The 56,963-nt window shown below is 71.5% G+C and carries 50 protein-coding genes (2 of these 50 running past the window's edge); 22 read left to right on the forward strand and 28 right to left on the reverse strand.

Features of this window, described 5'->3' with window-relative positions:
* Nucleotides 1-875, reverse strand: the 5' portion of a protein-coding gene (locus ABFJ78_RS19220; protein ID WP_436387705.1) for an ABC transporter permease. Its footprint begins 49 nt before the window's first position; 875 of the gene's 924 nt are visible here — the first part of the coding sequence; the start codon lies at nt 873-875; its stop codon lies beyond the left edge, outside the window.
* The gene (locus tag ABFJ78_RS19225) at nt 872-3,739 is read right to left on the reverse strand and encodes an alpha/beta fold hydrolase (RefSeq protein ID WP_436387706.1); all 2,868 of its coding nucleotides are present in this window, start codon (nt 3,737-3,739) and stop codon (nt 872-874) included. The genes ABFJ78_RS19220 and ABFJ78_RS19225 overlap by 4 nt, the downstream gene beginning before the upstream one ends.
* 305 nt (nt 3,740-4,044) lie before the next feature.
* Here ABFJ78_RS19225 and ABFJ78_RS19230 point away from each other — a divergent pair, with 305 nt between their 5' ends.
* Genes ABFJ78_RS19230 through ABFJ78_RS19245 form a run of 4 tightly spaced genes read left to right on the forward strand, consistent with a single transcriptional unit; the run spans nt 4,045 to nt 8,001 of the window.
* Nucleotides 4,045-5,007, forward strand: coding sequence for a TerC family protein (locus ABFJ78_RS19230; RefSeq protein WP_436387707.1), 963 nt, complete (start codon nt 4,045-4,047; stop codon nt 5,005-5,007).
* A gap of 53 nt (nt 5,008-5,060) precedes the next feature.
* The gene (locus ABFJ78_RS19235) at nt 5,061-7,004 is read left to right on the forward strand and encodes a S9 family peptidase (protein ID WP_436387708.1); all 1,944 of its coding nucleotides are present in this window, start codon (nt 5,061-5,063) and stop codon (nt 7,002-7,004) included.
* Between the two features lie 36 nt (nt 7,005-7,040).
* The gene (locus ABFJ78_RS19240) at nt 7,041-7,373 is read left to right on the forward strand and encodes a YciI family protein (RefSeq protein WP_436387709.1); all 333 of its coding nucleotides are present in this window, start codon (nt 7,041-7,043) and stop codon (nt 7,371-7,373) included.
* A complete protein-coding gene (locus ABFJ78_RS19245; protein ID WP_436387710.1) occupies nt 7,366-8,001 on the forward strand; it encodes an HAD family hydrolase in 636 nt (211 codons plus the stop codon). The genes ABFJ78_RS19240 and ABFJ78_RS19245 overlap by 8 nt, the downstream gene beginning before the upstream one ends.
* Here ABFJ78_RS19245 and ABFJ78_RS19250 read toward each other — a convergent pair.
* From ABFJ78_RS19250 to ABFJ78_RS19265, 4 genes are all read right to left on the reverse strand, one after another.
* A complete protein-coding gene (locus ABFJ78_RS19250; protein WP_086680664.1) occupies nt 7,983-8,639 on the reverse strand; it encodes an RES family NAD+ phosphorylase in 657 nt (218 codons plus the stop codon). The two genes, ABFJ78_RS19245 and ABFJ78_RS19250, sit on opposite strands and share 19 nt — an antisense overlap.
* 52 nt (nt 8,640-8,691) lie before the next feature.
* The gene (locus ABFJ78_RS19255) at nt 8,692-9,273 is read right to left on the reverse strand and encodes a DNA-binding protein (protein WP_372667127.1); all 582 of its coding nucleotides are present in this window, start codon (nt 9,271-9,273) and stop codon (nt 8,692-8,694) included.
* A 352-nt stretch (nt 9,274-9,625) separates the two neighbouring features.
* Nucleotides 9,626-10,603, reverse strand: a complete 978-nt coding sequence (locus ABFJ78_RS19260) for a LacI family DNA-binding transcriptional regulator (protein WP_436387711.1) — start codon at nt 10,601-10,603, stop codon at nt 9,626-9,628.
* A gap of 106 nt (nt 10,604-10,709) precedes the next feature.
* Entirely contained in the window at nt 10,710-11,759 is a 1,050-nt protein-coding gene (locus ABFJ78_RS19265; protein WP_436387712.1) for a helix-turn-helix domain-containing protein, read from the reverse strand.
* A gap of 150 nt (nt 11,760-11,909) precedes the next feature.
* Here ABFJ78_RS19265 and ABFJ78_RS19270 point away from each other — a divergent pair, with 150 nt between their 5' ends.
* Together ABFJ78_RS19270 and ABFJ78_RS19275 are read left to right on the forward strand one after the other, a co-directional pair.
* On the forward strand, nt 11,910-12,371 hold the full coding sequence (locus tag ABFJ78_RS19270) for an MmpS family transport accessory protein (RefSeq protein ID WP_436387713.1): 462 nt from the start codon (nt 11,910-11,912) through the stop codon (nt 12,369-12,371).
* Between the two features lie 7 nt (nt 12,372-12,378).
* Nucleotides 12,379-13,134, forward strand: a complete 756-nt coding sequence (locus tag ABFJ78_RS19275) for an ABC transporter permease (protein WP_436387714.1) — start codon at nt 12,379-12,381, stop codon at nt 13,132-13,134.
* Here the strand turns inward: ABFJ78_RS19275 and ABFJ78_RS19280 are convergent.
* Genes ABFJ78_RS19280 through ABFJ78_RS19290 form a run of 3 tightly spaced genes read right to left on the reverse strand, consistent with a single transcriptional unit; the run spans nt 13,118 to nt 16,139 of the window.
* A complete protein-coding gene (locus tag ABFJ78_RS19280; protein WP_436387715.1) occupies nt 13,118-13,804 on the reverse strand; it encodes a histidine phosphatase family protein in 687 nt (228 codons plus the stop codon). The genes ABFJ78_RS19275 and ABFJ78_RS19280 overlap by 17 nt on opposite strands.
* Nucleotides 13,805-13,814: 10 nt before the next feature.
* Nucleotides 13,815-15,698, reverse strand: a complete 1,884-nt coding sequence (locus tag ABFJ78_RS19285; protein ID WP_436387716.1) for a Na+/H+ antiporter — start codon at nt 15,696-15,698, stop codon at nt 13,815-13,817.
* A 33-nt stretch (nt 15,699-15,731) separates the two neighbouring features.
* Entirely contained in the window at nt 15,732-16,139 is a 408-nt protein-coding gene (locus tag ABFJ78_RS19290) for a nuclear transport factor 2 family protein (protein ID WP_436387717.1), read from the reverse strand.
* Between the two features lie 55 nt (nt 16,140-16,194).
* Here ABFJ78_RS19290 and ABFJ78_RS19295 point away from each other — a divergent pair, with 55 nt between their 5' ends.
* A complete protein-coding gene (locus ABFJ78_RS19295) occupies nt 16,195-17,580 on the forward strand; it encodes a carboxylesterase/lipase family protein (protein ID WP_436387718.1) in 1,386 nt (461 codons plus the stop codon).
* A gap of 45 nt (nt 17,581-17,625) precedes the next feature.
* Here the strand turns inward: ABFJ78_RS19295 and ABFJ78_RS19300 are convergent, their stop codons facing one another.
* The 4 genes from ABFJ78_RS19300 to rnhA form a co-directional block, all read right to left on the reverse strand.
* Nucleotides 17,626-20,697 (reverse strand): glycosyl hydrolase 2 galactose-binding domain-containing protein, encoded by a 3,072-nt coding sequence (locus tag ABFJ78_RS19300; RefSeq protein WP_436387719.1) that lies wholly within the window; start codon nt 20,695-20,697, stop codon nt 17,626-17,628.
* 119 nt (nt 20,698-20,816) lie between these two features.
* On the reverse strand, nt 20,817-22,052 hold the full coding sequence (locus tag ABFJ78_RS19305; protein WP_436387720.1) for a hypothetical protein: 1,236 nt from the start codon (nt 22,050-22,052) through the stop codon (nt 20,817-20,819).
* 140 nt (nt 22,053-22,192) lie between these two features.
* Nucleotides 22,193-22,567 carry a YchJ family protein gene (locus ABFJ78_RS19310; RefSeq protein WP_436387721.1) on the reverse strand — a complete coding sequence of 125 codons (375 nt, stop codon included), beginning with the start codon at nt 22,565-22,567 and terminating at the stop codon, nt 22,193-22,195.
* 29 nt (nt 22,568-22,596) lie between these two features.
* The gene (gene rnhA, locus ABFJ78_RS19315; protein ID WP_364450996.1) at nt 22,597-23,058 is read right to left on the reverse strand and encodes a ribonuclease HI; all 462 of its coding nucleotides are present in this window, start codon (nt 23,056-23,058) and stop codon (nt 22,597-22,599) included.
* A 74-nt stretch (nt 23,059-23,132) separates the two neighbouring features.
* On the opposite strand from rnhA, the gene ABFJ78_RS19320 reads away from it, so the two are divergent.
* The 4 genes from ABFJ78_RS19320 to ABFJ78_RS19335 all read left to right on the forward strand — a co-directional run bounded on the left by ABFJ78_RS19320 (nt 23,133) and on the right by ABFJ78_RS19335 (nt 26,708).
* Entirely contained in the window at nt 23,133-23,840 is a 708-nt protein-coding gene (locus ABFJ78_RS19320; protein WP_436387722.1) for a Crp/Fnr family transcriptional regulator, read from the forward strand.
* A gap of 485 nt (nt 23,841-24,325) precedes the next feature.
* Complete coding sequence (locus ABFJ78_RS19325) at nt 24,326-25,291, forward strand: hypothetical protein (protein ID WP_436387723.1); 966 nt, start codon at nt 24,326-24,328, stop codon at nt 25,289-25,291.
* Nucleotides 25,292-25,298: 7 nt separating this feature from the next.
* Nucleotides 25,299-25,904, forward strand: a complete 606-nt coding sequence (locus ABFJ78_RS19330; protein WP_436387724.1) for a hypothetical protein — start codon at nt 25,299-25,301, stop codon at nt 25,902-25,904.
* Nucleotides 25,905-25,925: 21 nt separating this feature from the next.
* Complete coding sequence (locus ABFJ78_RS19335) at nt 25,926-26,708, forward strand: DUF1684 domain-containing protein (RefSeq protein ID WP_436387725.1); 783 nt, start codon at nt 25,926-25,928, stop codon at nt 26,706-26,708.
* A 15-nt stretch (nt 26,709-26,723) separates the two neighbouring features.
* Here ABFJ78_RS19335 and ABFJ78_RS19340 read toward each other — a convergent pair whose 3' ends face one another.
* The 3 genes from ABFJ78_RS19340 to ABFJ78_RS19350 form a co-directional block, all read right to left on the reverse strand.
* Complete coding sequence (locus tag ABFJ78_RS19340) at nt 26,724-27,209, reverse strand: AMIN-like domain-containing (lipo)protein (RefSeq protein WP_436387726.1); 486 nt, start codon at nt 27,207-27,209, stop codon at nt 26,724-26,726.
* A gap of 124 nt (nt 27,210-27,333) precedes the next feature.
* Nucleotides 27,334-30,603, reverse strand: a complete 3,270-nt coding sequence (locus ABFJ78_RS19345; protein WP_436387727.1) for an NACHT N-terminal Helical domain 1-containing protein — start codon at nt 30,601-30,603, stop codon at nt 27,334-27,336.
* A gap of 27 nt (nt 30,604-30,630) precedes the next feature.
* Complete coding sequence (locus tag ABFJ78_RS19350; protein ID WP_436387728.1) at nt 30,631-31,308, reverse strand: MBL fold metallo-hydrolase; 678 nt, start codon at nt 31,306-31,308, stop codon at nt 30,631-30,633.
* A gap of 109 nt (nt 31,309-31,417) precedes the next feature.
* On the opposite strand from ABFJ78_RS19350, the gene ABFJ78_RS19355 reads away from it, so the two are divergent.
* Together ABFJ78_RS19355 and uvrA are read left to right on the forward strand one after the other, a co-directional pair.
* Entirely contained in the window at nt 31,418-32,623 is a 1,206-nt protein-coding gene (locus ABFJ78_RS19355) for an acyltransferase family protein (protein WP_436387729.1), read from the forward strand.
* A 77-nt stretch (nt 32,624-32,700) separates the two neighbouring features.
* Nucleotides 32,701-35,562, forward strand: coding sequence for an excinuclease ABC subunit UvrA (gene uvrA / locus ABFJ78_RS19360; protein ID WP_436387730.1), 2,862 nt, complete (start codon nt 32,701-32,703; stop codon nt 35,560-35,562).
* Between the two features lie 3 nt (nt 35,563-35,565).
* On the opposite strand, the gene ABFJ78_RS19365 is transcribed toward uvrA, so the two are convergent.
* A complete protein-coding gene (locus tag ABFJ78_RS19365; RefSeq protein ID WP_436387731.1) occupies nt 35,566-36,108 on the reverse strand; it encodes a fibronectin type III domain-containing protein in 543 nt (180 codons plus the stop codon).
* A gap of 224 nt (nt 36,109-36,332) precedes the next feature.
* Here ABFJ78_RS19365 and ABFJ78_RS19370 point away from each other — a divergent pair, with 224 nt between their 5' ends.
* The 4 genes from ABFJ78_RS19370 to ABFJ78_RS19385 all read left to right on the forward strand — a co-directional run bounded on the left by ABFJ78_RS19370 (nt 36,333) and on the right by ABFJ78_RS19385 (nt 38,688).
* Nucleotides 36,333-36,827, forward strand: coding sequence for a COG4315 family predicted lipoprotein (locus ABFJ78_RS19370; RefSeq protein ID WP_436387732.1), 495 nt, complete (start codon nt 36,333-36,335; stop codon nt 36,825-36,827).
* 145 nt (nt 36,828-36,972) lie between these two features.
* Nucleotides 36,973-37,524 carry a sigma-70 family RNA polymerase sigma factor gene (locus tag ABFJ78_RS19375; protein WP_026469270.1) on the forward strand — a complete coding sequence of 184 codons (552 nt, stop codon included), beginning with the start codon at nt 36,973-36,975 and terminating at the stop codon, nt 37,522-37,524.
* Nucleotides 37,521-38,243, forward strand: a complete 723-nt coding sequence (locus tag ABFJ78_RS19380) for an anti-sigma factor family protein (protein ID WP_436387733.1) — start codon at nt 37,521-37,523, stop codon at nt 38,241-38,243. The genes ABFJ78_RS19375 and ABFJ78_RS19380 overlap by 4 nt, the downstream gene beginning before the upstream one ends.
* A 1-nt stretch (nt 38,244) precedes the next feature.
* Nucleotides 38,245-38,688 carry an SRPBCC family protein gene (locus ABFJ78_RS19385; RefSeq protein ID WP_436387734.1) on the forward strand — a complete coding sequence of 148 codons (444 nt, stop codon included), beginning with the start codon at nt 38,245-38,247 and terminating at the stop codon, nt 38,686-38,688.
* Here the strand turns inward: ABFJ78_RS19385 and ABFJ78_RS19390 are convergent.
* The gene (locus ABFJ78_RS19390) at nt 38,676-40,151 is read right to left on the reverse strand and encodes an MFS transporter (RefSeq protein ID WP_436387735.1); all 1,476 of its coding nucleotides are present in this window, start codon (nt 40,149-40,151) and stop codon (nt 38,676-38,678) included. The two genes, ABFJ78_RS19385 and ABFJ78_RS19390, sit on opposite strands and share 13 nt — an antisense overlap.
* Before the next feature lie 106 nt (nt 40,152-40,257).
* Here ABFJ78_RS19390 and ABFJ78_RS19395 point away from each other — a divergent pair, with 106 nt between their 5' ends.
* Nucleotides 40,258-40,653, forward strand: coding sequence for a winged helix-turn-helix transcriptional regulator (locus ABFJ78_RS19395; RefSeq protein ID WP_436387736.1), 396 nt, complete (start codon nt 40,258-40,260; stop codon nt 40,651-40,653).
* Between the two features lie 99 nt (nt 40,654-40,752).
* Here ABFJ78_RS19395 and ABFJ78_RS19400 read toward each other — a convergent pair whose 3' ends face one another.
* Nucleotides 40,753-42,099, reverse strand: a complete 1,347-nt coding sequence (locus ABFJ78_RS19400) for a cation:dicarboxylate symporter family transporter (protein WP_436387737.1) — start codon at nt 42,097-42,099, stop codon at nt 40,753-40,755.
* Between the two features lie 146 nt (nt 42,100-42,245).
* Here ABFJ78_RS19400 and ABFJ78_RS19405 point away from each other — a divergent pair, with 146 nt between their 5' ends.
* Complete coding sequence (locus ABFJ78_RS19405) at nt 42,246-43,820, forward strand: sensor histidine kinase (protein ID WP_436387738.1); 1,575 nt, start codon at nt 42,246-42,248, stop codon at nt 43,818-43,820.
* Nucleotides 43,817-44,485: a response regulator gene (locus ABFJ78_RS19410; protein WP_372667159.1), complete on the forward strand. Its 669-nt coding sequence runs from the start codon at nt 43,817-43,819 to the stop codon at nt 44,483-44,485. The genes ABFJ78_RS19405 and ABFJ78_RS19410 overlap by 4 nt, the downstream gene beginning before the upstream one ends.
* A gap of 4 nt (nt 44,486-44,489) precedes the next feature.
* On the opposite strand, the gene ABFJ78_RS19415 is transcribed toward ABFJ78_RS19410, so the two are convergent.
* Nucleotides 44,490-45,152: a hypothetical protein gene (locus tag ABFJ78_RS19415; RefSeq protein WP_436387739.1), complete on the reverse strand. Its 663-nt coding sequence runs from the start codon at nt 45,150-45,152 to the stop codon at nt 44,490-44,492.
* A 63-nt stretch (nt 45,153-45,215) separates the two neighbouring features.
* Between ABFJ78_RS19415 and ABFJ78_RS19420 the strand changes: the two genes are divergently transcribed.
* Both ABFJ78_RS19420 and ABFJ78_RS19425 read left to right on the forward strand, forming a co-directional pair.
* Complete coding sequence (locus ABFJ78_RS19420) at nt 45,216-46,964, forward strand: M64 family metallopeptidase (protein ID WP_436387740.1); 1,749 nt, start codon at nt 45,216-45,218, stop codon at nt 46,962-46,964.
* Nucleotides 46,965-46,980: 16 nt separating this feature from the next.
* Nucleotides 46,981-47,226: a hypothetical protein gene (locus tag ABFJ78_RS19425; RefSeq protein WP_436387741.1), complete on the forward strand. Its 246-nt coding sequence runs from the start codon at nt 46,981-46,983 to the stop codon at nt 47,224-47,226.
* 39 nt (nt 47,227-47,265) lie between these two features.
* Here the strand turns inward: ABFJ78_RS19425 and ABFJ78_RS19430 are convergent, their stop codons facing one another.
* The 8 genes in view from ABFJ78_RS19430 to ABFJ78_RS19465 are tightly spaced (at most 43 nt apart) and all read right to left on the reverse strand, a layout consistent with a single transcriptional unit that may run on beyond the window.
* Nucleotides 47,266-48,636, reverse strand: a complete 1,371-nt coding sequence (locus ABFJ78_RS19430) for a beta-N-acetylhexosaminidase (protein WP_436387742.1) — start codon at nt 48,634-48,636, stop codon at nt 47,266-47,268.
* A 1-nt stretch (nt 48,637) separates the two neighbouring features.
* Nucleotides 48,638-49,486 (reverse strand): carbohydrate ABC transporter permease, encoded by an 849-nt coding sequence (locus tag ABFJ78_RS19435; protein ID WP_436387743.1) that lies wholly within the window; start codon nt 49,484-49,486, stop codon nt 48,638-48,640.
* Complete coding sequence (locus ABFJ78_RS19440; RefSeq protein ID WP_436387744.1) at nt 49,477-50,424, reverse strand: carbohydrate ABC transporter permease; 948 nt, start codon at nt 50,422-50,424, stop codon at nt 49,477-49,479. The genes ABFJ78_RS19435 and ABFJ78_RS19440 overlap by 10 nt, the downstream gene beginning before the upstream one ends.
* On the reverse strand, nt 50,424-51,707 hold the full coding sequence (locus tag ABFJ78_RS19445; protein WP_436387745.1) for an extracellular solute-binding protein: 1,284 nt from the start codon (nt 51,705-51,707) through the stop codon (nt 50,424-50,426). The genes ABFJ78_RS19440 and ABFJ78_RS19445 overlap by 1 nt, the downstream gene beginning before the upstream one ends.
* Nucleotides 51,708-51,735: 28 nt before the next feature.
* On the reverse strand, nt 51,736-52,869 hold the full coding sequence (locus ABFJ78_RS19450; protein ID WP_436387746.1) for a lactonase family protein: 1,134 nt from the start codon (nt 52,867-52,869) through the stop codon (nt 51,736-51,738).
* Between the two features lie 43 nt (nt 52,870-52,912).
* On the reverse strand, nt 52,913-54,301 hold the full coding sequence (locus ABFJ78_RS19455) for a GntP family permease (RefSeq protein ID WP_436387747.1): 1,389 nt from the start codon (nt 54,299-54,301) through the stop codon (nt 52,913-52,915).
* Nucleotides 54,298-55,893, reverse strand: a complete 1,596-nt coding sequence (locus tag ABFJ78_RS19460) for an N-acyl-D-amino-acid deacylase family protein (protein WP_436387748.1) — start codon at nt 55,891-55,893, stop codon at nt 54,298-54,300. The genes ABFJ78_RS19455 and ABFJ78_RS19460 overlap by 4 nt, the downstream gene beginning before the upstream one ends.
* On the reverse strand, nt 55,893-56,963 hold the 3' portion of the coding sequence (locus ABFJ78_RS19465) for an amino acid deaminase (RefSeq protein WP_436387749.1). 228 nt of this gene lie beyond the right edge of the window; only the last 1,071 of its 1,299 coding nucleotides appear in the window; the start codon falls outside the window, past its right edge — the gene reads right to left on this strand; it ends in the stop codon at nt 55,893-55,895. The genes ABFJ78_RS19460 and ABFJ78_RS19465 overlap by 1 nt, the downstream gene beginning before the upstream one ends.

Here is a 56,963-nt window from a genome sequence, read left to right on the forward strand (position 1 = left end):
AACACGGTCCCGTAGATCACCGCCGAGAGCAGGCCGCTCGCGAGGTTGGTCCAGTCGACGTCCGTCGAGATCAGGTCCATCCACGAGAACGCGTAGTGCGTCGGCAGGTAGTTCCGAAGCCCTTCCAGCGCCGTGATCTGGTCCAGGATCTGCGACAGGATCGCCACCAGCACCGCGCCGCCGACCGCGCCGAGCGGGGCGTCGGTCGACACGCTCAGCGCCAGCGCCAGCCCGGCCACCCACGCCAGCTGCAGGATGATGTACCCGGTGGACAGTGCGATGGCCAGCAGGCTGTCGCCGAAGGACACCGCGTCCCCCGTCGGGCTGATCGCGTCGCCCGCGCCGTACCAGAGCACGCCCACACCGAGCGACACCAACGGCAGCAGCACCAGCGCGAACGCCGAGAGCAGCCCCGAGACGATCGCCTTCTGCCGCAGCACCCGCTGGCGCGGCACCGGCACGGCCAGCAGGTACTTCAGGCTCGACCACGAGGCCTCGCTCGCGATCGTGTCGCCGAAGAACAGCGCCACGATCATCGGCAGCAGGAACGTCCCGGACACGAACAGCGCCAGCACGACGAAGTTCGGCGCCGACGCCGTGGCCAGGTCGACGAACCCGCCGCTGCGCCGGTTCGGGTTCGACTGCCCCAGCTCGAACGCGATCACCAGGATGAACGGCAGGATCGCGACGAACCCGAGCAGGAACTGCGTGCGCCGCCGCTTGAGCTGGCGCCGCAGCTCGACGCCGAGCCGCAGCGTCCGCCGGGCGCTGTAGCCCTCGACGGCGCCGTCCGCTCCGACGCCGGCGTGTTCGGCCGAAGCGACGTCGCTCAGCTCGTCGAGCGCGTGCGGATCGGTGTGGACACCCTCACTCACGACTCTTCTCCGACCAGTTGCAGGAACGCGTCTTCGAGCCGGCGCCGGGGCCCGGCCTGCTCCACCGCGACGCCGGCGCGGACCAGCACCGCCACGGCCTTGGCGCGCGGCAGTCCGTCGAGATCGGCGTGCACGAGGTCGCCCTCGACGTCGACCGAGGTGACCCCGCCCTCGGCCTTGAGCGCCGCGGCGGCCGCCGCCGGGTCGTCGACCCGGAACGTCGCTTCGCCGCCCGCCGCGGCCAGCTCGCCGACCTCGCCCGAGGCGACCAGCGAACCGCGGTGCATCACCACGACGTGCGTGCAGGTCTGCTCGACCTCGGCCAGCAGGTGGCTGGACACCACCACCGTGCGGCCGGTCGCGGCGTACCGCTTCAGCACCTCGCGCATCTGGTGGATCTGGGGCGGGTCGAGCCCGTTGGTCGGTTCGTCGAGCACCATGAGCTCCGGCAGGCCGAGCATCGCCTGCGCGATCGCCAGCCGCTGCCGCATGCCCTGGCTGTAGGTCCGCACCCGGCGGTCGACGGCCGTGCCGAGCCCGGCGATCTCCAGCGCTTCGGCGAAGTGCGCCTTCTCGGCGGGCCGCCCGGTCGACGCCCAGTACAGCTCGAGGTTCGCCCGGCCGGACAGGTGCGGCAGGAACCCGGACCCCTCGACGAACGAACCGATCCGCGAGAGCACCGGCGCGCCGGGGGCGATCTTGTGGCCGAACACGCGGATGCTGCCCTCGGTCGGCGTGATCAGGCCCATCAGCATCCGCAGGGTGGTCGTCTTGCCCGCGCCGTTCGGCCCGAGCAGGCCCAGCACCTGGCCCGGCTCAACGCGGAAGGAGAGGTCCTTCACCGCGACGAAGCCGCCCGCGTACTGCTTGCGCAATCCTTCGATGACCAGCGGTGTGGTGGCGAGCGCCGGGTCGACGTCGGTGGCCCGGCGGCGGCGAAGCGCCGCGAAGAGCACCGCGGCCAGGCCGATCGCCAGCGTCACGGCGATGCCGACCAGCTGCCCGACCGGCGCCGGCGAGCCGACGGACGTCCCGGGGACGACCGGCACGGCCAGCGCGGTGCCACCGGCCAGCGCGACCCGGAACACCGCGGGCGCGGCCGGGGCGGCGAAGGCCTGGTCGGTCGTGCCGACGACCAGCCGCAGCGAGTGCCCGCCCTCGATCGGCCGGACGATGCCCGGCAGCGTCACGGTGACCTCGACCGGCGTGCCGTCGGCGGGCAGCCCGCTCACCCGGAACGGCGCGATCGCGTTCGCCGGCAGCACGCGGGAGCCGTCCTGGCCGACGTCGTAGAGCTTCGCGAACAGCACCGCGTCCGGCTGCGGGTGCGCCGGGTCCGCGGCGACCTGCAGCCGCACGGTCGACGAGCCGCTGACGACGACCTGCCCGTCGACCGGCGCGGTGGTGAACTGCGCGGCCTGGCCCGGCGGGTCGTTGCTGAACAGCGCGCCCAGCCTCGACGTGCTGCTCGCGACGCCGTTGAGGCCGGGGATCCCGCTCACCGCCGAGGGGTTCGCCCCGGCCGGGCGCACGATCGACTGCGCGGGCCCGGACATCGCGAGCATCCGCCGCTCGGTCGCCGGGCCGGTGAGCCCGGGGTAGGCGGCCGCGTTGACCGTGCGGACCGACGGCGTCCCGTTGGCGCGCAACGTGCCCTGGACGTCGTAGCTGAATCCGGTGCCGGGGTCGCCGCCGTTGACCGCGCTCCACAGGAAGTCGCCGATCTTGGCGCGCAGCTGCGGTCCGGGCTTGCCGCCGTCGTGGCCGCCGGTGTACCAGATCGTCTTGACCTTGCCGCCCGCCGCGGTGATCTGCCGCGCGGTGGCGTCGGACTGGTCGAGGCCGAACAGCGTGTCGCTTTCGCCCTGCACCAGCAGCGTCGGCACGGTGATCTTGCCCGTCACGGACGCGGGGGCGACGCGGCGCAGCAGGTCGACGCTCGCCTGGCTCGCCTGCCCGGTGGTGCCGAGCTCGGTGTAGGCGCGGCAGACGGCGGCGGTGAAGCGGCCGCACGGGTCGGCCGGTCCGCTCGGGCGCCCGCCGCCGGCACCCGGGGGCACGGCGGGGACGGCGGCCGCGGCGGCGGTCCCGGCGGCGCCGGCGGACCCGGTGTCGGTCTCCTGCCCGGCTTCGGGGGCTTCGGCCGACGGCGAACCGCTCGCCGCGGCACCCGAACCCGCCGAGAAGAAGATGCCGGCCCAGCTCTTCTTGAACACGCCGTCGGTGGCGAACGCGCCGGCCGCCGGCGTGCCCGACGCCGTCCGGGCGGGCGTGGCCGCGTTCGGGACCAGGCCCTGCGCGAGGTCGTTGTAGGTGATCACCGGGGCGATCGCGTCGACCCGCCGGTCCGTGCCGGCCAGCAGGAGCGACAGCGCGCCGCCGTAGGACGCGCCGGTGACGGCCACCTTCGGGTCGCCGTTCGCGTCGAGTGTCACCTGGTGCTGCGCGACGAGCCGGTCGATCAGGCGGCTCGCGTCGGCGACCTCGCCGTCCGGGTCGTTGAGCCCGATCTTGCCGGTGCTCTTGCCGAACCCGCGCGCGGACCACGTCATGACGACGAAGCCCTTCCGCGCGAGTTCGCGGGCGTCGTCGGCGACGCTGGTCTTGTCCCCGCCGAAGCCGTGCGCGAGCAGCACCGCGGGCGCGGGCACGGTGGCGGGCAGGTAGGTGGTCGTGTCGATCTTGACCTGCTCCGCCGAGCCGGGGGCGGCGGGCAGGTCGATCAGCGCGTCCTGCGTGGGCACCGCGGCCGGCGCGGCGGGCCGCGTGATCCAGAAGACCGCGCCGGCGGCCAGGACCACGACGACGGCGGCGAGCGCGGTGAGGCGGGCTCCGCGGGTGCGCGGGAGCGGGAGTCGGGGCACGGGAGAAACCTATTTGAGCTTTGCTGAGAGTGTCGCCCGGACCTCACGTCGATCACACGTCCGGGACCGCCCGGTGGACCCGGGTGACCGGAATTACGGGACCAACCTGGTGACGTGCGCGACCCCGGCTGGCGCTCGGGCGGGGGGAACCGGCAAACTGGACGCGCTGTGAGGGGAGTATTCCTTCGCGGCGGTGTCGTCAGCACGGTGGCCCTGCGCCCCCGGCACCGTCGGCCGGTGTTCGTCACCGGCGGGAGAGACCTCCGGTTAGTTGCTGCTGCGCACTATCCGGAGGTTCTGGTTCCATGACTGTCCCCCTGTGGCTGTGGATCGCCACGATCGGTGGCCTGCTCGCGCTGATCGCGCTGGACCTGGTCATCGTCGATCGCAAGCCGCACGAAGTGACCACGGGGGAAGCCGCTCGCTGGGTGATCTTCTACATCTCCTGCGCGATCCTCTTCGGCGCCGGCGTGTGGTTCTTCGCCGGGCACGACCCGGGCGTCGAGTTCTTCACCGGGTACATCACCGAGTACTCGCTGAGCGTCGACAACCTGTTCATCTTCATGATCATCATGGCGTCGTTCAAGGTGCCCGCCATCCACCAGCACCGCGTGCTGCTGGTCGGCATCCTGCTCGCGCTCGCCATGCGCAGCGTCTTCATCGCGATCGGCGCGGCGCTCATCGAGCAGTTCGTCTGGGTGTTCTTCCTCTTCGGCGCGGTGCTCGTCTGGACGGCGATCAGCATGCTGCGCGGCAAGGGCGAGGACGAGGAGTACCACGAGAACGCGCTCACCCGGCAGGTCCGCAAGATCGCGCCGGTGACCGACGACTACCACGGCCACCACTACACGGTGAAGCTCAACGGCAAGCGGATGATCACGCCGATGCTGCTGGTGATCGTGGCGATCGGCTCGGCCGACCTGCTCTTCGCGGTCGACTCGATCCCGGCGATCTTCGGCATCACGCAGGAGGCGTTCCTCGTCTTCACCGCCAACGCCTTCGCGCTGATGGGCCTGCGGCAGCTGTACTTCCTGCTCGGCGGCCTGGTGACGAAGCTGGTCTACCTCACCTACGGCCTCGCGGTGATCCTCGCGTTCATCGGCGCGAAGCTGTTCCTGCACGCCCTGCACGAGTACCACGTCGTGCCGGACTGGCTGGACATCAACAACTGGGTCTCCCTCGGGGTGATCATCGTCGTGCTGTCCGTGACCACGGTGGCCAGCCTGGCGAAGGCCCGGCGTGACGAACGCAAGCAGGTCGCCGCGTAAGACCCGACCTTAGGTCGTTCGCAGGGCTAAGGATTTCGGGTACGGTCGGGGACGTGCGTCCTGCCGACATCGAAGCCCTCGTCGCCCCCGGCCGTCCCGCGCTGCGCGGGAACCTGCTGCTCACCGCGTTGAAGAAGCCCGACCTCGAGACGAACGCCGCGCACAGTGCGCTGCGCCGCGTCTCGCTCGACGGCGGTGAGTCCGCGTGGACGCACGGTCCGCGCGACTCGGCGCCCGCGATCTCCCCGGACGGGCGCTGGGTGGCGTTCCTCCGCGCGGGGGAGGGCAAGGGAGCCGAGGGCAGCCCGCAGCTGCACGTCATGCCGGCCGACGGCGGTGACGCGCGGCGGGTGACGTCGCTGCACCTCGGCGCCGGCGAGCCGGTGTGGGCGCCGGACTCGCGGCGGATCGCCTTCACCGCGCGCGTGCCCGAGCCCGGCCGCTACGGAACCGAAGACGCCGACGGCGAGACGCCGGAGCCGGCCGCCGAGGCCCCGCGCCGGATCACGCGCATGGACTACCGCATCGACGACATCGGCTTCCTGCGCGACCGCATGCAGCGGCTGTTCGTCGTCGACGCGCTGGACGAAGCGGCGCCGGACCCGGAGCCGCTGACCGGTGACGGCTTCGACGTGACCGGCCCGGTCTGGACGCCGGACGGCACCCGCGTGGTCTTCACCGCGCCGCCGGACTGGGGTGCGGCCGAGAGCGACCACCGCGACGTCTGCGCGATCTCCGCGTCCGGCGGCGAGCCCGAAGTTCTCGTGCGGGGCGTGGGTTACTGCGAGCGTCCGGCGTTCGCCGCCGACGGCACGCTGTTCTACTTCGGACAGTCGTTCGACGAGCACCGCGAAGCCGCGATGACCGGGCTGTACGCGGCGACGCCCGAGTTCGGTGCCGGCCCGGTGAAGGCGCGCCGGCTCACCGACATCGAGACGGTCGACTGCGAGGCGTCGGCGGGACCGCCGGCCCCGCGCGAGGGCGACGTGCTGGTGGCCGTCCGCAACCGCGGCGCGGTGGAGCTGCGCGCGGTGCCCTTCGCCGCCGCGGACGCCCCGCTGGCCGACCTGCCGGTGGTCTACGCGGACCGCACGGCCCTGCGGTCGTTCACGCTCGACGGCGCGGTACTGGCGGCGGTGATCGCGACGCCGTCGACCTCGGGTGAGGTCGCGCTGCTCGGCGACGGCGAGCCAAGGGTGCTCACCGACTACTCGAAGCCGTTGCGCGACAAGGGCATCCGGCCGATGATCGAGCTGGAGACCACGGCGCCGGACGGCTACCCCGTGCACGGCTGGCTGGTGCTGCCCGAGGGCGAGGGCCCGCACCCGGTGCTGCGCGTGGTGCACGGCGGCCCGTTCACCCAGCAGGACTGGGCGGTGTTCGACGAGGCCCAGGTGTACGCGGCCGCGGGCTACGCGGTGGTGCTCGGCAACCCGCGCGGGTCGGCGGGCTACGGCCAGGCCCACGGCCACTCAATCACGGAGGCCTTCGGCACGGTCGACGTCGACGACGTCCTGGCGCTGCTGGACAAGGCCCTCGAGCGGCCGGACCTGGACGCTTCCCGCGTCGGCATCATGGGCGGTTCGTACGGCGGGTTCATGACGAGCTGGCTGGCGGCCCACCACGGCGAGCGCTTCAAGGCGGCGTGGAGCGAGCGCGCGGTCAACGCGTGGGACTCGATGGTCGGCAGCTCCGACATCGGCTACTTCTTCGTCGACGCGTACATCGGTACTTCGCCGGAAGTGCAGCGCGAGAAGTCGCCGCTTTCGTACGCGGCGCAGATCAAGATCCCGTTCGCGGTGGTGCATTCGGAGCAGGACTGGCGCTGCCCGCTGGAGCAGGCGCAGCGGATGTTCGTCGCGCTGCGGCGCGCGGGCGCGCCGGCGGAGCTGCTGCTGTTCCCGGGCGAGGGCCACGAGCTGTCCCGCTCCGGCCGGCCCCGGCACCGCGTCCAGCGTTTCGAGGCGATCCTCGAGTGGTGGGGCCGGCACCTGTAGCTTGTGTCGCCGCCGGGCGCCTGCGAACGTCTTCCCATGACGGTGCCCGAGGTGGACTTCGAGCTCGAGACGTGGCGGATGGTGCTGTTCCGGGCGGGCCCGCGCGCCGGCGAGATCTCCGAGGAGATGGCGCGGGAGCTGCGGGCCCGGCACCTGTCGTCCGCGCGGCAGCAACAGGCGGCGGGAACGCTGCTGTTCGCCGGCGCGGTGCCGGAGCCGTCGGCGGCGCTGCCGGTGACGGGGGTGGCCTTCTTCCGGACGTCGGAGGCGGAGACGCGGGCGATCCTGGACGCCGATCCGGCCGAGCAGGCGGGGTTGATCGCGTCGGAGATCGTCGGGTTCGTGTGCCCGCGAGGCACCCTTGGCTGACGGGCTGGTCTGCTTCGACGTCGACGGCACGCTGGTCCCCGGCACGAGTTCGTGCGCCTGGGTGGCCGCGGTGCTGGGCCACGAAGCCGAGCTCGTCGCGGCCGAGGCGGCGTACGGCGCGGGCCGGATGACGAACCAGGAAGCGTCGGTGATCGACGCCCGCGGCTGGGCCGGGCACACCGAGGCCGAGATCGAGGCCCGGCTGGAGACCTTGCCGCTGGTCGACGGGATCGCCGAGACGGTGACGTGGTGCCGGGAGCGCGACCTGCGCCCGATCCTGACGACGCTCGCGTGGACGCCGGTCGGGCGGATGCTCGCCGGGCGGTTCGGGTTCGCCGCGTACTGCGGGCCGGTCCCCGCGGTGGCCGGCGGCCGCTACACCGGCGACGTCGCGGAACACCTGGACGAGTACGGCAAGCGGGACTTCGCGCTGTCACAGGGCTTCGCGCCGGAGCGGTGCGTCGCGGTGGGGGACAGCCGGTCGGATCTGCCGCTCTTCGCCGCAGTCGGGATGAGCGTCGGCTTCAACGCGAGCCCGGACGCCCGTGCCGTCGCGACACACCTCGTCGACGGCGATGACCTGCGGGCGATCATCCCGCTGCTGGAGGCTCAGTTCAGCAGCGTGTAGTTCAGCTCTTCGCAGACCCGGCCGAGCGGGACGTCCAGCCCCGGGTGGTCCAGCGGCAGCAGGACGTCCGGCGCGATCGGCAGCGCCGCGCCGGCCGGCGGGTCCCACAGGCAGATCGCCGGGTCGCCCGAGTCCATCGACGACCGGTACCACAGGCCGTCCAGGTCGCTGAACGCGCCGCGGATCGCGCGGGCCCAGGCCTGGGTCAGCTTCTTCGGCCCGCTCGAGATCTCCTGCGACGCGCCCACGCGCGTCGGCCACAGGCCGGTCAGGTCGAGCAGGCGCAGCGTGCGCGTCGGGCGGACGACGACCAGGCGGGGCCCGCGCGTGCGGCGGTCGACCGTCGAGCTGGTCTGGAAGACCTCGGCGACCGACGTGCGGACCGTGAGGCCGAAGTAGAGGACCCCGTTCGCGGGGTCGGTGACCGGCGCGCCGCCGCGGCCGGGCGACTGCTGGTCGAACCGGCCGTGCGGGAGCGGGCCGGTGTAGCGGAACGAATTCCACTGCTGGGGGTGGTTGCCGTGCGCGGTGAAGATCCGCACCAGCCTGGTCGCGGGCTGGACCGTCACCACGTCACTGGCACGGTTCAGCTGCCGGACCAGGACGGATCGGGCGGGCGGCAGCGGTAGCCGGGCCATGGGTCGGGGGTGGTCCGTCCTTGTCGGTGATCTTGCTCGGGGACGCTCCAGCCTAGAACGGCGAGCCGAGCGTGGCGATGAGGCGGGCGATGTGGTCCGGGTCACCCCCGGAGAGGAGCCACTGCCGCGGGGTCGCGGGGTGCTCGTTGATGACGAGGTCCGGCTGCGGCGTGCTCATGAACGCGGCGACGACCAGCGCGGGCTGGTCGTCGGGGAGGGCCTTGAGCACGACTTCGAGGCCGGGTAGCACGCCCGAGCCGGCGAACTGCCACGCGGGGAGCCGCCAGCCGCCGTCCTTCCAGCCGGTCAGCCTGCCTTCCTTGAGGCGGTGCCGGATGCGGCTGTCGTCGACGCCGAGGACCTTGGCCGCCTCGTTGACGCTGAGCGCGCCTTCGGCGAGGACGGCGTGCGCGGCCACGGTGCGCGCGCGGAAGTCCGGTTCGCCTTCCCGGCGCGGCGAAAGGTCCAGGCCGACGTCGGTGAGCGCGGCGCGCTGGTCGGCGGAGAAGTAGTGCGACGGATCGGGGTTCGGTGGGGACAGTCTGCGCGCCGCGTCTTCGACGAGCGTGAGGAACTCGTTCGCGTCGACCTTCAGGCCCGCCTTGGCGAGGATGTTCTCCAGCGCTACAGACATGCGATCCAGCCTAACCCGAAACAGCGCGAGTGTGCGGGTTCGTGCGGTTTCTTGCCCTGTCTGTGGGTGAATTCACCAGAGATCGACACTTAACGCACATCACTCAACACGTTGAGTAGGCAACTTCCGGTCAGTCTGACGGCATCGCGTGACGATGTCCAGGCTTGACAGTGCGCTTGCGTGGCCTTACGTTCCGTGTGAGTAAACGATTTCCGCTCCGTGCTCACAGGATCCGGCGGGTTCGCGCCGGTCATGGGGGACACAGGGGGTGGGGCGTGTCTGGGGGGCCCGGCACGAGCCGGCCCCCCGGGCACGTCGCTCCACTCCCCGCGCACGGGAGCCGATCCTCGCCTCAGCGGCGCGAACTCTTCCGCTCGATCAGCGACGCTTCGAGCGTCGTGGTCGTGGCTTCGCGGCTGCTGTCCGAAATCCGCGCCAGCAGGAGCTGCGCCGCCACGCGGCCGACCTCGTACGCCGGCTGGGCGACCACCGTCAGCGGCGGGTCGATGAGCGTCGTCCAGGGGGCGTCGTCGAACGAGACGATCCCGACGTCGCGCCCCGAGTGCAGCCCGCGCGACGACAGCGCCTCCAGCACGCCGATCGCCATCGTGCTGTTCGCGACCAGCAGCGCGTCCGGCGGGGACGGCTCGTCGAGCAGCTCCAAGGCCGCCAGCCGGGCACCTTCGGCGCGGTATTCCGCCCGCCGGGCCACGACGTTCGCTTCGCCGACGACGTCGGCGTACCCGGCCAGGCGGTCGTCGGCCGTGCGGACGCCGGCCGGTCCGGTCAGGCAGCCGACGCGGCGGTAGCCGCCCGCCAGCAGGTGGCGCGTCGCTTCGGCGGCGGCGTGGCGCGTGTCGACCAGGACCTGGTCGCCCGTCTCGGCCGGCAGCGGGCGGTCGACCGCGACCAGCGGCGTGCCCTGGCGGCGCAGGCCCTCGACGTTCGTCGACCGGCCGGTCGGTGACAGCACCACGCCGGCGACCCGTTCCTGCAGCGCGACCTCGATGTAGCGGCGCTCCTTGTCCTCGTTCTCGTCGGAGTTGCAGAGCACGACCGAGTAGCCCGACCGCTGCGCGAGGTCCTCGACACCACGCGCGATGGCCGTGAAGAACGGGTTTTCGACGTCGGAGATGATCAGCGCGAGAACCGCGGTCTCCTGACGGCGCAGGTTCCGGGCCAGCCCGTTCGGGTGATACCCGAGCTCCGCGGCCGCCTCCTGCACGCGCGCGGCGAGCGTCGGGTCCACAGTGGACTTGCCGTTGAGCGCGCGCGACACGGTCGCCGTGGAGACGCCGGCCCTCGCCGCGACGTCGCTGATGGTGGCCACACGTCCTCCCTGATCACCGGTCGAGGGGGAGGATAGCGCTCTTGGTGGTCGTTTACCGTCCGCTTACCTTGCGGGGTGACGGCCCACTTCCGGTTGACCGCGGGGGTTACGCCGAACGGAGCCGGTCACGCTCCGCCGCGTCCACAGTGGAGGGTGCGGGGAAGTAGCGGCGCGGGGTCAGCCCGGTGAGGGCCCGGCAGTCCCGGCTGAGGTGCGCCTGGTCGGAGTACCCCGCGGCGACGGCCAGCGCGGCCAGCCCGGAGACGCGCGTAGCGAGCGCGACGGCCCGCTGGAACCGGGCGACGCGCAGGTAGGTGGCCGGCCCGTACCCGACGGCTTGGACGAACCGCCGCCGCAACCGCCGCTCGCTCACGGCGAAGGGTTCTTCGACCCGGATGGCCGCGAGGTCGGGCGAGCTCGCCTGGGCGATCCGGCCTGGTGCTGCTTCACCTCGGGCCAGCAGCGCCGTGGCCTCGGCGAGGCCACGACGGCCAAGCTTCGCGGCGATCTGGCCTGGGGCGACCTCACCGCGGGCCAGCAGGGCAGCGGCCTCGGCGATGTCGGGGTGGCCGGCCTTCGCTGCGATCTGGCGTGGGGCGGCCTCACCGCGCGCCAGCGGGGCAGCGGCCTCGGCGACACCGGAGTGACCGGGCTCAGCGGCGATCCGGGTGTGGCCGGTCCCGCGCCGGGCCAGCAGCGCCGCCGCCTCCGCGACCCGCGCCGCCCCCGCGTCCAGCCGCTCGATCAGCTCCGCCACGGCCCAATCAGCCGGCGACACCTCCACCGAGGCAAGCCGTGACTCCACCGCCTCCGCAGGCGACAGCTCACCCGCCAGCAACCGCTCCGCCAGCACCTCCCCGTCCCGTCCCCACAGCTCACCCAGCGACACCCGGCGGTCCCGCAGCTCGTCCGCCGCCACGCCGAGCACCGCCGGAGCGTGCCCCGGCCTGAACCGGACACCCCGCAGCACCGCGCCCGGCCGGGTCACCGACGACCACGCCGCCGTGTCCGGGCCCGCGACGAACACCCCGCCGTCGCCGACCACCAGGTCCAGGCAGCCGTCGGGGACGATCCGCTTCGGGCCCGCCGACGCCGATCGCCACACGCAGCGCGCCACGCCTGCCAGCCGCCGGGGTGGTGCCGCCTCCTCGTACACACCCCCGATGATGCACCCGGGCACCGACAAAAACCGGGCAGCACCCGTTCGGGTGAGGGTCGCGGGTAACGGCTAACGCGCGGTGAGGTCACGGCGAGATAGAGGTCGACGCACCCGGCGAGGGTGCGCGCGACGAGAGAAGACCTCTTCATGGGTGCTCACACCGCGAACCGCGACCAGAGCCGCGCCAGGTCGGCCGGCAGTGTCGTGGTCGTCCTGGGTGTGCTCGCCGCGGCCTTCGCGGTGACGTCGTTCGTCGTGCCGCGGTCGGCTCGCGGGCCGGCCAAGGTGGAGCCGGTCGCCGCGCCGGTCGTGCCGGCCGCCGTCGCCACCGTGAGCCACTCCGTCGTCTACGAGCTGCTCGGCGCGCACGGCGCCCGGGACGTCACCTACGCCGGCGCCGGCTCGGTGCTGACCCAGCACGCCGAGGTCGCCACGCCGTGGTCGGCCGCGTTCACCCGGATCGGGCCGGTCGGCCGCACCGAGTTCTACAGCGTCGCCGCCCGGAACCCCGGCCCCGGCGAACTGCGCTGCCGGATCGTCGTCGACGGGGTCGTCGTCGCCGAGAAGACCGTCGCCGAGGCGGGCCGCCAGTTCACCTGCGCCGTCTGACGGCACCATGGGCGGCGTGAACGACGCCGCGATCACCTTCGGGCCCGCCCTCGTGGCGGTGCTGGTCCTGCTCGCCCTCGCCGCCACCGCGGTCGTCCAGGCCGGCGGGCTCGGGCGGGGACGGGACGTGCTGGTCGCCGCCGTCCGCGCGGTCGCGCAGCTGGCCCTCGTCTCGTTCGTGATCACCGCCGTGCTGCGCTCGGCGCCGCTGACCGGCCTGTTCGTGCTGCTGATGTTCGGCATCGCCGCCGTGACGTCGGCGCGCCGCGCCGGCCGCTGGGCGAACCTGCCGTGGACGGCGCTGGCGATCGCGGCCGGCGTCGTGCCGGTGCTCGCGCTGGTCCTCGGCGCCGGGGTGGTCCCGCCGAAGCCGATCGCCGTCGTGCCGATCGCCGGCATCGTCATCGGCGGCGCGATGACCGCGACGTCGCAGGCCGCCCGGCGCGCGCTCGACGAGCTCAAGGCGCGCCACGGGGAGTACGAAGCCGCGCTCGCCCTCGGGTTCCTGCCCCGGCCCGCCGCGCTGGAGATCTGCCGCCCGTCGGCGGGCCACGCGCTGATCCCGGCGCTGGACCAGACCCGCACGGTCGGCCTGGTGACGCTCCCGGGCGCCTACGTCGGCGTGCTGCTCGGCGGCGCCGGGCCGGTCGAAGCGGGGCTGACGCAGGTGCTCGTGCTGATCGGGCTGCTGGCCGCGGAAGCCGTCTCGATCCTGGTGACCGTGCAGTTCGTCGCGGCGGGGAAGCTCAGCCGAGCGGCGTAGCCAGGTGGGCGGTGTCGTTGAAGCGCCGGATGATCCAGCGGTCGCCGTGGATCACCAGGTGCGAGATGGAGCCGTTGTCCGCGCCGAGGAACGCGAACCGCTCGACCGAGCGGCTGGCCTGCGCGAACACCTCGCCGATCACGCCACCGTGGGTGAACACCGCGACGCGCTGGCCGGGGTGGGCCGCGGCGATCCGCGTCAACGCGCCGCGCAGCCGGGCGCCGAAGGCCTCGTCGGACTCCGCGCCCGGGATGACGTCCCAGCGCTGCTCGGTCCACAGCCGCTCGATGACCGGGTGGCCGTCGGCGCTGTACTTGCGGAAGAGGCCGTTCTCCCAGTCGCCCAGGTGGATCTCGCGCAGGTCGCGTTCGACGGCCGGGGTCAGCCCGAGCTTCTCCGCCAGCGGCGCGGCGGTCTCGGCCGTGCGCCGCAGCGTCGTCACGTAGATCGCGTCGATCCGCTCGCCGGCCAGCCGGTCGCCGACTCGCCGGGCGTGGTCGCGGCCGTCGGGCGCGAGTTCCGGGTCGGCCTGGCCTTCGACCAGGGTGAAGGGGTTTTCGCCCCGCGCCGGAGCCGACTCGCCGTGCCGCACCAGGAAGATCTCCGTCGCGCCCGGTGGCGGGCTGAAGCGGTGCTGGCGGTACTCGATCTCCTGCTCGGGCGTGCTCATGGCCCCGACCTTAACCGAGTTGCTTGTCCACGAAACACCATCGCCACGTCTCGCCCGGCTCGAAGCTGCGCATCACCGGGTGCCGCGACTCGTGGAAGTGCTGCGTGGCGTGGCGCCGCGGCGAGGAGTCGCAGCAGGCGACGTTGCCGCACTTCAGGCACATGCGCAGGTGCACCCAGGTCGTGCCCTCTTCGATGCAGGCGGCGCACGTGTCCGGCGAGCTCGGGTCCTTGTCGACCCACTCGTGGGCCAGGTGCTTGCACGACCCGGCCGTCGCGGCCGGGGTGCGCAGCTCGCGGCCTTCGACCTCGGGTTCTTCCTCGTCGCGGTCCAGCATGGACTCTTCGATGTCGAGCCGCTCCAGGACCTTGCGCAGGACGTCGTCGTCGGCGCTGCCGCTGTCGCGGGCCTTGAGGAACTGGCGGCGCTCGACGTCGAGCAGCTCGAGCCGCAGGCGGCGGTAGGCGTCGCTCGGCGTCTCGGCCAGCGCGCTCTGGCGCCCGAGCTGCTCCCACGCCGAGTCGGCGCGGTGCTGCAGCCGGTCGCGCAGGCGCTGGATGATCTCCGGCGGGTCGTCGTCCGTCCGGATCTCTTCGAGCCTGGCCAGCGCCGCGCGGGTCATGTCGTGCAGGACGGCCGCCTCCTGCAGCGCGTCCTCCGCCGGGTCCGGCCGCGGCAGGCGCAGCTTCCGGATCAGCGGCGGCAGCGTCATGCCCTGCACGGCCAGGGTGCCGGCCACGACGACGAACGCCGCGAGCACCAGCACGGCCCGCTGCGGGGTGTCCGCGGGCAGCACGAACGCCGCGGCGAGCGTGACCACGCCGCGCATACCCGCCCAGGCGATCACGGCCGAGTAGCGCCACGGCCAGATCTTCGCCCGCGGCTTCGTCGGCAGCAGGCGCCGCTCCAGCCGCTTCACGGTGCCGATCCCGGCCATCCACAGCACGCGGGTGAGGATGGTCGCGCCGAGCACGGCGACGCAGATCCAGGTCAGCATCGTCAGCGACAGCCCGCTCTCGCCGACCTCGGCGAGGATCCGCCGCAGCTGCAGGCCGATGAGCAGGAAGACCATGTTCTCCAGCAGGAAGGCGATGGTCTGCCAGTTCAGCCGGGACGCCAGCCGGGTCGAGCCGGACAGGATCTGCGGTGCCTTGTGCCCGAGGATGAGCCCGGCGATGACGACCGCGAGCACGCCGGAGCCGTGGATCGCCTCGGCCGGGATGTAGGCGATGAAGGGGACGGCGAACGACAGCGCGGTGTCGAGCACCGGCTCGTTCAGCCGGGCGCGGACGAACGCGGCCGCGAACCCGACGACGAGCCCGACCACGGCCCCGCCGATGGCCGCGCGGAAGAAGTCGGCGCCGACCTGCCACAGGCTGACCGACCCGGCCAGCGCGGCGATGGCCGTGCGGAGGGCGACCAGCGCGGCGGCGTCGTTGAACAGGCTCTCGCCTTCGAGCAGCCGGATCAGCTTGCGCGGCATGCCGACCCGGCGGGCGACGACGCTGGCGGCGACCGCGTCCGGCGGCGCCACGACGGCGCCGAGCGCGATGCCGCCGGCCAGCGGCAGGCCGGGGATCACGGCCCAGGCGACCAGGCCCACGCCGAGGGTCGTGAACACGACGAGCCCGACCGACATCAGCCCGATCGCGCTCCGGTTCTTCCGGAAGTCGACCAGCGACGTCTGGATGGCCGCCGAATACAGCAGCGGGGGCAGCAGGCCGAGCAGCACGACCTCGGGGTCGAGGTGGACCTCGGGCACGCCGGGGACGTAGGAGGCGGCGACCCCGACGACGATCAGGCACAGCGGGGCGGACCAGTCCAGCCGCCGCGCTCCCGCGCTGACGACGAGGACGGTCACGACCAGCGCCACTATCTCTGCCGCGATGTGCACGGGGTAATCATCACCCGGGGGTCGCGGCGGGCGTCACCGGGCCAGCTCGGTGAGGACCTCGGCGACCAGCTGGGTGTCCATGTACTCGGTGATCTCGCGGATCCGGCCGTCTTCGAGGCGGAAGACGAAGCAGTACCGGTTGTCGTACCGCGCGCCGGTCTTGGTGGCGACGCTGCCCTGCGTCTCGACCACGACGACGTCGTCTTCGGCCACGAACCGGCTCGCGGTGCTCGTGTAGGTGCCCTCGAACTGCTCGCCGAGCGGACCCAGCAGGTCGCGGCGGACGGAGTCCTTGCCGGCGAAGCTGCCGGACCAGCTGTTGTGCCCGCTGACGGTCCAGGTGACGTCGTCGGCCATCGCGGCGAGCAGGGGCCGGATGTCGCCGGTCGCCCATGCGTCGAACGCCGTCTTCAGGAGCTGCTTGTTCTCCGCTGCGGTCATGTGCCCCAGTCAACACGCTGGAGCGCGCTCCAGGCCAAATCCCTAGGCTGGCGACGTGACGACGGTGGAGATCGCGGCCGGCGCGCTGCGCGGGACCGAACACGACGGCGTCCGGACGTTCCTCGGCGTCCCCTACGCCGAGCCGCCGGTGGGGGAGCTGCGGTTCCGCGCGCCCCGGCCGGTGCCGGCGTGGGCCGGGGTTCGCGACGCGACGGGGTGGGCACCCCGTGCGCCGCAGCCCGAACTGACCGGGCGTGGCTTCACCGGCGACGAAGACTGCCTCTACCTCAACGTCTACGCGCCGGCCTCGTCCGGCTCGTACCCGGTGCTGGTGTGGATTCACGGCGGCGGTGGCGTGATGGGCGCGCCGCACCAGTTCGACGCCTCCGCGTACGCCCGCGCCGGCGTGGTCGTGGTGACCGTCGCCTACCGGCTCGGCGTGCTCGGGATGCTGCACCTGCCCGGCGCCGCCGACTCGAACCTGTCGCTGCGCGACCAGGTCGCCGCCCTCGAGTGGGTGCGGGACAACATCGGCGCCTTCGGAGGCGATCCGGGGCGCGTCACGCTGGCCGGGCAGTCCAACGGCGGCCGCACGGTCGGGACGCTGCTCGCGGTGCCCGCGACCCGCGGGCTGGTCCACCAGGCGATCGTGCAGAGCGGCACCGGCGTCGGCTCGGTCGTGCACACCCCGGCCGAGGGCGCGGAGGTCGCTTCGGCGGTCCTCTCCGAGCTGGACGCGTCGCCGGAGGACCTGGCGACGCTGCCCGTGACGCGGATTCTCGAAGCGCAGCAACGGGTTTCGGCCGTGTCCGGGACCAAGGTGACCTACCGCGTGGTCGTCGGCGACGAGCTGCTGCCCCGGCGCCCGCTGGACGGCGTGCGCGACGTCCCGCTGCTCATCGGGACGACGGCCGACGAAGAAGACCTGTTCAGCTGGCTGCAATCGGGCGGCGCGAAGCTGCTGGGCGTCGGCTCGACGATGCTGACCCCCGAGGAGATCGAGAAGGCCGTCGCGGCGTACACCGAGCTGCTCGACTGGCCGGACGACCAGATCCGCAACCGCGCGCTGACGGCGGGGGACTGGTGGATTCCGGCGATCCGCTTCGCCGAAGCGCAGCCGGCCGCCTGGATGTACCGGCTGGACTGGCGGATCGCCCCGCGCGGCCGCGGTCTCGGCGCGGCGCACGGGCTCGACCTGCCGCTGGTGTTCGACGACATCCGCAACCGCAACTGGCGGTTCCTCTTCGCCGGCCGCACGTTCCCGGCCGAGCGGATGCAGGTGGTGGCGACGCAGATGTTCGAGGCGTGGGTCCGGTTCATCGCGACCGGCGACCCGGGCTGGCCCCGCTACCGCCCCCAGGACCGCGTCACGCGGATCTTCGACGACGTCTCCACGACGGTCTCCGACCCGGACCGCGAGCAGCGCCTCCTCTGGGACTGACCAAGGGCGGCACTTTCACGTGAAAGTGCCGCCCTCGGCCCGGGGCTAGACGGTGATCTTGTCGACGTTCGGGCCGCCGTTGGCGGTCGTCGCGGTCGCCTTGATCTTGTTCGTCCCGGCAGCCAGCGTCACCGGGACCGTGACGGTCTGCCACGTGTCCCAGTTCCCGGTGCCGCCGAAGGCCACCCCGGACGCCACCTTCGCGCCGTTCACCGAAATGTCCATCGGCCGGTTCGCCGTGGTGCCATTGGCGAACCGCAGGACGACGTTCGCGCTGCCCGCCGACGCTGCGGTCACGCTGAACTCCACCGCGCTGCCGGTCGCGTTGTCGTAGTTGACGAACCCGGTGCCGGTGAAGCCCGCGTGGTTGGACTCCGCGACGCCGTTGGTGATGGTCGCGTCCTCGGCCTGGTAGTCGGCCGGCGTACCGGGGCCCGCCGTGCCGTCCGCCGGGATCGTCTTCGTCCCGGTGTTCCAGCCCGCGACCCGCACGGACGGCTTGGCGCCCTTGAGGTCCGCGGTCCGGTACGTCGCCGTCAGCGTCGCCGACTCGCCCGGCCAGAGGCTGACCTGGTTGTCGGTCCAGCGCACCGGCAGCACCGGCGCGCCCGCCGCGCCGACCACGTGCGCGTCGACGAAGAACGCCGGCACCTTGCCGGACGCCGGGTTCGTCAGCGTCACCTTGGTCGTCGTGGTGCCGTCGGCGTTGGCCGTCGAGGTCGCGGTCGACCCCAGCGAGACCTGGGCCAGGCCGTTCAGCCCGGACAGGTCCGCGTAGGCCGACTGCGGCGTGTAGTACCAGTCGCTGTTGCCCCAGTCGAGCGTGTCGGCCTTGGTGGACAGCCAGTACACGTTCCGGCTGACCTCCTTGCCGGCCGAGTCGGTGAGGACCAGCTTCGCCAGGTACGTCGTCGACAGCCCGCTCACCGAACCGATGGTCAGCGCGGTCGTCTTCGCGCCGTCACCGCCGACCGAAACGGCCTTGGACTGGTTGAACTTCTCCGTTCCGTCGAGGTTGTACAGCTTCACGGACGCCGTGAGGCCCGACGCCGCGTCGTGGTTGTGGTTGACCACCACGACGGACTTGGTGTCGTACGAGTACTGGATGTGCAGCGGCTCGTTCGCCTTCTTGGCCCCGAAGTAGGAGCCGTTCTGGTCGAGGTACGCGTCGAACAGCTGCCAGTGCAGCGACGTCCAGCCGCTGTTGAGCATCCAGTAGATGATCCCGGTGGCCGGGTTCGAGCTGTCGCTGAAGTTGCGCGAGTGCGACTCGAACTCGGCGCGGACGTTCTCGTACTGCGCCAGCTGCGCCTTGCGGACGAAGTCGTCCAGGCTCGCCGGCTTGCCGTAGCGGCCGGTCAGCGCGTCGCCGAAGAGCTTCAGGTTGGCGAACGTCGAAGACGACGACCGGTGGTACTGCGCGGTCGACGGGCTCTTCCACATCGTGTCGAGCTCGCTCGCCGACATCATCCGCTTCAGCGTGTCCATCGTCGGGATGTCCGGCCCGGCGCTGGTCTCGGAGTTGAAGCTCCACGCGCCGCCGAGGTCGCTGTGCGCCTTGTCGTACCAGTAGTTCGGCGGCACGTAGTCGTACGGCCCGTTCATCTTCATGCCGGACGACCCGAGCTGCGGCGACGACTTCGCCGACGCGGCCGGGACCACCGGGGTGGGCCAGTCCGCGGCGGACAGCGCGTCGAGGTAGTTCTTCTCGATCGTCGCGTCGGGCGCGAAGTCGCTGCCGATCAGGAAGGAGATGACGCTCGGGTGGTCGCGCAGCCGTTCGGCCTCCGCGGTCATCGACGCCTTCGCGACCGGGTAGTCGGCGGCGGTCCACGGGTCACCCTTCTCCTCGCCGTTGACCTGGCCCTCCCACTTGTCGCAGCACTCCCAGCCGGGCAGCGTCAGCACGCCCATCCGGTCGGCGAGGTCGAAGAACTCGTCCGGCTCGATGTGCCCCTCCAGGCGCACGGTGTTGAGCCCGAGGTCCTTGACGTAGGCGAGCTTGTCGGCCGCGGACTGCTCGTTCCAGCGCAAGAACAGGTCCGGCGAATAGCCGCCGCCCTTGATCAGCAGCGGGCGCCCGTTGATCGTGTACGCGCGGCCGCCGCTCGAGTTCTTGTTCGCCGTCACCGTGCGCACGCCGAAGCTGGAGTGCGAGGTGTCCGACGCCGTGCCGCCGACGTTCGCCGCCAGGTCGAGGTCGTAGAGCGGCTGCCCGCCCATCCCGGCCGGCCACCAGACTTGCGGGTTGTCGATCCCGACCACTCCGAAGGTGACGGTCTTCTTCTCCTTCGCCGCCAAGCTGACCGTCTGGCTGATCGGCTTGCCGGCGACCGTGCCGGAGACCGTCGTGCTCACCGCGCTCGCCGAGTCGTTGCGGACGTCGGCCTTCACCGTCAGGTCGGCGTGGGTCAGGCCGGCCAGCTTCGTCACGACGTAGCCGCCGCGCAGCGCCACCGGGCCGCTGCGCCGGACCAGGACGTCCCGCACGATGCCCATGTTCTGGTCCGGCGGGGTCTGCGCCCAGTCGATCCAGCCCATCGACAGGTCCTTGTTCGGGTCGTTCGGGTAGACCTTGAACGCGACGCTGTTCGTGCCGGCCTTCACCAGCGAGGTGATGTCGAGGTCGTGGCGGGTGTAGGCGCCGGTGACCTGCGTCTTGTCGGCGACGCGCGTCCCGTTGACCCAGACGTCGGCCTTGGACAGCACGCCGCTGAAGTCGAGGTAGGTGCGCTGGGTGGTGTCGGGGACCGTGAGGTCGGTGCGGTACCACCACGGGACCTGGAAGTCCGCGGCCGGCACGTTCTTCATGTTCGTCGAGTAGAACGGGTCGGCGTACTTGCCGTTGGCCAGCAGGCCGGCGTAGACGGTCGAGCGCGGGCCGACCGGGTACCAGCCGGCGGTGTTGTACCCCGGCTTGGAGACGGCCGAGTCGTCGCCGACCTGCGCCGACGTCTGGATCAGGAAGCCGGGGACGGCGGTGGCCGGGCCCGCGGCCGCGACCGTCGCTCGCGCCTGCTCCTGCCCGGTGGCCGCCGGGACGGTCGCCCCGCTCACGGCGACGGCGAGCACCGCCGCCGCCACCAGGGTCCGGGTTCTTTTCTGCCGATAGCTCACTAGCGCGCCTCCTAGGCACCACGGCGGCGTGGGGACAGCGGGACCATCGTTAGGGAACTTTCCTAACAATTGCGGACGATCGTAGCGGTCCGGTCACGCCGGGAACAGGGGCGAATCGGTCAGACCCGCGCCGCCTGCCACGCCGCCGCGGCGCGCAACGCCAGCAGGAGGGGCAGTGAGCCGTCCTCCCAGATCCGGTGCGGCAGTGCCTCGCTGAGCGGGACACCGCCGGCCAGCGCGGTGCCGATCGCCGGGAGGTCGACGTCGAAGAGCGTCAGCCCGGCGCTGTAGAGGCGTTCGCCGCTGACCGGGCGGCGCGCGGCGACCTCGGCGCTGTCGACCGCCAGCTCGGTCACGCCGAAGAACTCCGGCTTGGCCCCGCGTTCCATCCAGCGCGCGAACCCGACGACCTTCGTCTCGCGGACGTCCCGGGGCGTGAGCCCGCTTTCCTCGCACAGTTCGCGTTCCATGCCGGCGCGGATGGCGGTGTGCAGCGACCGGCGCGCGTTCTCGTCGGCGGTACGCAGGTCCCGCGGCTCGAGCGAGCCGCTGCCCGACGGCGCGAGCAGCAGCCCGCTCACGGCGTTGAGCGACGACTGCCGCACGGTGACGAGCTTGCCGTCGGTGGTGAAGGCGACCGTCGAGACGCCGATGAGGTCGGCCAGCGTGCTGCTGCCGAGTTCGCGCAGGGCGCCGTCGGTGTCGGTCAGCTCGGCCTTGCGCAGGTCGTACTCCTCGCCGGTGTCGGCGCGGGTGATCCGGAGCGTGCCGAGCTCGTTCGAGCAGACGGCGTCGAAGAACCGGGCGCGGTGCAGCCGGATGGGCGCGGGCCGCGCGCCGGCGGCCGGCAGCGGGTCGCCGCGCATGCCGACGATCGGGCCGTTGAAGAGCAGCCGGCCGCGCGCCCGAAGCGGAAGAACGTGCGGCGCGGTGGCTTTGAGCGCGGGCGGCAGCCGGTAGGGCTCCTCGGCGACGTCGATGGTGTGCTGTTCGGTCCACAGCTCCCGATCGATGGCGGCACTGACCAGCGCGGTGGTCCCACGCGCGGGCACGGCGAGGTACGCAGACGGCGGGTAGGCCGACGGCGGCGGCAGTTCCGCGGTGGGGAAGGGCGCGGCGATGGTGGTGAAGGCGAACCCGGCCCAGCGCCGGCGCAGCAGCCGGACATCCCGGGTGAAGGTGGCGACACCGAGGGCGAGCGCGACGACGGAGAGGACAACGCCGACAGCGCTGGGAAGGATGGTGACGACACCGAGAACGACACCGAGACCGGAGGCGGCGAGCGGCCACTCCCGGGCGCCGAGGAAGCCGAGGTAGTCCGCCTTCGCCCGGGCGCGGCGCGTCAGTTTTCCCATCGCCGCTTTGTTTAGCACGGCGCGGGTGTGGCGTGGGCCGCTTTCCGGCTACGGTTCGATCTTGAGGTCGGCTTTGAAGATTTCGATCACCGCGAGCCGCTCCAGGAGGGCGCCGGCCACGCCGACGGCGGCCGTGCCCATCAGGCTTCCGCGTCGAGGTAGACCCACTGGCCGTCGGCACGGCGGAAGCGGCTGTTCTCCTCCATGAACCCGTCGCGGCCGTGGTGCCGGTAGTGCGCCCGGAACTCCACCGTGCCCTCGGTGTGCAGCAGGCCGCCGCCCGTGTGGCCGAGGATCTGCAGCCGCGTCCACTCCTGCGCCGGGTCCAGCTGCAGCCGCCGTGGGCGGGTGTCCGGGTGCCACGTGCGCAGCAGGTAAGCGGTGTCCCCGACGGCGAACGCGCTGAACCGCGACCGCATCAGCAGCTCGGCTGTCGGCGCCGCGAGGGCGCCGTCGTGGAACCGGCCGCAACACGCGGCGTAGGACTCGGCGAGGCCGCACGGGCACGAAGTCATTCCGGAATCATCCCACGGTCTACTGAGGACTATCCCGCGTTGACCGGCTTCCCGGTTTCGCGCGCCTCCTGGGCCCCGCGCACCGCGAGCCGGTCGGCGCGCTCGTTCTCCGGATGGCCCGCGTGGCCCTTCACCCACAGCCACTCGACCTCGTGCACGCCCGCCGCCGCGTCCAGGCGCTGCCACAGGTCCGCGTTCTTCACCGGCTCGCGCGCCGCCGTCTGCCAGCCGTTCTTCTTCCACCGCGGGAGCCACTGCATGATGCCGTTGCGCACGTACGTGCTGTCGGTGTACACGCGGACCTGCGACGGCCGGGTCAGGCTCTCCAGCGCGCGGATCGGCGCCGTCAGCTCCATCCGGTTGTTCGTCGTCGGGGTGGCCTCGCCGCCGTACAGTTCGCGCTCGTGCCGCCCGTAGCGGAGGACCGCGCCCCAGCCACCCGGTCCCGGGTTCCCGCTGCACGCGCCGTCGGTGAAGATCTCCACATCCACGCGGTGACCCTACCGGTCGCGACCCTCGCAAAGAGCCGCCACGCCGGGTTACGGTGGACCTCCGGAGGGGAACCATGGGCGGGAACGACGACGCGGGCGAGGGCGCGCTCCTCGCCTACCTCGCCGATGCCGATCGCGAGTACCTGCTGGCCCGGGGCACCCGCCGCCGGTTCCGGGCGAACGACGTCGTGCTCATGGAGGGCGACCCGTCGAACCACGTCCACGTGCTGGTCGCCGGCTGGGTGCGCGTTTCCACGATCGTCGAGGACGGCCGCGAGGTGCTCTTCGGCCTGCGCGGTCCCGGCGAAGTGCTCGGCGACCTCGCCGCCGTGACCGGGCGCCCGCGGTCGGCGTCGGTGCGCGCGATCGAACCCTGCACGGTCTTCCAGCTGACCGGCGCGGAGTTCGTCGACGTCCTGCACAACCGCCCGGAAATCGCCATCGCCACGATCAAGACCGTCGCGGCCCGGTTGCGCGGCGCCGAGTCGGCCTGGGTCGACGCCGCAGCCTTCGACGTGAGCCGCCGCGTCGCAGTCCTCCTGGTCAGGCTGGCCGAGGAACACGGAAAGCGCGTCCCCGACGGCGTGTTGATCGAGGCCGCGTTCTCCCAAGAGGACATCGCCTCGCAGATCGGCGCCGCGCGGCGTACCGTCGCACGAGCGTTGCGCGTGCTGCGGGAGCGGGGGATCGTGGAGACCGGCCGCCGCCGGATCCTGATTCGCAAGCCGCGCGTCCTGCGGGCCTTCGCCCGTTCTGAGCCAAACGGCACACAACACCCGTGACAACGGTCCTCTGAGCGCGCCCCGTCCCGGCGGGATCCTGGGTTCCGGCCGGAAAAGAAACGGATGCCACCGGCCGGATTCCCTTTTCGAGCGAGGTCGGGGAGTGCTTTGCCGTGAACGTCTACTGCAGGATCTTGACCCTGGTGAAATCGGTCTTCGCCGCGTTCGTGGACCGCGGGCGTCTTGGGATTCCTCACGGCTACCGGAAACGCGGCGGAACCGGACGCGCCGACGTCGCACGGCTCCGCTCCGCTCCCCGTCTCGGCCTGGGTGCAGCGATGAGGAGGTGTGTGTGATGGAGAGCCACTCGATCTGGGCGCTGATCTTCGGCGCGAACTGACCCGCGGCGGCCCGGCCGGCCGGCTCGTGGGGGGTCGGCCGGCCGGGTATTCCGCGAATGCGGTGTCCAGGATTTGTCATATCCGTGCGGAATCGTGCTTGGTAATCTGGTCCATCAATTCCACCGGGGCACGGGAGGGGGTGGGATGCGGCCGGAGAACTCCTTCCCGTTCGTGCGCGAGCTGAACGAACTGCGCCGCGGCCGCGGGCTCGACGCGGCGGACCTGCACCAGCGGATCGGCCCATTCCTGTGCGAAGCGTGCGGGATCACCGGTGACGACCAGCCGTCCGCCGCCCGGGAGAAGCTCGTCCTGCGGCTCACCGAGCTGTGCGGCCGGCTGCCCGCGGACCTGCGGGTGGCCGCGCTCGCGGCGTTCGGCCTGCACGAAGAGGCCGCGGGGGAGTTCCTCGACCGGCGGATCTCGTGGCTGGCCGGCGTCCTGGACCGCGACCCGCGCACCGCGCGCCGCCGGATCGACCTCGCGTTCCGCCGGCTCGACGAGCTGCTCGGCGCGCCCCCGTCCGGGCGCGACCTGCACCCGCTGGCCGGCTGGTACGTCGAGTCGATGAAGGCGATGCTGCGGCTCGACCGCGACCCGCCGGACCTGCAGGAGGAACGCCGGATCGTCGCGGAGGTCGACGAGCTCGACGAGCTCGTGCTCTCGTTCAGCGTCCCGGCCGAGCCGGGCAGCGACCCGGTCCCCGACATCACCGCCGACGTCCTGTTCGGCGGCGAGATCGTCGAAGCGCGCCAGGTCTCGGCGAGCCACGCGCAGTTCGTCATGCGGCTGCCCAGCCCGTTGCGGCTGGGCCAGCGCCACGAGTACGGGATCCGGTTCGCGCCGCGGCGCACGTCGCTGCGGCCCTACTACGTCATGACACCCCTGCGCCGGTGCGAGGAGTTCTCGGTGCGGGTGCGGTTCGACCGCGCGGCCCCGCCGTCGCGCGTGTGGCGGCTCAACGGCGTGCCGGGCCGGGTCGTCGACGACGGCGTCGACTCCGGCGACGCGCTGACGGTCAACCGGGTCGGCGAGGTGGGGCTCGAGTTCCACGAGCTGCACCAGGGGCTGAGCTACGGCCTGCAGTGGTCCTTCGACCCGCGGGAGGACTGAGGAGGTCATGCGGACGGTCCCGGTGGCCGCGACCGTCGTCCGGATCGGGATCGTCGCCCCGAGCCGCGGCGGCACCGCCCGCGCGGTGCACCTCGGCACGACCCTCGACGGGGTGCTGGACGAGGTGTTCGACGGCGTCCCGGTGCCGTACCGCACGCCGACGTGGTACCGCCGGCCCGAGGGGGACAACACGACGCTGGTCCTCCCGCCGACCGTGCCGCTGCCGTGGGTGGCCGCGGAGTTCGCCGGCGCGCTGGCCGGCGCGCTGCGGCGCCGCAACCGCCACCTCAACGAGTTCGGCAAGCTCCGGCTGCGGCTCGCGGCCGACCACGGCGACGTCGTGCTGCGCCCGCCGAACTTCGGCGGCGCCGCGGTCGCGCTGGCGGTCTGGCTGTGCGAGGCGGAGGTGCTGAAAGCGGCGCTGGCGGCGGCGCCGGAGCTGGACCAGCTGCTGATCGTCTCCGACCGGTTCCACGCGGCGCTCCCGGCCGGGGCGGGGTTCCGGCGCGTCGTCGTCCCCGCCGGCGGCGAGCGCGAAATCGCGTGGCTGCGGACCGGTCCGGATACTGGGACGCGGAATACCGGCCCGGGCGGTGGGTTGGCACCGTCGTAGCCGACGGAAAAGGGGCCCGCGATGAGCACGTTCACGAGCGAGTGGCAGGACTGGAAGACCCGGCGCGAAGAGGACCTCGCGGCGCCGCACGGCTGGCTGGCGCTGGTGTCGCTCGACTGGCTGACCGACGCGCCGCGCGAGTACCCCGGCATCCCCGGCCGCTGGTGGCAGGACGCCGACGCGGCGTACGTCGACCCGGCCGGCGCTTCGCTCGTCTTCGACGGCGCCCCGGTCACCGGCGTTCAGCGGTTCGAGCTGGTCAACAGCGGCGCGGGCACGCGGGTGCTGGCCGGCGACGTCGAGATCGAGGTCGCCCGCCGCTCGGGGTACCTGATCCGGGTGCACGACCCGAAGGCCGAGGTCCTGCGCGCGTTCCACGGCGTCCCGGCGTACGAGCCGTCTCCGTCCTGGGTGCTCGAGGGGCGCTTCGAGCCGTTCGACTCGCCGCGGCCGACCACGGTCGGGGCCGTGGTGGAGGGCCTGAGCCACGTCTACACGGCGCCGGGCGTGGTCCGGTTTTCGTTCGGGGGACAGACGCACACGCTGACGGCGTTCAACGGCAAGGAAGGCGGCTTGAGCATCCTGTTCACCGACGGGACGAGCGGCGTCACGACGTACGCGGCGAACCGGTCGCTGCCGGTGGCCGCGCCGTCGCCGGACGGCTCGGTGACGCTGGACTTCAACCGGGCGGTGAACCTGCCGTGCGCGTTCACGGACTTCGCGACGTGCCCGCTCCCGCCGGCGGGCAACCACCTGCCGTTCGCGGTGGAGGCGGGGGAGAAGATCCCGTACGAGCGCGGGTGACTCCCCCGCTTCCGATCAGTGGGCGACGTCGATGACGACGCGGTTGGGCGCGGTGAGCGTGAAGACGTTCACCGCGGTCCGCGTCCGCACCCCGAGCCCGATCGTGAGGTGCGCTTCGAAGTCCCCGGTGACGGCGACGGCCATGACGTTCGAGAGGTTCCGCGTCCGGAACTTCTGCGGCCCGGTGTAGGTGGGATTCCCGTTCTGGTCGTGCGCGGCGGCGGCGAAGGCGGAGACGTTGACGAAGTATTCGCCGGTGAGCCACACGATCTCCCCGCTCGGGTCGGCGGTGAGCTCATCGGTGAGCTGGTAGCTGAGGGTCCCGGGAACGTGCCCGGCGGAGAGGTCGAGCACGACCCGGTCGAAGGTGGGGTTGTTCCCGGTCCGGATGTTGGTGAGGGTCGGAACCCCGGACTGGGCCCGAGCCGGCCCGGCGGCGGCGAGCGTGCCGGCGATCAGCAGGGTGACGGCGACGAGGGCACGTCTGACGGGTCTGGACATGGTGGGCCTCCTGGCGGAGCGAACCGATGGAAGTCCCAGCGCTGGGTTCTCGGGGGACGTCCGGTTCGTCCGGGAAGTTGCGCCGGAGTCCCGTATCGTTATGCGGCTGCTCCGAACGCGTCCGTCAGTCGGGAACGCGCAGGTTGGTGCCGATCGTCACCCTGCTCGAAGCGGCCAGCGCCTTCGCGTTGTAGGCATTGCCGCTGTGGACGACTCTGAGCCGCTCCATCGCGCCCAGCGCCCCGAGGTCCAGGCGGGTCCCGGTCCGCTGCAGGCTCAGCCGCCGGAGCGCGGGCAACCCGGCGAGCGGACTGAGATCCGTGATCTGTTCACAGTCCAGCACTTCCAGCGTCTGGAGCTCGACGAGGCCCGCCAGCGGTTCCAGGTCGGTGATCCTCAGCGCCTGCAGCCGGAGTGACCGCAGAGCGGGGAGGTGGCGCACCGCTTCGAGGTTCCGGATTCCGCCGCACCAGCTCAGGTCGAGGCGGCGTAGCTTGGCCGCCGCCAGGTCCTCGCCGGACAGGGTGAGCTCGGGGCAGTCCACGAGGACGAGAGCACGGAGCGAGGGAAAGTTCTCGAGCACCGACAAACTGCGGAGCCGCCCGCACGCGTCGAATTCGAGATGGCGCAGAGCGGCGTGCCCACCGAGCTGGGCGACGTCCGCCAGCCCGTGGCAGCGCCGGATCTGGATGTTCCTGAGGGTGCCGAACTTTTCCAGCAGGGCCCGGACGTCGTGGGTGGTGAAGTCCTCGCCCGCGATGTTCCTGAGCTGGTCGCAAGCGAGCAGCGACTCGGTGGCGCACACGCGCGGGCACTGTGCCAGGGAGACCACCCGGAGGTCGGGCAGGCTCGGCAACGCCGTGATGTCGTCCAGGTTGGACACGTTGCGGAGACTGACCGTGCGGACCCGGGGGTGGCCGTGCAGGAAGGACAGCGACTTCAGTTCGTGGTCGTTCGCGACGCGCAGATTCCGCAGGGCCGGGGTGGCGCGCAGGATCTCCTGGTGGGCCGGGCGCAGTGGTTCGGAGAACTCGCAGACGAGGTCTTGGAGCCGGGGCAGGTGCCGGACGCCGGGCAACACGGCGGGGTCGGCGATACGCAGCGTGCCGTTCGGCAGCGGGGCGTGGGCCATGACTTCCTCGGCGAAGGCCTCGGGATCGAAGTAGGTCCAGCTCCGGACCAGCTCGCGCACCACCGTCGGGCCGGCCTGCCGCGCAAGGGCTGCCAGCACGGGGAGAGCGCGGCGGCCGGCGACGAGTGCGGCGGCCCGCACTGTCGCCCGTGCCGCGGCCACCGTCAGTCGCGAGGTCCGCAGCAGCGGGAGCAGCTGCTCACCGACCATGGCGAGCACCCGGGCCTCGGTGTACGACTGCGGCGGGATGACCTCGCGAAGGCAGGCGAGGAGGCGGTCGTGCACATCGCGGCTCAGCTGGGTGGCCGTCTCCATGCAGGCGATGGCCAGGAACCGCAGCTCCGGGCGTTCGCCGGCGGCGTCGAGGATCCGGCCGATCAGGTAGTCCTGCTCCCGCGGGCGGGCGTGGCCGACGGCCATGACGATGACCTCGCGGTAGGAGTCGTCGGCCGCGTGCCGCGCGAGCATTTCGATCGAGTCGGTCTCCACGATCCGTTTCGCGGCCAGGTACTCCTGGAAGGTCTTGTGCGCGAAGTCCACCTGGCCCGCGCTGAACTCGCGCAGGAGGCCGCTGCGCAGCAGCAGCCGGGAGTACACCTTTTCGGGGTCGCGGTTCCCGGCGGGCAGCTGCGCCAAGCGGGCGCCGAGGCGGTTGACGACCCGGCCGACGTCGGCGTTCGTCAGCTGGTTGAGGGTGTACCAGTGCGCCAGGTCTTCCAGCAGCAGCTGTTTCTCGGCCTGGCTCAGGTCGGCTTCGTCCAGGATCCGGCGTTCGGTGTCACGCCGGTTGAGCAGCATGTCGAGCGCGGTCCGGTAGAGCTCCATCCGGCCGCGGGGCAGCTGGGCGTGCCGGTCGTGGTTGAGCGCGCAGATCAGCGCGCACAGCAACGGGTTCGTGGCCAAGGTGCGCAGCGCCGGATTGGCGTCGATCGACGCGAGCAGCGCGCCCTCGTAGGTGCCGAGCTCGCTGTGGTCGGCCGTCGGGGAGTTCAACCGGATGGCGTCGTGCCAGTGTTTCGCGAATTCCCGGATGTGCGCCGAGGACATCGGCAGCAGCTCGGTCGCCGTGAACCCTTCGTCGTCCAGCCAGCCGTCGGGTACGGCGGGCGGCCGCGAAGTGATCACGTACCGCGAGTTCGGGAAGGCGCCGACGAGGTCGGAGAGCCACTCGCGGACGGCTTCGCGCTCGTGCTCCGGCACCTCGTCGACGCCGTCCACGAGCACCAGGCCGCGCCCGGACATCAGGATGTCCCAGGCGAACCGCGGCGGCATGTGGTCCCTCAGCTGCCAGCCGACCGCGGTCAGCAGCTCACCGGGGGTCGGCAGCTGCCGGCCCGCGAACCGCCGCAGCTGGACGAAGAACGGCACCAGCCCGTTCCACGGCGCGAGCGACGACTCCAACGAGCTCTGCGCGCACTTGACCGCCAGCCAGCGCAGCAGCGTCGTCTTGCCCGAACCGGCCTCACCCCGGATCAGCGTCCGCGGGCTGCCGGACAGCGTCGCGTCGACGGACTCGTCGTCCTGGTTCGTGGACGCCATCAGCCCGATGTAGGCAACGCTGAGCGGGTACCGCCGGGTGGGCCGGGAAGCCGTCACCCCGAACAACTCCACCTGGTCGAGCTTGCGCGCGATCTCGCGCCGGTACTCGAGCTCGAATTCGGCGGCGCTGTCGGTGGACGACGCCGGCCCGCGCTCGGGCATGCGGTCGAGGATCTCCCGCAGGTGGTCGATGATCTCGTTGTCGCGTTCGAGCAGTTCGCGCAGTGCCCGGTGCTGGAAGCTGGGCAACGTCGAGATGACCTCGGTCAGGTAGGCGACCGACTCGCGCAGGACCAGCGCGAAGAACCGCTCGGCGGACTCGCTCAGCCCGAGACCCGCCAGCACGGCCGTGGCGGCCGGGTCGACGAGGCGCTCGACCGAGGAGGACGACACCGCCGCGCCGAGCACCCGCGCGTCCGAAAGGTCGGCGGCCTCCAGCGCGCGGGCGACGCCGGTGAGCGCGGCCAGCCGCTCGTTGTCCGGCAGGCCGCGGAACTCGGCCTCGACCAGCGGCTGCAGCCGCTCCGCCACGGTCTCGGCCAGCTGGTCGAACTGCCGGCCGAGCCGTCGCTGCGGGATCACGCCGAGCCCGCGCGCGCCGACGAGTTCGGTGAGTGTCAGCTTGCGTTCGGCGTCCGTCTTCTTGGTGCGCAGCCAAGCCGTTCCCGCGGCCTTCGCGACAGCGCCGCCGATCTTGAGCAGTGCGGTGGTTTCGATGCTCATCGGGCTCCCCCCACGACGGACTGCCGGTCACCAGCCGCGCTCGCGCCACTCCTTCAGCTTCGGCCGCTCCGCGCCCAGCGTCGAGTCGTCCCCATGCCCCGGATAGAACCAAGTCTCATCCGGCAGCTCGTCGAAAATCCGCGAAGACACATCGTCCAACAACGACGAGAAGTCCTCAGGCGAAGTAGTCCGCCCCACGCCACCCGGGAACAGCGAGTCCCCCGTGAACAGATGCGGATGCCCGGCCGGGTCCCGGTACAGGAGCGCGATCGACCCCGGCGTGTGCCCCCGCAGGTGGATCACCGAAAGCGTGACCTCCCCCACCGAAAGCGTGTCCCCGTGTTCCACCAGGAAGTCCGGCGGCACCGGCAACGGCGAAGCGTCCAGCGGGTGCGCCGCCGTGTTGGCTCCGTTGGCCCCGGCCACCGCGCCCAGTGCCTGCCAGTGGTCCTGGTGCTGGTGGGTGGTGACGACCGTCTTCAGCGACGGCCGGTCCGGGCCGTGGCCGATCAGGTCCGAAATGCGCTCCGGGTCGTTCGCCGCGTCGATCAGCAGCGCCTCGTTCGACGAACGGCACACCAGCAGGTACGTGTTGTTGTCCATCGGGCCGACGGACAGCTTGGTGATGGTCAGCGCGTCCAGGGTGCGCCGGGTGGCGTCGCCGCCCGGGTCGACGTGCCCCGTGTAGGTCTCCACGATGTTCACCTGGCACACGGTAGTCGTTTCGCTCCAACCGGTTCCACCCGCACAAGCGCCACGGCGACAAGGCACGTAGGCTCACGGCGACCCCAGCCCAGCCGACCTCAGGACGACCGTGCCCACCTCCCCGACGCCGCGCCGGATCAGCTGGGACCTCCTCCGCGTCGTCGCCGTTCTCGCCGTCATCCTCGGGCACGTCACCCACCAGGGCGCCCTGCTGCACCCGGAATTGACGGGGTACCCCGTGCGGGTGACCGCGCAGTTCGGCGCCGCGATCCTGCTGGTGATCTCCGCCTTCTTCGTTTGCGCCAGCCTCCGCAAGGGCAACCCGCGCCGGTGGCTGTGGAACCGCGTCGCGCGCCTCGTGCCGGCCTACCTGGCCGCCGTCTTGCTGACCTACGTCGTGACGCGGTGGGCCGCGATCTCCTTCAGTGGCCTGCCGTACCCGCCCGGCGTCACGGGGTTCCTCTTCGGCGTGCCGCAGGGACTGCCGTCGAACCCGTCGCCGTGGTACATCCCGACCTGGCTGGACCTCGTCGCCAACCTCGGCATGGTGCAGGAGTGGGGCATCCGGTCGGAGACGTTCTACTACCTCGACGGCTCCTACTGGACGCTGCCGGTGCAGCTGCTGGCCTTCACCGGCGCCGCCCTGCTGTGGCCGCGGTCGTGGCGCACCCACCGGCTGACCGTCGCCCTGCTCTGGGCGCTGATCCTCGTTCCGCTAGCGCTGCGCTTCCTCGTCTTCCCGCCCGGGACGGCGAGCCCGGTCGTCGAAACGTTCTTCTACGGGCTGGGCCTGCACCGGCTGCACGTCTTCGCCATCGGCGTCGCGATCTGGCTGTGGGCGCAGCGCCGGTTGAAGACGTGGCACATCGCACTCTTCGCCGCCGCCGCCGTGGCCGCGCAGGACCTGCAGGTCTTCCCGTTCCACGTCGCGCTGCCGCAGGACGCGCAGCGCTGGCCCTCCACGATCGGGTTCGCCGTGCTGCTCCTGCTGGTCTGCCTGGCCGCCCGCGGCCCGGACTGGCGGTTCCCCGGACTGGCGCGGATCGCCCCGGCCGTCACCTGGCTCGCGGGCATCTCGTATGGTCTCTACCTGGTGCACCAGGAATTGGGTTACGTCCTGGCCCGCGCCCTGCTCGACCTCGGCCTCCCCGGCTGGCTGCGGCTCCCCGTCGTCGTCGGCGCCGCCGTGCTGGCCGGCTGGGCGGTCACCGCGGGGGTCGAACGCCCGGCCCACCGGTGGCTCACCAGACGTCGAAAGCCCGAAGAACCGCAGGTCAAGGACGCGGAACCCGTTTTTGTCGGTGGTGGCTCGTAGCATGGATCGCGGCCACCCGTGTAGCTGAAAACCGGGTCGGCGCCCGCAGCTGAAGAAGACATTGAGAGGACCCTGGCGTGGCTGATCGCCTCGTTGTTCGCGGTGCCCGCGAGCACAACCTCCGCGGCGTGGATCTCGACCTGCCCCGCGACAGCCTGATCGTGTTCACCGGCCTGTCCGGGTCCGGGAAGTCGAGCCTCGCCTTCGACACCATCTTCGCCGAGGGGCAGCGGCGCTACGTCGAGTCGCTCTCGGCGTACGCCCGGCAGTTCCTCGGGCAGATGGACAAGCCGGACGTCGACTTCATCGAGGGCCTCTCGCCCGCGGTGTCGATCGACCAGAAGTCGACCTCGCGCAACCCGCGCTCCACCGTGGGCACGATCACCGAGGTCTACGACTACCTGCGCCTGCTCTACGCCCGCGCCGGCAAAGCGCACTGCCCCAAGTGCGGCGAGGCGATCAGCAAGCAGACCCCGCAGCAGATCGTCGACCAGGTGCTCGCCATGGAGGAGGGCACCCGGTTCCAGGTGCTCGCGCCGGTGGTGCGCGGGCGCAAGGGCGAGTACGTCGACCTGTTCGAGAACCTGCAGCAGCAGGGCTACGCGCGCGTGGTCGTCGACGGCACGGTCCACGCGCTCACCGACCCGCCGAAGCTGAAGAAGCAGGAAAAGCACCAGATCGGCGTGGTCATCGACCGGCTGACCGTGAAGGCCGCGTCGCGCCAGCGGCTCACCGACTCGGTCGAGACGGCGCTGCGCCTGGCCGACGGGCTGATCGAGCTGGAGTTCGTCGACCTCCCCGAGGGCGACCCGCACCGCATCCGCGGCTTCTCCGAGAACCTGGCCTGCCCGAACGGCCACCCGCTGGCGATCGAGGACCTCGAGCCGCGCTCGTTCTCCTTCAACTCGCCCTACGGCGCCTGCCCGGAGTGCACCGGCATCGGCATCCGCAAGGAGGTCGACCCGGAGCTGGTGGTGCCGGACGACGAGCTGTCCCTGGCCGAGGGCGCCATCGCGCCCTGGTCGGGCGGCCAGAGCGCGGACTACTTCATCCGCCTGCTCGAGTCGCTGTCGGAGACCATCGGCTTCCGGATGGACACGCCGTGGCGGCGGCTGCCGGCACGCGCCCAGAAGGCCGTCCTGCACGGCGTCGACGAGCAGGTCCACGTCCGCTACAAGAACCGCTACGGCCGCCAGCGCTCGTACTACGCGGCCTTCGAGGGCGTCATCCCGTTCCTCGAGCGGCGCCAGGAGCAGACCGAGTCCGAGTACATGCGCGAGCGGTACGAGGGCTACATGCGCGAGGTCCCCTGCCCGGCCTGCCAGGGCACCCGGCTCAAGCCGGAGATCCTCGCGGTGACGTTGCAGCACAAGACCCGCGGCGACATGTCCATCGCCGAGGTCTGCGCGCTGTCCATCGCGGAGGCGTCGCAGTTCCTCGACGAGCTGGAGCTGGGGCAGCGCGAGGCGATGATCGCCGGCGCGGTCCTCAAGGAGATCCAGGCCCGCCTGCGCTTCCTGCTCGACGTCGGCCTGACGTACCTCTCGCTCGACCGCGCGTCCGCCACTCTTTCGGGTGGTGAAGCGCAGCGGATCCGGCTCGCGACGCAGATCGGCTCGGGCCTGGTCGGCGTGCTGTACGTCCTCGACGAGCCGTCGATCGGCCTGCACCAGCGCGACAACCACCGCCTGATCGAGACGCTGACCCGGCTGCGGAACCTCGGCAACACGCTGATCGTCGTCGAGCACGACGAGGACACCATCCGCTCCAGCGACTGGGTGGTCGACATCGGCCCGGGCGCGGGCGAGCACGGCGGTCACATCGTCCACAGTGGACCGTACAAGAAGCTGCTGAAGAGCAAGGATTCCCTGACCGGGCAGTACCTGTCCGGCCGGCGGAAGATCGACGTCCCGGCGATCCGGCGGCCGATCGACAAGAAGCGGCAGCTGACCGTCGTCGGCGCGCGCGAGCACAACCTGCGCGGGCTGGACGTCTCGTTCCCGCTCGGCTGCCTGGTGTCAGTGACCGGCGTCTCGGGCTCGGGCAAGTCGACGCTGGTCAACGACATCCTCGCGACGGTGCTGGCCAACAAGCTCAACGGCGCCCGCCAGGTGCCGGGCCGCCACACCCGGGTGAACGGCCTCGGCAACGTCGACAAGCTGGTGCGCGTCGACCAGTCGCCGATCGGGCGGACCCCGCGGTCCAACCCGGCCACCTACACCGGCGTCTGGGACCACGTCCGCAAGCTGTTCGCCGCGACCACAGAGGCGAAGGTCCGCGGCTACCAGCAGGGCCGGTTCTCGTTCAACGTCAAGGGCGGCCGCTGCGAGGCGTGCGCCGGCGACGGCACGATCAAGATCGAGATGAACTTCCTGCCGGACGTCTACGTCCCCTGCGAGGTCTGCAAGGGCGCGCGGTACAACCGGGAAACCCTCGAGGTGCACTACAAGGGCAAGACCGTCTCGGACGTGCTCGACATGCCCATCGAGGAGGCCGCGGAGTTCTTCGAGCCGATCAAGGCCATCCACCGCCACCTGCAGACGCTGGTGGACGTCGGCCTCGGCTACGTCCGGCTCGGCCAGCCCGCGCCGACGTTGTCCGGCGGTGAGGCCCAGCGCGTCAAGCTGGCCAGCGAGCTGCAGAAGCGCTCGACCGGCAAGACGGTGTACATCCTCGACGAGCCGACGACCGGTCTGCACTTCGAAGACATCAGCAAGCTGATCGGCGTGATCAACGGCCTGGTCGACAAGGGCAACACGGTGATCGTGATCGAGCACAACCTCGACGTGATCAAGACGTCCGACTGGATCATCGACATGGGCCCCGAAGGCGGCTCGGGTGGCGGCACGGTGATCGCCGAGGGCACGCCGGAGTACGTCGCCGAGGTCGAGGGCAGCTACACCGGCGAGTTCCTGCGGACGGTGCTCACGGGGGAGTGACGGCTACCGCTCCTTCCCGGTGGTCTGGTGGACCACCGGGGAGAGCGGGCCGTAGTGCAGCGCCCGGAGGCGGAACTCGGAGTGCTCCTCGCCGGGCAGGAGCGACAGCGCGCACGTCGTCGCGTCGGGGTCGGTCACCTCGACCGGGTCGAAGTCCGGCGCGCCCGGGCGCCGGATCTCCAGCAGGAACCCGGCTTCGTCGCTCGTGCGGTCGGTCCACGTGAAGGTCACCGTGTCGCCGGCCGTCGCCGCGTGCAGCTCCGTCGAGACCGGGCCGGTGAACGGCTGCTCCCGGTAGTAGAACGGCGTCTCCGGGATCAGGTCCGGGTGGTGGTAGCTCGTCGTGTGGGCGGGCAGGAACCGCAGCGTCGTCCACGGCCCCGCCGGGTCGTTCGCGTACTCGACCCGGTGGCCTTCGCCGTCGTCCGGCCACGTCAACACCACATCGGTCGGTGACGTCAGCGAAGCGGTGAACGAAGGCGGCGGCGTGGCCGCCGAACAGCCCGCGGCCAGCAGGGCCACCAGGACGAGGGGTTTCGCGGACACGGCGGCTCCCGGGACGAGCGGGGCGGCGGGGCGAACGCGATCAGCTTAGGAACCCGCCCGCCCGGCGACAAGATCGTGCCGATCACCGGCACCCACCAATCCGGCGGCGAACCGGCACCGAAGGCGTGCGAAACCCCGCTGAACCGTTTTCCGCGACCGTCCGTGTTCCCAGGTGTCGAGGTCCGCCGGACGGCGGTGCCGCCCTCACCGAGGAGAGAAACGTCATGAACCGTATCCGGCCGGTCGTCGTCAGCGCCCTCGCGCTCGCCGCCGTCGCCACGTTGTCGGCCTGCAGCGAGATGGCCTCCGGGGCGCAGGGGCCGGAACACGGGCAGCCGGGCCACAAGATGCTGTCCGCCGGCTCGGTCACCGGGCTCGGCGCGGTGGTCACCGACGCCGACGGCAAGACGCTCTACCGGTTCGACAAGGACCTTTCGCAACCGCCGACGTCCAACTGCGACGGCGAATGCGCGACGGCCTGGCCGCCGGCGCTCGCCGGCGTGGCGACCCCGATGCTCAAGGGCATCCAGGAGACCCAGGTCGGCACGGTGACCCGCAAGGACGGCAGCCGGCAGCTCACGCTCAACGGCTGGCCGCTGTACCAGTTCTCGGGCGACAAGGCACTGGGCGACGCGAACGGCCAGGGGGTCAACGGCACCTGGTTCGCGATCGCCCCCGACGGCAGCAAGATCACCACGGCCAGGGCCTCCGGGTCCTGACCCACGACGGATTCCGGGCAGAACGAGGAAGGACGGGCAGCCGATGAACACCATGGTCGCGCTGCGCTCGACGCACGCACCGCCGGTGGCGCTGCGGGTTGCAGTACTGTCCTCGCCGACTCAGAACACCGTCGGGAGGACGAGGGTGGCCATAGGAGGCAGGCGGCCTAAGAAGGCCAAGGGCGAGGACTTGATTCGGCAGCTGTACGCCGAACACGGGCGGAGCCTGCTGGCCTACGCGACGAGGCTGACCGGTGATCGGGCGGCGGCCGAGGACGTGGTCCAGGAGACGCTGGTCCGAGCGTGGAAGCACGCGGACGACTTGCAGAACGACGGGAAGGGCTCGGTGCGCGGCTGGTTGCTGACCGTCGCGCGCAACCTGGTCACCGACCGGGCCCGCGCCCGGGCGGCGCGGCCACAGGAGGTGGCCGAACCGGCCGAAGGCGTGCCGACGCCGGCCGTCGAGCGCGATCACGCCCAGGGCGTGGTCGACTCGATGACGGTGCTCGGCGCGATGGACGGCCTTTCGAACGAGCACCGAGAGGTCCTGGTGGAGATCTACTACCGGGGACGGACGGTGGCCGAAGCGGCGAGAACACTGGGCGTCGCACCCGGTACCGTGAAATCAAGGTCTTACTACGCACTGAGAGCACTGAGGGCAGCGATGATTTCGAGCGGAACGGAGGTGGCGCGATGAACTCGGTCGACGAGAGTCACACGCAGCTCGGCGCGTACGCCCTCGGCGCGCTCGACGCGAACGAGGCGGCCGACTTCGAGCGGCGGCACCTGCAGACCTGCGCGCAGTGCCGGTTCGACCTGAACGAGCTCGTGGCGTTGCGCGAGTCGCTCGACGAGGTACCGCCCGAGGCGTTCCTCGACGGGCCGCCCGAAGGCGGGGATCTGCTGCTGCAGAAGACCCTTCGCCGGGTGCGCGAGGAAGAACAGGCGGCGCCGGCCCGCTCGGGCCGCTCGACGTCACGCCGGGGCCTGGCCCTGGTCGCGGCGGCGGTGCTCGTGGTGGCCGCGCTCGGCGGCGGGATCCTCGTGGGGCGGCAGACGGGTGGGGGAAGCGAGCCACTCGCGATCCCCGCGCCACCGACCGACGTCCCCGGCACGAAGAGCGTCGAAGGCCGGGATCCGACGACCGGGGTGCAACTGGCCGCCTCGGTGAGCCCCTTCCAAGGCTGGGTCCGGGTCAACGTCGCCGTGAAGGGCGTCAAGGCCGGGGAACAGTGCCTCCTTCAGGTCGTCACGAAGGAAGGCCAGGCGGTCACCGCCGGCAGCTGGAAGGTGTCCGAGAAGTGGGAGAGCTCGGGCTTCTCGCTCGACGGCTCCGCTTTGGTGGCGCCTGACGACGTGAAGTCGGTCGACATCGTCACGGTGGACGGCCGGAAGCTGGTCTCGGCCCAGGTGTGACGTGACGGGCGCGCGCTACCGGTTCAGCAGCACGTGGCTGCTGCCCGGTACCGCGCCCGAGCGGGTCTTCGGCGCGGTCACCGACCTCGCCGGTTACCCGCGGTGGTGGTCGGACGTACGCGCGGTGCGCCGCGTGGACGACGACACCGCCGAGCTGATCTGCCGGTCACGGCTCCCGTTCCGCCTGGTCGTCCGGATGCACCGGGACCACCAGGACGAGCGAGCGGGGGTGCTGCGGGTCCGGTTGAGCGGCGACCTGGACGGGGTGCTGGCGGGAGTGGTCCGCGCGGCGGGCGCGGGCACGCTCCTGCAGATCACCCAGGACGTCCAGGCTCGCAAGGAGCTGCTGCGGCGGCTCGACGCGGTGGCCCGGCCGCTCTTCCGCGCGAACCACGCGCTGATGATGCGGCGGGGCCACCGCGGCCTTGCGGCTTACCTGGCCTGACACTCCGGCTCCAAGCGCCCCAATGCGGCCTTGGTTGCGTCTGACGCACCGAAGGCCGCCTTGGGTGCGTCGGACGCACCGAAGGCCGCATTGGGGCGCTTGCGCCGGGCCAGCACCAGCCCGCCCAGGGCCACCGCCACGATCAGGAAGCCCGCGCTCACCCCGTAGGCCAGCCGGAACCCGGCCGCCAGGGCTTCGCGGTGGTCCACCCCGGACAGGCTCGCCGTGCGGGACGCGGCCACCGAAGCCAGCACCGCCGTGCCGATCGCCGCCCCCACCTGCTGGGTCGTGTTGATCAGCCCCGACGCCACCCCGGCGTCCTCGGCGGGGACGTCCGACATCGCCAGTCCCATCAGCGCCGGGATCGCCGCGCCCGCGCCGAGGCCCATCACCAGCAACGGCGGCAGCACGCCGGTGAAGTAGTCATCGCCGACCTGCGTCAGCAGCAGCAGGCCCACGATCACCAGGCCGAGGCCGGACAGCAGCACCGTCCGTGGCCCGAACCGCGCCGACAGCTTGTCCGCGAAGCCCAGCGACGCCACCGCGATCACCACCGGCACCGGCAGGAACGCGACGCCGGTGCGCAGCGCGTCGAGGCCCAGCACCTGCTGCAGGTACAACGCCGTCACGAACTGGAAGCCCAGCATCCCGGCGACCATCAGCACCATCACCAGGTTCGCGCCGGTGACCGCGCGGATCCGGAACAGCCGCAGCGGCAGCAGCGGCGTGCGCGCCTTCGCCTGCCGGACCACGAACGCCGCCAGCAACCCGACGGCCGCGGCCAGCGCCGCCCACACCGCCGACGAAACCGCGTACACGCCCAGCATCACGGCCGCGGTGACCAGCACCGCGCCGAGGACGTCCAGGCCCGCCCGGAGACCGGTGCCGCGGTCCGGCGAGACGACCCGGACCGCCAGCACCAGCGCCACCACGCCGATCGGCAGGTTGACGTAGAACGTCCAGTGCCAGTTCAGCGCCTGCGTCAGCGCGCCGCCCGCGATGAGGCCGATCGACGCGCCCGCGGCCTGCGTGAAGCTGTAGACGCCGATCGCGCGGGCCCGGCCCCGCGGCTCGGGGTACATCGTGACGATCATGCCGAGCACGACGGCCGACGCGAGCGCGCCGCCGACGCCCTGGACGAACCGGGACACGACGAGCACCCCGGCGTCCGCCGAGAGCCCGGCGACCAGGGAGGCGAAGGTGAACAGGCCGAGCCCGCCGAGGAAGACGCGGCGGCGGCCGAGCAGGTCGCCCAGCCTGCCCGAGATCAGCAGCAGGCCGCCGAAGGCGACCAGGTACGCCGTGACGACCCAGGCGAGGCCGGCGGGCGTGAACCCGAGGTCGGCCTGGATCGCGGGCAGTGCCACCGCGACGATGCTGCTGTCGAGCACGACCATCAGCGACGCGGCGCACAGCACCGCCAGCGCGAGGCCGCGGGAGCGGGTGGGGTGGTTCTCGGCCATGTGAAGGCCCCTCCAGTCGAGCGTTCCCCCTGGTCGTTGCCAGGGCACTTCTTGTAACAGTGCCCATCATGTGTGACCATGGGTGCGCGCGTAAGGAGGCACTTCCATGTCCCAGGGGAACATCGGTGTACCCGTCCAGGTCACGGAGATCGACCCGGAAAAACTCGACGTCTGCACGGTGCTCGAGGTCATCAACCGGATCAGCGGCAAGTGGGCGATCGGCATCCTGCTGGAGGCCATCCGCGGCCCGGTGCGGTTCACCGAGCTGGAACGCGCGGTCAACGGGATCAGCCGCCGGATGCTGACCCTGACGCTGCGCAACCTCGAACGGGACGGGCTGTTGAAGCGCACGATCTACCCGACGGTCCCGCCGCGGGTGGAGTACGAGGCCACGGCGATGGCCAAGGAGCTGTACCAGTCGCTGAACGGCCTGCTCGGGTGGGCCGAGCAGCACCGCGACGACATCGCCGCGGCGCGCGTCGCCTACGACGCCGCCGGCTGAAACCATGGAAACGGGCCGCTGCGCGAAGTCGGGGAACTCGCACAGCGGCCCGTCGTGGCTCGTGCTCAGCGGGGGCAGTGAGCACGAACGTCTGGGGCGCTACTTCGCCGCGTCGTCGCCGGGGTCCGGTTGCCGGCCCTCGTCGACCATCGTGGCTTCGTCGAAGGGCGCCTGGCCGGCGAACACGCGTTGCGCCTGTTCGCGGTCGAACTCCTTCGTCCAGTTTCCGATGAGGACGGTCGCGACGGCGTTGCCGGCGAAGTTCGTCAGCGCGCGGGCTTCCGACATGAACCGGTCGATGCCGAGGATGAAGCCGACGCCGTTGACCAGTTCGGGGCGGTGCGACTGCAGCCCGCTGGCCAGGGTCGCGATGCCCGAGCCGCTGACGCCCGCCGCGCCCTTCGACGCGATGATCATGAAGACCAGCAGGCCGATCTGCGCGCCGATCGACAGCGGCTCGTCCTGCGCGGCGGCGATGAACAGCGTCGCCATCGTCAGGTAGATCGCGGTGCCGTCCAGGTTGAACGAGTAGCCGGTGGGCACCGTGATGCCGACGACCGACTTGTCGACGCCCAGGTGCTCCATCTTCGCGATCAGCCGCGGCAGCGCCGACTCCGACGACGACGTCGAGAGGATCAGCAGGAACTCGCGGCCGAGGTAGCGCAGCAGGTGCCAGATGTTCACGCGGGCGCCGAGCCACAGCACCAGCCCGAGGATGACGAACACGAACACCAGGCAGGTCACGTAGAACCCGATCATGATGACCGCGAGGCTCTTCAGCGCCGCCCAGCCGGTCGCGCCGACCACCGCGGCGATGGCGCCGAACGCGCCGATCGGGGCGGCCCACATGATCATCGCCAGGACGCGGAAGACCAGCCGCTGGATGTGCTCGACGCCGCGCAGGATCGGCGCGCCCTTCGGGCCCAGCTTCTGCAGCGCGAACCCGACGAGCAGGGCGACCAGCAGCGTCTGCAGGACCTGGCCTTCGGTGAAGGCGGACACGAACGTCTTCGGGATGATGTGGAGCAGGAAGTCGACCGGTCCCTCGGAGCCGGTGGCGGACTTCTGGACGCTCTTCACGTCGGCCGGGTTCAGGTGCAGCCCGGTGCCCGGGTGCAGGATGTTGCCGACGACGAGACCGATCGCGAGCGCGAACGTCGACATGACGATGAAGTACACCAGCGCCATCACCCCGACCTTGCCGACCTTGGCCGCTTTCGCGACCGAGCCGACGCCGATGACGATGGTGCAGAAGATGATCGGGGAGATCATCATCTTGATCAGGTTGACGAAGCCGTCGCCCAGGGGCTTGAGGCCCTTGGCGAAGCCGGGGAAGAGGAAGCCCACCAGGATCCCGAGCAAGACCGCGACGATCACGGCCAGGTACAGGTAGTGGGTCTTGTCGCGCTTCCGCGGGGTCTCGTCGGTGGTCGGTGGGGTCGGCACCGTTGCCTCCAGCTCAGGGGTGTTCCAGGTTGCGGCACACTGTAGGCGCCCACGGGTGATCCGGCTCACTTGTGTTCATTGAGTTCGCGCATCGTCCCCTTCGGACACCGGAGCGCGTGTGCTGGTATGAGGAGGTGCCCCCGACGATGCGGTCCCGCTGGAGCCTCGCCCGTCAGCTGCTCGTGCTGCAGCTGGCGGTGCTCTGCGTGCTCGCCGGCGCCGGGATCACGTTCGCCTACCTCGACGCGTCCCGTGCGGTGAACGAGAACGCGCGCGACCAGGTCCGCGCGGTGGCTTCGGCGGTGGCGGACGCCCCGACCGTCGTGAGCGCGGTGGCGACGCCGAACCCGAGCGCCACGCTGCAGCCGTACGCGGTGCGCGTGCAGGCCGACACCGGCGTCGACTTCATCACGATCATGAGCCCGGCCGGGATCCGCTACACGCACCCGAACCCGGCGTTGATCGGGCAGCACTACATCGGGACGATCACGCAGGCGCAGCAGGGGCAGCCCTACACCGAGACCTACACCGGCTCGCTCGGCCCGTCGGTGCGCACGGTCGTTCCCGTGTTGGGCACGGACCGCCGCGTCGTCGCGCTGGTCGCCGTCGGGATCACCGTCGCGGCGATCTCGGCCGAACTGCGGATGAGGCTGTGGCCGCTGTTCGGCGTCGCCGGGGCGGTGCTCGTGGTCGGCGCGCTGGGCGGCTGGCTGATCAGCGCCCGGCTGCGCCGCCAGACCCGCGGGTTCGCGCCGGACGAGCTGAGCAACCTCTTCGAGTACCACGAAGCCGTGCTGCACTCGGTCCGCGAGGGGGTGCTGCTGGTCGGCCGGGACGGGCGGATCGGCTTGTGCAACGACGGCGCGCGCGCCCTCCTCGGCCTCGACACCGACCCGGTCGGGCGCGAACTGGCGTCGCTGGGCCTGCCGGACGAGCTGGCGCGCGCGTTCACGTCGTCGGAGAACCGGGCCGAGGAACTGCACCTGACCGACGCCCGCGTGCTGCTGGTCAGCACGACCGCGGTTCGTTCGGGCGGCCGGTCGCAGGGCACCGTCGTCGTCCTGCGCGACCACACGGAACTGCAGACGCTGACCGGGGAGCTGACCACCGCCCGCGGTCTCGCGGAGGCGCTGCGGTCGCAGGCGCACGAGGCCGCGAACCGGTTGCACACGGTCGTTTCCCTCGTGGAGATCGGCAAACCCGAGCAGGCCGTCGAGTTCGCGACCGCCGAGCTCGCGCTCGCCCAGGAGCTGACCGACCGCGTCGTCGGCGCCGTCGCCGAGCCGGTGCTCGCGGCTCTGCTGCTGGGAAAGGCGGCGGAGGCGAGCGAACGCGGGGTCGAGCTGACGGTCACGCCGGACACGGTGATCGACGACGTCTCGCTCGGCATCGAGGCCCGGGACCTGGTGACGATCCTCGGCAACCTGATCGACAACGGCCTGGACGCGGCCGTGCGCGGCAGCGGGCACCCCAAGGTCGTCGTCACGGCTCGCTCCGACGAGGACGGACTGCTGCTGCGCGTGGCCGACAGCGGGCCGGGCGTCCCGGAGGACGCCGACGTCTTCCGCCGCGGCTGGTCGACGAAGGCCGAGGACGGCCACGGGCTCGGCCTGGCGCTGGTCGGGCAGGCGGTGCGCCGCTACGGCGGCACGATCGACGTCGGCCACGACGGCGGCGCGGTGTTCACCGTGCGGCTGCCCAGACAGGAGGCGGACCGGTGATCCGGGTGCTGGTGGTGGAGGACGAGCCGGTGGCCGCCGAGGCGCACCGCGTCTACGTCGAACGGCTCCCGGGCTTTTCGGTGGCGGGCGTCGTCCATTCCGGCGGTGAGGCACTGCGGTTCTGCGAGCGCGAGCCGGTCGACTTGGTGCTGCTGGACTTCTACCTGCCGGACACGCACGGCCTGGCGGTGTGCCGATCGCTGCGCGCGGCCGGGCTGCCGATCGACGTCATCGCGGTGACGTCCGCGCGCGACCTGGGGCTGGTGAAGGCCGCGGTGTCGGTGGGGGTGGTGCAGTACCTGCTGAAGCCGTTCACGTTCGCGAGCCTGCGCGAAAAGCTGGAGCGCTACGCGGAATTCCGCGACGCGTCGGGCGAGGTGACGGGCCAGGCGGAGATCGACCGGGCACTGGGCGCGTTGCGCACGACGGAGCAGCCACCGCTGCCGAAGGGGATGAGCGTCCAGACCCTGGAGGCGATCACGGACGCGCTGTCGGGAGCGGCGGAAGGGCTTTCCGCGGGCGCGGCGGCGTCGGCGATCGGCGCGTCGCGCGTGACGGCTCGGCGGTACCTGGAGTACTTGGCGGACAACGGGATGGCGCAGCGGGAACCGCACTACGGCCAGGTCGGGCGGCCCGAAGTCTGGTACCGGCTCACTCGCGTATAACGACTTATAGCCGGTCGCTCAGGAGCCGGGCGATCTTCGCGTAGACCTCGGGTGCGAAGGGGCGCAGGTCGAGTTCGGCCAGCCGCGTCTGGCCGTGCGACTTCTTCACGACCAGCAGCATGACGTCACCGTACCCGCGGCCGTTGCCGGCCACGTTGTCGTTCAGCTTGCAGGTGCGCGTGGTGCCGTCCACGCCCGGGATCGGCGTCGCCGGCTCCACGCACGGCTTGGTCCACTCCTTGACCAGCGCCGCGACCTGCCCGGTGCCCTTGACGACCGTGATGTACAGGTCGAACAGCTGCCGGCCGCCGGTCCGGCTGGCGTAGTCGCAGTGGTAGGTCGTGGCGCCCTGCTGCGAGCTCGGTGCCTCTTCGACCGCGTAGGTGTCCAGTACGACGCCCATCGCCGCACTCGTCTCGGTCACGCCCAGGAACGGGCACGCCGACGTGACCTTGTCCGGCGAGTGCGGCGGCGGTGGCTGCGGTGTCGTCGGCGGCTGCGAGCCCGGCCCCGGCCCCAGCGCCGGCGCCTCCGAAGACGGCCGGTCCGTCGCCGGACGCGTCGACGTCGCCGTCGTCTGCGCGACCGGCGCGGGCGCCGGCGTCGAACACGCGGTCAGCAGGGCCAGCGCACCGGCCGCGACCAGGATGCCCCCTCGATTCCCCATTTCGCGAGGATAGCCCGACTTCCGGCGGTTCCGGCGGCTTTTCCGGTGCGGTAGACCGGGACCATGTCGAAGTGGGCCGGATTCTTCGCCGCCGTCGTCCTGTCTCTCGGACTCGCCACCCCCGCGCAAGCCGCCGAACCGGCCGCCTCCGTCACCGACGTCCAGGTGACCGGGCCGGCCGCGCAGCGGTTCAACCTCGTCGTCCTCGGGGACGGCTACACCGCGGCCGAACAGCCCAAGTTCTTCGCCGACGTCCAACGGCACGTCAGCACCTTGTGGTCGCTCGAGCCGTTCAAGTCCTACCGCAGCTACTTCAACGTCTACGCCGTGTCGATCGCCTCGCCCGAGTCCGGTGTGGACTGTGACCCCGCGCTCGACGCACCGCGGCGCGACACCCCGCTGGACATGGGTTTCTGGGGCGGCTGCAACCCGCAGAGCGTCCAGCGCCTGCTGACCGTCGACGACGCGGCCGCGCGGCGGTACGCCGACCTCGTCCCGGGCACGACCAGCGCGAACCGCCAGATCCTGGCGCTGGGGAACAGTTCCACCTACGGCGGCGCGGGCGGGTCGTACGCGACGGCGTCCGGCGGGAACGCGCTGTCCGCGCTGATCTCCCCGCACGAGCTGGGCCACTCGCTCGGCGGCCTCGACGACGAGTACGACTACTACGCCCGCAACGTCCCGGGCGGCGCGTACGAGGGCGGCGAGCCGGACTCGATCCACCACACCGTGCTGACCGAACGGCAGCTGCGGGACCAGCACGCGAAGTGGTGGCGCTGGCTGGGTGAGCCGAGTGAGTCCGGCGGCACGATCGGCCGGTTCGAAGGCGGGCTCTACAGCCAGACCGGCGTCTGGCGGCCCAGTGCGCACTCGATGATGAAGACGCTCGGCTACGCGTTCGACCAGGTCGGCCGCGAACGGATGACGCAGCGGATTTCGGCGAAGGTACCGCTGATCAGCGGCGGTACCCCGGCGGGGACGATCGGCGCCGACCGCGTCGTGTGGGTGCGTCCGATGCACCCGGTGAGCCACCGGCTCGACGTTCGATGGACCCTCGACGGCCGTCCGTTGCGCGGGTCGGAGGCTGTCGATCTGCGGCAGGCCCACGTGAAGCCGGGGAAGCACACGTTGACGGCGACGGTGACCGACCCGACGCCGTTCGTCCGCGACCCGGCCGTCCGGCCGACGGCGACCCGCACGTGGACCGTGGACACGTCGGTGGTCACGCCGCCCGCCGGCGGTCCGGCGGTCGTCGCGTCGACCCCGACCGCCGCGCCGGTCGGCGGCCACGACGTCGTCTACGTCGAGACGGGGGAGCCGACGGGGTCGATCCCGCCGGTCCGCTGGACCCTCGACGGCAGGCCGGCCGGAGGCGGCGCCGAATTCGCCTTGCAGGAGTCCCGCGGACAGCACACGCTCACGGCGACGACCGGCGGGACCACGTTGACCTGGAGGGTGGACGCGGACGGCCCCACGACGACGGTCGCGCTACCGCCGGGCACGGTGTTCCACGGGTCGTTCACGATGAAGCTGACGGCGTCGGACGGAATGCCGGAGTTCCGCGTGGACGGCGACGGCTGGCACAAGTACTACGGCTGGCCGACGGACCCGGACGCGCCGTACCTGTTCACGCCCCGTGGGACGGAGATCGACGGGTTGGCGTACGGAAACCTCGGGTCCGGCGGGTTGACGGTGTCGCCGTTCGCGGAGCGGAAGCCGGGGTACGGACGCCACCGGATCGAGTACCGCTCGATCGACGCGGCGGGCAACGTGGGCCCGACGCGGGCGGTTACGGTGACGTTGTTGCCGTAGGAGGGGGTCGAGCCGAGTGACGGACGACAGCGGGTTCCGCGCCCGGCTGCTGGCTTCGGTGGAAGCCGGGCAGAGCATCATCGAGATCAGGCCGCTCCTCGTGGAGCAGCTCGAGCGCGGGGTGAAACGCGAGGACCTGTATAAAGAGCTCATCGACACGATGCGGTTCCTGCGCGCCGAAGGACGGGACGACGACGAGGACAGGGTGGCCGACGTAGCCGATCTGCTCACGGATTGGGTGCTGCCGGAACATCGGCTCTGAGCCGATCGGAAGCTTCTCGCTCGGCGGCTCGAGGTGGGATCAGCGCGGCCGGCCCGGCACACCCGGCCGGGTCTGCCACGGACGCGGCCCCTCGAGCGGCCGGTACTCCACACCGAGCGCATCCAGCCGCGGCAAGTGGTGGTCCCGCAACCGCGGCAGAAACTCCGCGTAGTCCCGCGAACCACTGCTCCAAGCCACCTCCGCGAAGGCCGACAACCGCGGGAAAGCCATGTAATCCACCCGCCGCACGTCGTCCAAGTGCTCGCTCCACACCTGCGCCTGCACCCCGCGCAACCGCGGCCCCGTCAGCGCAGGCTCGTACCCGTACACGTCCTCCAGCGTGTGGACCCAGCCGACCGGGATCGGCTCGTCCGGGTCCGGAGACTGGCGGTGGTCCAGGTACACGTGCTGTTCCGGGCACATCACGACGTCATGTCCGGCCGATGCCGCCCGCACGCCCGCCTCCTCGTTCTGCCACGAGCCGATCACCATCGGGGGCAGGTCGGGGATGTCGAGGACCTCGTCCCAGCCCATCGGCGTCCGGCCGCGTGCCACCAGGTGCTCGGCCAGCCGCCGGACGAACGCGCGGTGCTCGTCGGTCGCGCCCGGGGTCTCGTCGCCGCCCAGCGCGATCACCGGGGACGGGAAGATCTCCAACAGGTGGTCGAACACCGTCCGGAAGAAGTCCAAAGTAGAATCGCCAGGAGAAAGCAGTGAAGTGCTGATACCCCAGGAAGTCCAGATCTCGTACGAAGGCGAAGTCCCCAAAGCGGGATAGGCGGCCAAAGCGGCGCGAGCGTGTCCGGGGATGTCGATCTCCGGAACCACCGTGACGGCTCGGGACGTCGCATAGGCGACGATCTCTCGCAAATCGTCTCCGGTGTAGAAGCCACCGTGCGGACGACCGTCCTGCGCGCCCCCGCTGCCCACCATCGACGACGGCCGCCACCCGCCGACGGACGTCAGCCGGGGATACGCCGGAACCTCGAACCGCCAACCCTGGTCATCGGTCAGGTGCAGGTTGAGCACGTTCAGCTTGTGCGCCGCCAGCAAATCGATGAACCGCAACACCTCGGCTTTGGTCCGATAATGCCGGGCGACGTCGAGCAGGCACCCGCGCCAGCCGAACCGCGGGTGGTCCGCGACCACGCCGCACGGCACGGACAACGGACCACCGATGGAAGCCGCGCGGAACGCCGACGGTCCCGCCAGCTGACGCAGGGTCTGCCGCCCGTAGAACTCCCCGGCCGGGTCGGCGCAGGACAAGACCACGCCCGAAGGAGTGATCTCCAACCGGTACCCCTCGGCCGGAAGCGAAGCGGCCCGAACGTCCACAGGGGACGGCCACGGGCAGGAACCCGCGGCGGGTGTGACGGAAACCGGGCGGGGGAGCAGGGTGTCGAAAGCCATGTCAGCCCTTCACGGCGCCGGCCATCCCGGACACCAGCCGTCGTTGCACGAGGACGAAGAACACGAGCACCGGGATCGTCATCAGCGTCGAGGACGCCATCACCGCGCCCCAGTCGGTGTCCTCCGGCTTGAAGAACACCAGGATCGCCTGCGGCAGCGTCTGGTTCTCGGTCTTGGAGATGATGAACGTCTTGGCGAAGAGGAAGTCGTTCCAGGCGTGGATGAACGCGAGCACGCTCACGGCCACGAGCCCGGGGGCCACCAGCGGGAACAGGATCTGCCAGGTGAACCGCATCCGTGACGCGCCGTCGAGCTTCGCCGCTTCTTCGAGTTCCACCGGCACCGCGGCGACGAACCCGCGCAGCATCCAGATCGCGAACGGCAGGCTGAACGCGAGGTGCACCAGCACCAGCGAGCCAAGCTCGTTGAGGCCCAGCGCCGGCACCGCGCCGCCGAGGGAGCGCATCAGGAAGAACAACGGGATCGTCAGCGCCTCCACCGGAACCATCTGCGCCACCAGGATCATCACCAGCAGCACGGTCCGGCCCTTGAACGAGAACCGCGTGAGCGCGACCGCCGACAAGAACGACAGCAACAGCGAAAGCACGACCACGACCAGCGCCACCACCAGGCTGTTCACGAAGAACCGCCCGAAGCCGGACACCGTGAGCACGCGCTCGAAGCTGTCGAGCGATGGCGAGAACGTCCACGGCTTCGGGTTCGCCGACTGGATTTCGCCCGCCGGCTTGAACGCCGAGAGCAGCATCCAGTACAGCGGGAAGGCGACGATCCCGGCGATCACGACGGTGACGACCTCGGCGATCAACCGCCCGGGGCGTTTCACAGCCATGCCGCGCTCCGGCGTTGCGACCGGACGTACAGCCCGGTGATCGAGAGCAGCAACAGCGTCATGACGACTCCGATCGCCGAGCCGAGGCCGTACTCCTGCCCGGCGAAAGCCTGTTGGTACGCATAGACGTTCAGGACCAGGTTGCGGCCGGCGACGCCGCCGCCGTTGGTCATCACGTAGATCTGGGTGAACACCTTGAAGTCCCAGATGATCGACTGGACGGTCGCGATCACCAGCAGCGGCCGCACCATCGGCAGCACGATCGACCAGGTCGTGCGCCACACCGACGCGCCATCGAGCGACGCGGCCTCCAGGACCTCGTCCGGGACGCCCTTGATCCCGGCGTACATCGTGACCAGCACGAACGGGAACGAGCACCAGATCACCTCGGCGGCGACGAGCCCGAACGCGCCGAGCGTGCCGAAGGTCCACGAGTGGTGCTCGAACGGCAGCCCGAGCCCCGACAGCACCTCGTTGACCAGGCCGAAGTCGGTGTCGAAGAGGAACAGCCAGACGTAGGAGCCCGCGATCGCCGGCGTCGACCACGCGCCCAGCGCGGCCAGGAACAGCAGCGTCCGGGGCAGCGAGCGCACCCGCGAAGCCAGCACCGCGAGCCCGGTGCCGACGACGAGCGAGCCGACGACGCACGCCGCGGCGAACCCGACCGTCTTGCCGAGCACGGTCCAGAACTGCACCTGGGACAGCAGGTCGGTGTAGTTCGCGAAACCGAGGAACACCAGCGGCGCGTTGCCCGCGGCCTGCGGCTGGCCGTAGTCGTAGAACGAGATCAGGACCAGCTGGTAGATCGGGTAGGCCAGCATCGCCGCGAGCAGGACGCCCGCCGGGGCGAGGTAGAGCGCGGCGGCCCGGCCGTCCCCCTTCCGCCGCGGCCGCCGCGCGGGCGCCGTGACGGAAGGGGCTTCCTGGACGGTCACCACTACCCGAAGGCCTTGTCCATCGCCGCGGCCGCGTCGGTCAGGGCCGCCGCCGGGTCCTTGCCACCGGTCGCGATCTGCTGGACGGCGGTCGGCAGCACGTTCTGGCTGTCGATCTTCGACCACGCCGGCGTCGCCGGGACGAACTTCGTGCCCGCCTTGAGCGTGTCGACGAACGGCTTGAGGAACGGGTCGTTCGCCGCGAGCTTCTGCTGCACGCTGCCGAGCGTCGGCAGGTTCCCCATCGCCGTGTACATCTTCTCCTGGTACTTCGCGCCGCCGAGCAGCTCGACGAACTCCAGCGCCAGGCTGCGGTGCTTGCTCGCGTTGAACACGCCCAGGAGGTTGCCGCCGGCGAACGCGGGGGCGATGCTGCCCGCGGTCGTGCCGGGGATCGGGACGACGGCGTACTTGCCCTTGACCGCGCCCTGCTCGACGGCCTTGCGGTTGAAGTCGCCGCCGATGGTCATCCCGGCCTTGCCGCCGGCGAACGCCGTGACGCTCTGCGTGCCGGTCAGGTTCGCGCACTGCGCGGGCGGGCAGATGTCGTCCTTGAGGAGGCTCGCGTACTGCGTCACGCCGGCCTTGGCCTTGTCCTCGGTCACGGCCGACTTCCACTTGCCGCCGTTGTCCTGCGCGAGCTCGCCGCCGTTGGCCCACAGGAACGGCAGCATCGCGTAGGTGTACTTGCCGCCGACGGAGATGCCGTAGAGGTCCGGCTTGGCGGCGCGGATGCGACGGGCGGTGTCGGTCAGTTCGGTCAGCGTCGTCGGCGGCTTGAGGCCGAGCTCGGTGAAGACGTCCGTGCGGTAGTACAGCGCGCGGATGCCGGTGTACCAAGGGAGACCGTAGGTCTTGCCGCCGGACTTCGCCGTGTCGAGCACGGTCGGGATGAGGTCCTTGCCCTCGCTCCACGACGCGAGGTCGCCGGTCAGGTCGGCCAGCGCGCCGGTGGCGGCGTAGCTGGAGACGTCGGTGTTGCCGAACTCCGCGACGTCCGGCGCGTTGGCCGGGTCGTTGAAGGCGCCGGAGAACTTGTCGGCGCGGCCTTCGACCGGCACCCACTGGACGTCGACCTCGACGCCGGAGTGCGCGGCCTTGAACTCGGTGATGGCGTCCTTGACCGCGGCCTCCTTCGGCGCGCGGTTGGCCTCGTCGAACAGCCATACGCGGACGGTGCCGGTCTTGTCGTCCCCGCCGGAGCCGGCGGGCGCGGACTGGGTGGGCGCGCAGCCGGCGAGCAGGGCCAGCCCGGCGACGACGGGCAGGGTGCGGCGCAGTCTCATGACGATCCTCCAGTGCGGCCTGAACGGCTCAGGCGAAATAAACCGAGTTGACACTGCCGACGGCGAGCGAGCCGGCGACCGCGCCGGGCAGGCCGGTGGCCGGGTCGCGGGGCAGCCAGGTGACGGTGCCGGACCGCTGGTTCGAGACGTAGAACCAGTTTTCGCCGGGGTCGAGGGCCACGTGCCGCGGCCAGTTGCCGCCACTGGACACGGTGGACACCAGCTTCAGCGAAGCGCCGTTCACGGCGAACGTCGCGAGGGTGTTGGGGCCGCGAACCGTGGCGTAGGCGAACTTCCCGTCCTTGGACAGGATGATTTCGCCGGGGTACAGGTCGCCGGTGCTGCCCGGCGGCACGGCCGGGACGACGGAAAGCGCCTTCAGCGTGCCGGTGGCCGCGTCCCAGCTCGCGACCGTCACCTCCGGCCGCAGCTCCTGCAGGATGTAGGCGAACGTCCCGGTCCTGTCGAACGCGAGGTGGCGCGGCCCGGCACCGGCCGACAGCTTCAGCTGCTGGTGCAGCGAAAGCTTCCCGGTGGCGACGTCGAGCGAGTAGACGTACACCGAGTCGGCGCCGAGGTCGACCGACAGCACCCAGCGGCCGGTCGGGTCGTTGACGACCTGGTGGGCGTGGGCCTGCCCGGAGTCGGCCTGGTGCGTCACGAGGTCCGTGGCCGCGCCGAGCTTGCCCCCGGCCAAGATCGGCAGCACGACGACGCTGCCCGAGCTGTAGTTCGCGGCCAGCACGTACTTCTGGCTCGCGTGCACGCTCAGGTGCGTCGGCGCGCCGCCCTTCGAGGAAACCTTGTTGAGCAGCTTCGGATTCGTCGCGTCGGCGATGTTCAACGCCGAGACATACCCGTTCGGGTCGCCTTCGTTGGTGACGTACAGGGTCTTGCCGTCGGCGCCGCGGTCGAACCACGACGTGTCGGTGCTGCCGGGCACCGTGCGCACGGGGTTCAGCGTCGCGCCCGACCGGGTCGTGACGTCGAGGCCGTGGCCGTTCGCCCCGCTGGTGTAGCTGCCGAGGTACACGGTCCCTCCGGCGATGCAGCCCTTCGAGGTGGTGGCCGCGGACGCGAGCTGCGCGCCGAGAACGGTGGCGGCACTCGCGCCCGCGGCGGCGCCGAGGAACGTGCGACGGGAAAGTCCGGTCATCGTCATTGTCTCCCAACGGGTTCGGGTCGGCGGCTCACCCCAGTATGGTCTAGACCACGGCCATGAGCAATGCCGAAGCCCCGAAACCGGAAAGGGAAAGCACGGTTTCCAGCGCCGTCCAGGACTTCAGCGTCTGCGGCACCGTCAGGTTGAAGTACCGCGAAACGATCCAGAACCCACCGTCGTTGACGTGCGAAGCGATGATCGACCCGGCCGAGATCGCCATGACGAGCAGCGCCAGCTGGATCTGCGAATACCCGAGCTGTGCCACGGTCGGCGCGACGATCCCGCTCGTGGTCACGATGGCGACGGTGGCCGAGCCCTGCGCGATGCGCATGCCGCAGCTGATCACGTACGCCGCGAGCAGCACCGGCAGCCCGGCGTCGTGCAGCGAATCGGCCACGGCCTTGCCGATCCCGGTGGCCGACAGCACCGCGCCGAAGAACGCGCCCGCGCCGACGACCAGCAGGATCATCGCGACCGGCCGCAGCGACTTCGCGGCCAGCTCGTTGAGGTCCTTGCCGGTGAACCCGCGCCGCAGCCCGAGCAGCCAGGACGCGAGCAGCACGGCGACGGTCAGGGCGACCGCGGGCGTGCCGACGAACGCGGCGACCCCGGCGAGGGCGGAGCCCTTCGGCAGCCAGATGCTGCCGAACGTGCCGGCCAGGATCAGCACCAGCGGCACCGCGATGATCGCGGCGACCAGGCCCAGCGACGGCGGGTTCTCCTCCTTCTCGCCCTCTTCCTCGGCGAAGACCATGTCCTCGGGCACGTCGACGACGATCCGCTTGCCGATCCACGTCGAGTAGAGCACGCCGCCGATGAGGAACGCGGGGATACCGCAGGCCAGGCCCATCAGGATGATCCAGCCGAGCTCGACGTGCAGCAGCCCGGCCGCGGCCACCGGACCGGGGTGCGGCGGCAGGAAGGCGTGCGTGATCGACAGGCCGGCCAGCAGCGGCATCGCGTACAGCACCAGCGACTTGCCGCCTTGCTTCGCGGCGACGTAGACGAGCGGCGCCAGCACGAAGATGCCGATGTCGAAGAACACCGGGATGCCGAAGACGAACCCGGCGACGCCCATCGCCAGCGGCGCCCGCTTCTCGCCGAACGACCGCAGCAGCGCGCCGGTGAGCACCTTCGCGCCACCCGAGCGTTCCAGGATCGACCCGAGGATCGTGCCCAGCCCGATGATCGCCGTGATGTGCCCGAGGATGCTGCCGAACCCCTTCTCCAGCAAGGAATCCGACGCCTTCTGGGCGGAGCCGACGATCGTCCCGACGGGCAGGCCCGCGGCCAGCGCCGTCAGCAGGCCGACCACGATCAGCGCGATGAACGGCTCCAGCTTCAGCTTGATGATCAGCACCAGCAGGACGGCGATCGAGACGGCGGCGAGCGTCAGCAGCCCGCCCGTGGTGTGTTGCAGCCAGTGGATCATCGAGCTCTCCGGGGGTTGCGCAGGGAGTGGCCGGCGAGGGCGCCGGTGGGGGTTCCGTCGTCGAGGGCGGCGACGCCGTTGACGAAGACGTGGGTGATGCCCGCGGCGGGCTGCCGGGGATCGTCGAACGTGGCGGTGTCGGTGACCGTTTCGGGGTCGAACAGCACCAGGTCGGCGGCGTAGCCGGCGCGGACCAGCCCGCGGTCGGTCAGCCGCAGCCGGCGCGCGGCCCGCCCGGTCAGGTGGGCGACGCACTCGGCGAGGTCGAGCACGCCCAGTTCGCGGACGTACCGGGCGAGATAGCGGGGGAACGTGCCCCACGCGCGCGGGTGCGGCCGGGCGCCGACGAGGAGGCCGTCGCTGCCGCCGGTGTGCGTGCGGTGCCGCATGATGGCCTGCACGTTCTCTTCGTGCCCGACGTGCATCAGGCAGGACGTCCCGAGCTTCTCGTCGAGGAGCGTGTCGAAGTACAGTTTCGCCGGCTCGGTTCCCTGCGTGCGCGCGGACGCGGCGACGCTGTGCCCGACGAGGTGGGCGTTGTGCTCGTTCCGGACACCGTTGATTTCGATGGCGTCCCAGTCGATCGGGACGCCGTGCGCACCGTCCGAACCGGACTCTTCGATCTCGGCGCGGATCCGCTCGCGTTCGTCCACATCGGACAGTCGCGCCAGGGTCGCGTCGAGCCCGCCTTCGGTGGCCCAGCTCGGCAGCAGCGCGGAGAGGTAGGTCGCGCCCGGCAGGTACGGGTAGGTGTCGAGGCTGACGTCGCAGCCTTCGTCGAGCGCGTCGTCCAGCAGCTTCAGCAGGTCGGGTGCTTTGCCCTTGTTCACCGAGAAGTTCATCGTGGCGTGCGCGAGGTGCAGCGGGCAGCCGGACTGCCTGCTGACGTCGATCATCTCGGCGAACGCTTCCAACGCGCCCTTGCCGTAGCTGCGGTGGTGCGGGCTGTAGAACCCGCCGCCTTCGCCGACCACGCGGCAGAGCTCGACCAGTTCGCTCGTCTCCGCGTACATCCCCGGCGTGTAGGTCAGGCCGGACGACATCCCCATCGCGCCTTCGGCCAACCCGGTGGCGACGAGTTCCTTCATCCGCGTCAGCTCGGCGTCGGTGGCCGGACGGTCGTCCCAGCCGACGGCGAGCATCCGGACCGTCCCCTGCGGCACCAGGTACGCCGCGTTCACCGCGACACCCCGGTCGAGGCGGTCGAGGTACTCACCGACCGAGCGCCAGTTCCAGTCGAACCCCGGCGGGTCGTCGTTCCAGCCGGCCAGCTGTTGCCGCAGCGCGTCGAGGACGACGTCGTCGACCGGCGCGTACGAGAGCCCGTCCTGCCCGAGCACCTCGGTCGTGACGCCCTGGGTGATCTTGGCCGGGTGGTCCGGGTTGGCCAGCAACTGCAGGTCGGAGTGCGAATGCATGTCGATGAACCCGGGCGCGAGCACCAGGCCGTCGGCGTCGATCGTCCGGCCGCCGATCAGCGAGCCCGCGTCGGCGACCTCCGCGATCTTCCCGCCGGTGAGGCCGACGTCGTGCCGGGCCAGGGGCTCGCCGGTGCCATCGGCGACCAGCGCGTTCTTGACGACGACGTCCATCAGAACCACGTCCGCACGAGGTCGACGACGGTTTCGCCGTCGGCGGCGGTCACCGGCAGCAGCGGCCACTTGTCGAACACCGTGCACGGATGCGACAGGCCGAGCCCGACCCAGTCGCCCACCTCGATCGGCGAGCCGGCGGGCAGCGTGAGGAACGCGTGCTGGTCGTTCATCTTCGCTACGACGTGCCCTTCGAGGGGCTCGGCGGGACCGTTCGGCGTGCGCCGCAGCTGCGGCTCGGGCATGCCCTCGTCGAAGGACGCGTCGCGCTTGCCGATCGTCAGCAGCGCGAGGGTGTCCGACGGCTTCGACGTCACCTGCGCCCAGGCGCGCAGGGCGGGCCGGAACGACTCGACGCCGTCGATGCGCGGGTGGTCGCCGAGCGGGGAGATCTCGCGGTAGAAGCCGTCGTCGTGGGTGACGTACGCGCCGCTGCGCAGCACCGGCAGCACGTCGAGGCCGGCCGGCCACGGCTTGGTCAGCTCGTTCGCGACCTGGTCGAAGTACGCGCTGCCGCCGGCGGTGACGATGACCTGCCCGTCGAGCAGTCCCTTGTCCGCGAACGCGATCGCGAGGTCGCGCAGACCGTCCACATAGGAGCTGATCTTGGCGAGCGCGGCTTCGTCGGTGTCGTGGGAGAGCGCGCCTTCGTACCCGCCGGTGCCCCGTAGCCGCAGGACCGGGCTGGCGTCCACGGCTTCGGCGACGGCCCACGCGGTCGCGGTGTCGCGGACGCCCGTGCGGCCGCCGTCGGCGCCGAGTTCGAGCAGGACGTCCACCGGGCGGTCGCTGCCTTCGAGGGCCTCGGTCATCAGCTCGACGCCGCGGACCGAGTCGACCCAGCAGACGAACTCGAACGCCGGGTCGGCCGCCAGCTCGGCGGCCAGCCAGCGCAGGCCGGCCGGGTCCAGGAACTGGTTCGCCAGCAGGATCCGCGAGACGCCGAACGCGCGGTAGATCCGGAGGTGACCGGCGTTCGCGCAGGTCACGCCCCAGGCGCCGTGCTCGATCTGGCGGGCGAACAGCTGCGGGGCCATGGTGGTCTTGCCGTGCGGGGCGAGCACGACGCC

This window comes from Amycolatopsis sp. MEPSY49, assembly GCF_051337345.1.
Classification (GTDB): domain Bacteria; phylum Actinomycetota; class Actinomycetes; order Mycobacteriales; family Pseudonocardiaceae; genus Amycolatopsis.

Bases quoted from the DNA above. Each gene is read 5' to 3' on its own strand.
- ABFJ78_RS19305 (WP_436387720.1), bottom strand. From the start codon at position 22,052: ATGGGAAAACTGACGCGCCGCGCCCGGGCGAAGGCGGACTACCTCGGC.
- ABFJ78_RS19280 (WP_436387715.1), bottom strand. From the start codon at position 13,804: ATGAGCACGCCCGAGCAGGAGATCGAGTACCGCCAGCACCGCTTCAGC.
- ABFJ78_RS19435 (WP_436387743.1), bottom strand. From the start codon at position 49,486: ATGGCTGTGAAACGCCCCGGGCGGTTGATCGCCGAGGTCGTCACCGTC.
- ABFJ78_RS19380 (WP_436387733.1), top strand. From the start codon at position 37,521: ATGAACTCGGTCGACGAGAGTCACACGCAGCTCGGCGCGTACGCCCTC.
- ABFJ78_RS19230 (WP_436387707.1), top strand. From the start codon at position 4,045: ATGACTGTCCCCCTGTGGCTGTGGATCGCCACGATCGGTGGCCTGCTC.
- ABFJ78_RS19290 (WP_436387717.1), bottom strand. From the start codon at position 16,139: ATGACCGCAGCGGAGAACAAGCAGCTCCTGAAGACGGCGTTCGACGCA.
- ABFJ78_RS19415 (WP_436387739.1), bottom strand. From the start codon at position 45,152: ATGGGGAATCGAGGGGGCATCCTGGTCGCGGCCGGTGCGCTGGCCCTG.
- ABFJ78_RS19430 (WP_436387742.1), bottom strand. From the start codon at position 48,636: ATGGCTTTCGACACCCTGCTCCCCCGCCCGGTTTCCGTCACACCCGCC.
- ABFJ78_RS19450 (WP_436387746.1), bottom strand. From the start codon at position 52,869: ATGACGATGACCGGACTTTCCCGTCGCACGTTCCTCGGCGCCGCCGCG.
- ABFJ78_RS19345 (WP_436387727.1), bottom strand. From the start codon at position 30,603: ATGAGCATCGAAACCACCGCACTGCTCAAGATCGGCGGCGCTGTCGCG.
- ABFJ78_RS19370 (WP_436387732.1), top strand. From the start codon at position 36,333: ATGAACCGTATCCGGCCGGTCGTCGTCAGCGCCCTCGCGCTCGCCGCC.
- ABFJ78_RS19275 (WP_436387714.1), top strand. From the start codon at position 12,379: ATGGGCGGCGTGAACGACGCCGCGATCACCTTCGGGCCCGCCCTCGTG.
- ABFJ78_RS19250 (WP_086680664.1), bottom strand. From the start codon at position 8,639: ATGGCCCGGCTACCGCTGCCGCCCGCCCGATCCGTCCTGGTCCGGCAG.
- ABFJ78_RS19255 (WP_372667127.1), bottom strand. From the start codon at position 9,273: ATGTCTGTAGCGCTGGAGAACATCCTCGCCAAGGCGGGCCTGAAGGTC.
- ABFJ78_RS19445 (WP_436387745.1), bottom strand. From the start codon at position 51,707: ATGAGACTGCGCCGCACCCTGCCCGTCGTCGCCGGGCTGGCCCTGCTC.
- ABFJ78_RS19240 (WP_436387709.1), top strand. From the start codon at position 7,041: ATGACGGTGCCCGAGGTGGACTTCGAGCTCGAGACGTGGCGGATGGTG.
- ABFJ78_RS19335 (WP_436387725.1), top strand. From the start codon at position 25,926: ATGAGCACGTTCACGAGCGAGTGGCAGGACTGGAAGACCCGGCGCGAA.
- ABFJ78_RS19455 (WP_436387747.1), bottom strand. From the start codon at position 54,301: ATGATCCACTGGCTGCAACACACCACGGGCGGGCTGCTGACGCTCGCC.
- ABFJ78_RS19330 (WP_436387724.1), top strand. From the start codon at position 25,299: ATGCGGACGGTCCCGGTGGCCGCGACCGTCGTCCGGATCGGGATCGTC.
- ABFJ78_RS19340 (WP_436387726.1), bottom strand. From the start codon at position 27,209: ATGTCCAGACCCGTCAGACGTGCCCTCGTCGCCGTCACCCTGCTGATC.
- ABFJ78_RS19405 (WP_436387738.1), top strand. From the start codon at position 42,246: ATGCGGTCCCGCTGGAGCCTCGCCCGTCAGCTGCTCGTGCTGCAGCTG.
- ABFJ78_RS19420 (WP_436387740.1), top strand. From the start codon at position 45,216: ATGTCGAAGTGGGCCGGATTCTTCGCCGCCGTCGTCCTGTCTCTCGGA.
- ABFJ78_RS19460 (WP_436387748.1), bottom strand. From the start codon at position 55,893: ATGGACGTCGTCGTCAAGAACGCGCTGGTCGCCGATGGCACCGGCGAG.
- ABFJ78_RS19310 (WP_436387721.1), bottom strand. From the start codon at position 22,567: ATGACTTCGTGCCCGTGCGGCCTCGCCGAGTCCTACGCCGCGTGTTGC.
- ABFJ78_RS19270 (WP_436387713.1), top strand. From the start codon at position 11,910: ATGGGTGCTCACACCGCGAACCGCGACCAGAGCCGCGCCAGGTCGGCC.
- ABFJ78_RS19395 (WP_436387736.1), top strand. From the start codon at position 40,258: ATGTCCCAGGGGAACATCGGTGTACCCGTCCAGGTCACGGAGATCGAC.
- ABFJ78_RS19390 (WP_436387735.1), bottom strand. From the start codon at position 40,151: ATGGCCGAGAACCACCCCACCCGCTCCCGCGGCCTCGCGCTGGCGGTG.
- ABFJ78_RS19320 (WP_436387722.1), top strand. From the start codon at position 23,133: ATGGGCGGGAACGACGACGCGGGCGAGGGCGCGCTCCTCGCCTACCTC.
- ABFJ78_RS19325 (WP_436387723.1), top strand. From the start codon at position 24,326: ATGCGGCCGGAGAACTCCTTCCCGTTCGTGCGCGAGCTGAACGAACTG.